At 72.8% G+C, this 47,744-nt stretch carries 42 protein-coding genes, 1 rRNA gene and 2 pseudogenes; 17 read left to right on the forward strand and 28 right to left on the reverse strand.

Annotation, left to right across the window (positions count from 1 at the left end):
* Positions 1-104: 104 nt before the first annotated feature.
* Positions 105-1,244 carry an N-acetylglucosamine kinase gene (locus ACZ7LE_RS17460; protein WP_470404491.1) on the forward strand — a complete coding sequence of 380 codons (1,140 nt, stop codon included), beginning with the start codon at positions 105-107 and terminating at the stop codon, positions 1,242-1,244.
* 109 nt (positions 1,245-1,353) lie between these two features.
* Positions 1,354-2,271 (forward strand): MurR/RpiR family transcriptional regulator, encoded by a 918-nt coding sequence (locus tag ACZ7LE_RS17465; RefSeq protein WP_470404492.1) that lies wholly within the window; start codon positions 1,354-1,356, stop codon positions 2,269-2,271.
* Between the two features lie 84 nt (positions 2,272-2,355).
* Here the strand turns inward: ACZ7LE_RS17465 and cimA are convergent, their stop codons facing one another.
* The gene (cimA, locus tag ACZ7LE_RS17470; protein ID WP_470404493.1) at positions 2,356-3,987 is read right to left on the reverse strand and encodes a citramalate synthase; all 1,632 of its coding nucleotides are present in this window, start codon (positions 3,985-3,987) and stop codon (positions 2,356-2,358) included.
* A gap of 363 nt (positions 3,988-4,350) precedes the next feature.
* Between cimA and ACZ7LE_RS17475 the strand changes: the two genes are divergently transcribed.
* The 8 genes from ACZ7LE_RS17475 to ACZ7LE_RS17510 all read left to right on the forward strand — a co-directional run bounded on the left by ACZ7LE_RS17475 (position 4,351) and on the right by ACZ7LE_RS17510 (position 12,499).
* A complete protein-coding gene (locus ACZ7LE_RS17475; RefSeq protein WP_470404494.1) occupies positions 4,351-5,619 on the forward strand; it encodes an inositol-3-phosphate synthase in 1,269 nt (422 codons plus the stop codon).
* Complete coding sequence (locus ACZ7LE_RS17480; protein WP_470404495.1) at positions 5,616-6,563, forward strand: SCO3242 family prenyltransferase; 948 nt, start codon at positions 5,616-5,618, stop codon at positions 6,561-6,563. Before ACZ7LE_RS17475 ends, ACZ7LE_RS17480 begins: the two co-directional genes overlap by 4 nt.
* Positions 6,560-7,501 carry a sugar phosphate isomerase/epimerase family protein gene (locus tag ACZ7LE_RS17485; protein WP_470404496.1) on the forward strand — a complete coding sequence of 314 codons (942 nt, stop codon included), beginning with the start codon at positions 6,560-6,562 and terminating at the stop codon, positions 7,499-7,501. Before ACZ7LE_RS17480 ends, ACZ7LE_RS17485 begins: the two co-directional genes overlap by 4 nt.
* Positions 7,498-8,268, forward strand: a complete 771-nt coding sequence (locus tag ACZ7LE_RS17490; protein WP_470404497.1) for an EboA domain-containing protein — start codon at positions 7,498-7,500, stop codon at positions 8,266-8,268. Before ACZ7LE_RS17485 ends, ACZ7LE_RS17490 begins: the two co-directional genes overlap by 4 nt.
* 2 nt (positions 8,269-8,270) lie before the next feature.
* On the forward strand, positions 8,271-9,149 hold the full coding sequence (locus ACZ7LE_RS17495) for a TatD family hydrolase (RefSeq protein ID WP_470404498.1): 879 nt from the start codon (positions 8,271-8,273) through the stop codon (positions 9,147-9,149).
* A gap of 12 nt (positions 9,150-9,161) precedes the next feature.
* Positions 9,162-10,391, forward strand: a complete 1,230-nt coding sequence (gene eboE / locus ACZ7LE_RS17500; protein WP_470404499.1) for a metabolite traffic protein EboE — start codon at positions 9,162-9,164, stop codon at positions 10,389-10,391.
* Positions 10,388-11,788 carry an alkaline phosphatase family protein gene (locus ACZ7LE_RS17505; protein WP_470404500.1) on the forward strand — a complete coding sequence of 467 codons (1,401 nt, stop codon included), beginning with the start codon at positions 10,388-10,390 and terminating at the stop codon, positions 11,786-11,788. Before eboE ends, ACZ7LE_RS17505 begins: the two co-directional genes overlap by 4 nt.
* 132 nt (positions 11,789-11,920) lie before the next feature.
* A complete protein-coding gene (locus ACZ7LE_RS17510) occupies positions 11,921-12,499 on the forward strand; it encodes a DUF6069 family protein (RefSeq protein ID WP_470404501.1) in 579 nt (192 codons plus the stop codon).
* Positions 12,500-12,579: 80 nt separating this feature from the next.
* Here ACZ7LE_RS17510 and ACZ7LE_RS17515 read toward each other — a convergent pair whose 3' ends face one another.
* On the reverse strand, positions 12,580-13,242 hold the full coding sequence (locus tag ACZ7LE_RS17515) for a response regulator (protein ID WP_470404502.1): 663 nt from the start codon (positions 13,240-13,242) through the stop codon (positions 12,580-12,582).
* Entirely contained in the window at positions 13,239-14,735 is a 1,497-nt protein-coding gene (locus ACZ7LE_RS17520) for a sensor histidine kinase (protein WP_470404503.1), read from the reverse strand. The genes ACZ7LE_RS17515 and ACZ7LE_RS17520 overlap by 4 nt, the downstream gene beginning before the upstream one ends.
* Before the next feature lie 108 nt (positions 14,736-14,843).
* On the opposite strand from ACZ7LE_RS17520, the gene ACZ7LE_RS17525 reads away from it, so the two are divergent.
* A complete protein-coding gene (locus ACZ7LE_RS17525; RefSeq protein WP_470404504.1) occupies positions 14,844-15,689 on the forward strand; it encodes a GAP family protein in 846 nt (281 codons plus the stop codon).
* A 19-nt stretch (positions 15,690-15,708) separates the two neighbouring features.
* Here the strand turns inward: ACZ7LE_RS17525 and ACZ7LE_RS17530 are convergent, their stop codons facing one another.
* The 5 genes from ACZ7LE_RS17530 to ACZ7LE_RS17550 all read right to left on the reverse strand — a co-directional run bounded on the left by ACZ7LE_RS17530 (position 15,709) and on the right by ACZ7LE_RS17550 (position 19,833).
* Positions 15,709-16,839 (reverse strand): branched-chain amino acid aminotransferase, encoded by a 1,131-nt coding sequence (locus tag ACZ7LE_RS17530; protein ID WP_470404505.1) that lies wholly within the window; start codon positions 16,837-16,839, stop codon positions 15,709-15,711.
* A gap of 157 nt (positions 16,840-16,996) precedes the next feature.
* A complete protein-coding gene (locus ACZ7LE_RS17535) occupies positions 16,997-18,055 on the reverse strand; it encodes a 3-isopropylmalate dehydrogenase (RefSeq protein WP_470404506.1) in 1,059 nt (352 codons plus the stop codon).
* Positions 18,056-18,129: 74 nt separating this feature from the next.
* Complete coding sequence (locus ACZ7LE_RS17540; protein WP_470404507.1) at positions 18,130-18,660, reverse strand: pyridoxamine 5'-phosphate oxidase family protein; 531 nt, start codon at positions 18,658-18,660, stop codon at positions 18,130-18,132.
* A gap of 79 nt (positions 18,661-18,739) precedes the next feature.
* Positions 18,740-19,138, reverse strand: coding sequence for a VOC family protein (locus tag ACZ7LE_RS17545; protein WP_470404508.1), 399 nt, complete (start codon positions 19,136-19,138; stop codon positions 18,740-18,742).
* 104 nt (positions 19,139-19,242) lie between these two features.
* A complete protein-coding gene (locus ACZ7LE_RS17550; RefSeq protein WP_470404509.1) occupies positions 19,243-19,833 on the reverse strand; it encodes an ASCH domain-containing protein in 591 nt (196 codons plus the stop codon).
* Between the two features lie 218 nt (positions 19,834-20,051).
* Between ACZ7LE_RS17550 and ACZ7LE_RS17555 the strand changes: the two genes are divergently transcribed.
* The 3 genes from ACZ7LE_RS17555 (at position 20,052) to ACZ7LE_RS17565 (ending at position 23,186) form a co-directional block, all read left to right on the forward strand.
* A complete protein-coding gene (locus ACZ7LE_RS17555) occupies positions 20,052-21,287 on the forward strand; it encodes a quaternary amine ABC transporter ATP-binding protein (protein ID WP_470404510.1) in 1,236 nt (411 codons plus the stop codon).
* A complete protein-coding gene (locus ACZ7LE_RS17560) occupies positions 21,280-22,200 on the forward strand; it encodes an ABC transporter permease (RefSeq protein WP_470404511.1) in 921 nt (306 codons plus the stop codon). The genes ACZ7LE_RS17555 and ACZ7LE_RS17560 overlap by 8 nt, the downstream gene beginning before the upstream one ends.
* A gap of 92 nt (positions 22,201-22,292) precedes the next feature.
* The gene (locus ACZ7LE_RS17565) at positions 22,293-23,186 is read left to right on the forward strand and encodes a glycine betaine ABC transporter substrate-binding protein (RefSeq protein WP_470404512.1); all 894 of its coding nucleotides are present in this window, start codon (positions 22,293-22,295) and stop codon (positions 23,184-23,186) included.
* 164 nt (positions 23,187-23,350) lie between these two features.
* On the opposite strand, the gene ilvC is transcribed toward ACZ7LE_RS17565, so the two are convergent.
* From ilvC to ACZ7LE_RS17585, 4 genes are all read right to left on the reverse strand, one after another.
* Positions 23,351-24,379 carry a ketol-acid reductoisomerase gene (gene ilvC / locus ACZ7LE_RS17570; protein WP_470404513.1) on the reverse strand — a complete coding sequence of 343 codons (1,029 nt, stop codon included), beginning with the start codon at positions 24,377-24,379 and terminating at the stop codon, positions 23,351-23,353.
* Between the two features lie 49 nt (positions 24,380-24,428).
* Complete coding sequence (gene ilvN / locus ACZ7LE_RS17575) at positions 24,429-24,953, reverse strand: acetolactate synthase small subunit (protein WP_020013644.1); 525 nt, start codon at positions 24,951-24,953, stop codon at positions 24,429-24,431.
* A gap of 93 nt (positions 24,954-25,046) precedes the next feature.
* On the reverse strand, positions 25,047-26,924 hold the full coding sequence (locus tag ACZ7LE_RS17580; protein WP_470404514.1) for an acetolactate synthase large subunit: 1,878 nt from the start codon (positions 26,922-26,924) through the stop codon (positions 25,047-25,049).
* A gap of 293 nt (positions 26,925-27,217) precedes the next feature.
* On the reverse strand, positions 27,218-27,982 hold the full coding sequence (locus ACZ7LE_RS17585) for a hypothetical protein (protein ID WP_470404515.1): 765 nt from the start codon (positions 27,980-27,982) through the stop codon (positions 27,218-27,220).
* Positions 27,983-28,395: 413 nt separating this feature from the next.
* Here ACZ7LE_RS17585 and ACZ7LE_RS17590 point away from each other — a divergent pair.
* Positions 28,396-29,091, forward strand: a pseudogene (locus ACZ7LE_RS17590) (hypothetical protein); the annotation flags it as partial.
* Between the two features lie 960 nt (positions 29,092-30,051).
* On the opposite strand, the pseudogene ACZ7LE_RS17595 reads toward ACZ7LE_RS17590, so the two are convergent.
* The 6 genes and pseudogenes from ACZ7LE_RS17595 to ACZ7LE_RS17620 all read right to left on the reverse strand — a co-directional run.
* Positions 30,052-30,510: pseudogene (locus ACZ7LE_RS17595) on the reverse strand (ATP-binding cassette domain-containing protein); the annotation flags it as partial.
* A 66-nt stretch (positions 30,511-30,576) separates the two neighbouring features.
* Positions 30,577-31,551: an NAD-dependent epimerase/dehydratase family protein gene (locus ACZ7LE_RS17600; protein ID WP_470404516.1), complete on the reverse strand. Its 975-nt coding sequence runs from the start codon at positions 31,549-31,551 to the stop codon at positions 30,577-30,579.
* Positions 31,548-33,269 (reverse strand): class I adenylate-forming enzyme family protein, encoded by a 1,722-nt coding sequence (locus ACZ7LE_RS17605; protein WP_470404517.1) that lies wholly within the window; start codon positions 33,267-33,269, stop codon positions 31,548-31,550. Before ACZ7LE_RS17605 ends, ACZ7LE_RS17600 begins: the two co-directional genes overlap by 4 nt.
* Positions 33,266-34,474: a cytochrome P450 gene (locus ACZ7LE_RS17610; RefSeq protein WP_470404518.1), complete on the reverse strand. Its 1,209-nt coding sequence runs from the start codon at positions 34,472-34,474 to the stop codon at positions 33,266-33,268. Before ACZ7LE_RS17610 ends, ACZ7LE_RS17605 begins: the two co-directional genes overlap by 4 nt.
* On the reverse strand, positions 34,471-35,331 hold the full coding sequence (locus ACZ7LE_RS17615; RefSeq protein WP_470404519.1) for a glycosyltransferase family 2 protein: 861 nt from the start codon (positions 35,329-35,331) through the stop codon (positions 34,471-34,473). Before ACZ7LE_RS17615 ends, ACZ7LE_RS17610 begins: the two co-directional genes overlap by 4 nt.
* On the reverse strand, positions 35,325-36,512 hold the full coding sequence (locus tag ACZ7LE_RS17620; RefSeq protein WP_470404520.1) for a 3-oxoacyl-ACP synthase III family protein: 1,188 nt from the start codon (positions 36,510-36,512) through the stop codon (positions 35,325-35,327). Before ACZ7LE_RS17620 ends, ACZ7LE_RS17615 begins: the two co-directional genes overlap by 7 nt.
* A gap of 121 nt (positions 36,513-36,633) precedes the next feature.
* Here ACZ7LE_RS17620 and ACZ7LE_RS17625 point away from each other — a divergent pair, with 121 nt between their 5' ends.
* On the forward strand, positions 36,634-37,206 hold the full coding sequence (locus ACZ7LE_RS17625; RefSeq protein WP_470404521.1) for a Uma2 family endonuclease: 573 nt from the start codon (positions 36,634-36,636) through the stop codon (positions 37,204-37,206).
* 28 nt (positions 37,207-37,234) lie between these two features.
* Here the strand turns inward: ACZ7LE_RS17625 and ACZ7LE_RS17630 are convergent, their stop codons facing one another.
* The 5 genes from ACZ7LE_RS17630 to ilvD form a co-directional block, all read right to left on the reverse strand.
* Positions 37,235-38,200, reverse strand: coding sequence for an ABC transporter ATP-binding protein (locus ACZ7LE_RS17630; RefSeq protein ID WP_470404522.1), 966 nt, complete (start codon positions 38,198-38,200; stop codon positions 37,235-37,237).
* A complete protein-coding gene (locus ACZ7LE_RS17635) occupies positions 38,197-39,045 on the reverse strand; it encodes an ABC transporter permease (protein WP_470404523.1) in 849 nt (282 codons plus the stop codon). The genes ACZ7LE_RS17630 and ACZ7LE_RS17635 overlap by 4 nt, the downstream gene beginning before the upstream one ends.
* Entirely contained in the window at positions 39,038-39,856 is an 819-nt protein-coding gene (locus tag ACZ7LE_RS17640; protein WP_470404524.1) for an ABC transporter permease, read from the reverse strand. Before ACZ7LE_RS17640 ends, ACZ7LE_RS17635 begins: the two co-directional genes overlap by 8 nt.
* 55 nt (positions 39,857-39,911) lie before the next feature.
* Positions 39,912-40,583 carry a VOC family protein gene (locus ACZ7LE_RS17645; protein WP_470404525.1) on the reverse strand — a complete coding sequence of 224 codons (672 nt, stop codon included), beginning with the start codon at positions 40,581-40,583 and terminating at the stop codon, positions 39,912-39,914.
* A gap of 160 nt (positions 40,584-40,743) precedes the next feature.
* Complete coding sequence (gene ilvD, locus ACZ7LE_RS17650; protein ID WP_470404526.1) at positions 40,744-42,606, reverse strand: dihydroxy-acid dehydratase; 1,863 nt, start codon at positions 42,604-42,606, stop codon at positions 40,744-40,746.
* 206 nt (positions 42,607-42,812) lie between these two features.
* Between ilvD and ACZ7LE_RS17655 the strand changes: the two genes are divergently transcribed.
* Complete coding sequence (locus ACZ7LE_RS17655) at positions 42,813-43,247, forward strand: CBS domain-containing protein (RefSeq protein WP_470404527.1); 435 nt, start codon at positions 42,813-42,815, stop codon at positions 43,245-43,247.
* Positions 43,248-43,283: 36 nt separating this feature from the next.
* Here the strand turns inward: ACZ7LE_RS17655 and ACZ7LE_RS17660 are convergent, their stop codons facing one another.
* From ACZ7LE_RS17660 to rrf, 5 genes are all read right to left on the reverse strand, one after another.
* On the reverse strand, positions 43,284-43,868 hold the full coding sequence (locus tag ACZ7LE_RS17660; protein WP_470404528.1) for a GNAT family N-acetyltransferase: 585 nt from the start codon (positions 43,866-43,868) through the stop codon (positions 43,284-43,286).
* Positions 43,869-43,908: 40 nt separating this feature from the next.
* A complete protein-coding gene (gatB, locus tag ACZ7LE_RS17665; RefSeq protein ID WP_470404529.1) occupies positions 43,909-45,429 on the reverse strand; it encodes an Asp-tRNA(Asn)/Glu-tRNA(Gln) amidotransferase subunit GatB in 1,521 nt (506 codons plus the stop codon).
* Positions 45,426-46,967 (reverse strand): Asp-tRNA(Asn)/Glu-tRNA(Gln) amidotransferase subunit GatA, encoded by a 1,542-nt coding sequence (gatA, locus tag ACZ7LE_RS17670; protein WP_470404530.1) that lies wholly within the window; start codon positions 46,965-46,967, stop codon positions 45,426-45,428. Before gatA ends, gatB begins: the two co-directional genes overlap by 4 nt.
* Position 46,968: 1 nt before the next feature.
* A complete protein-coding gene (gatC, locus tag ACZ7LE_RS17675) occupies positions 46,969-47,265 on the reverse strand; it encodes an Asp-tRNA(Asn)/Glu-tRNA(Gln) amidotransferase subunit GatC (protein WP_020013625.1) in 297 nt (98 codons plus the stop codon).
* 138 nt (positions 47,266-47,403) lie between these two features.
* Positions 47,404-47,520, reverse strand: a 5S ribosomal RNA gene (gene rrf / locus ACZ7LE_RS17680).
* Positions 47,521-47,744 lie beyond the last annotated feature (224 nt).

The raw sequence follows: 47,744 nt of genomic DNA on the forward strand, positions 1-47,744 counted from the left end.
ACGTCGGGCACGTCCGATATTTGGCGAGAAGAGGCGTCAGAACAGACCAGAATTTCCTCTTCTCTTTAGACAACCTTGCCCTGGTTTCGTGTCAGAATGACCTGGTGTCGGAACACTCACAGGGATTTGATGGAGTGGCGGTCGAGGGCTTTGACGCCTGGGTCGTCGCTCTCGACGTAGGCGGCAGTGGCTCGCGCCTGGTCGCAGAGTTCGGCAACTCCGTGAACCCCGAGCGCATCAGCCTCAGCGGCCGCGCCGTCAAGGTCAACCACCACGGCAGCGACGCCGCATCTGTCGTCGCCTCCCTGTGCCAGTCGTTCAACGCGTGGGCCGCCCGCATGGGCCACCACGGCATGAGCGACGGCAGCACCGCGCCCGTCTCCTCCGCGGCGGTCGGCATCACCGGCCTGACCTCGCTGGTCGAGAAGCCGCTCGAGATCCACGACATCCTCGCCCGCGAGCTGCGGACCAACCGCACCGCCGTGGCGGGCGACGCACTCACCGCACACCTCGGCGCCCTGCGCGGGCGCGCCGGAGCCGTGCTGTCGGTCGGCACGGGCGCCGTGGCGTTCGGCTACGACGGCGTGAACCGCTGGCGCCGCGCGGACGGCTGGGGACACCTGCTCGGCGACCTGGGCGCGGGCGTCTGGGTCGGCGGCGAGGCGCTCCGCGCCGCGGGCCGGTACCACGACGGCGCGAGCCGTGGTGCGTCGAAGCGCCTGCTCGAGGCGGCCGTCGCCAAGTTCGGCCTCATCGAGAGCTGGCCCAACCAGTTCTACAAGAACGCGGAGCGCGCCAAGCAGCTCGCGTCGATGGCGCCCGAGGTGATGATCGCCGCGGCCGAGGGTGACGCCACGTCGATCCGGATCCTCGAGGAGGCCGGGCGGCACCTCGCCGACACGCTGGCGAGCGCGCTCGGCCGCGACATCCCGCCGCTGGCCTCCACGACCGGTCGCCTGGTCCAGGAGGAGTCGCCGCTCACGGTGTCGCTCACCAAGCACCTCTCGGAGGACCGCCCCGACGTCTCGCTCGTACCGAGCGGAGGCTCGCCGCTGGACGGCGCACTCCACCTCGCCCGCCGGCTGCGCGAGGCGCCCCACTCCGTGACGGGGTTCCGGCCGTGGCTCACCATCCGCGTCGACGGCCACCACACCAGCCGTGACACCCCCGAGGACGTGGGCGGCACCGACATCCTCACCGCTCAGCTCTCGGCGACCGACCTGCCTGGTGACGAGCTTCAGTGAACGACGGCAGTTCACCCGCGTGGTCCTTCACTGATGTGCTGTGCCCGGATCCCCGGTACGGGTGTATGTTCTCGACCCAGCCTCACCACACCATCCCGGGAGATGCGACATGACAGGTGACGTCCTCGTCCGACTCAGGCGCGCACTGCCGACGCTGCGGCCAGCGGAGGCGAGAGTCGCGCAGACGGTCCTCGACGACCCGAACACCGTCGTCGCCTCGACCATCACCGAGCTCGCCGGGCACGCGGACACGTCACAGGCCACCGTGGTGCGGTTCTGCCGCGCCGTCGGCTACGCCGGCTACCCCGAGTTCCGCATCGACCTGGCGCAGGCGACCAGCCGCCGCGAGGTCGAGATGGAGCGGTCCGGCATCGCCGAGGGCGAGATCAACCAGACCGACGACATCGAGGCCGTCGTCTCCAAGATCGCGTTCCACGAGGCGCGCACCATCGAGGAGACCGCCCGCATGATCGACACGGACGCGATCGAGCGCGTCGCGGTGGCGATCTCCGAGGCCAAGCGGGTCGACGTCTACGGCGTCGGATCGTCCAACCTCGCCGCCGCCGACCTCGCGATGAAGCTGCAGCGCATCGGCGTCTTCGTCTTCAGCTCGCCCGACCCGCACCAGCAGCTCGCCTCGTCGGCGCTGCTCGAGCCGGGCAACGTGGCCGTGGCGGTCTCGCACTCCGGCCAGACGCGCGAGACCAACCAGGCCCTGGAGATCGCGCGCAAGCGCGGCGCCCTCACGGCGGCGATCACGAACTTCCCCGACGCGCCGATCGGCCTCGTGTCCGACGTCGTGCTGGCCACCACCGCCCGCGAGACGCAGTTCCGGGTGGGCGCCATGTCGAGCCGCATCGCGCAGCTCACGGTCGTGGACTACCTGTTCGTCCGCGTCGCGCAGCGCACCTACGACCGTTCCTCGATCGCCATCAAGGCGACGTACGACGCGGTGCGCGACCAGCGCCTCGACTTCGGCACCACCAAGGTGGACCGCTCGACGGCCCCGGCGGCCCCGGTCGCCTGACCCTCTCCGACCTCGCTGAGTGCGGGGTATCTGCGGGCCGACAGCCGTCGACCCCGCAGATACCCCGCACTCAGCGCTGTGGGGTCAGGGGCGCGGCTCCACGTCCGACTTGAGCAGGCCGTAGACGTAGGCCTCCGTCACGGCCTCCCACGCGGCCTCGACCACGTTGGGGCCCACGCCGACCGTCGACCAGGACCGCTCCCCGTCGCTGGTGTCGATCAGCACCCGCGTGATCGCGTCGGTACCGAGCTCGGTGTCGAGGATGCGCACCTTGAAGTCGATCAGCTCGAACCGTGCGAGCTCCGGGTAGACCCGGGACAACGCGGTGCGCAGCGCCTGGTCCAGCGCGTTGACCGGGCCGTTGCCCTCCCCCGTCGTCACGATCCGTTCGCCGCCCGCCCAGATCTTGACGGTCGCCTCGGCCACCGCGGCGGCGTCGGGGGCGTGGACCGACGGCGGGGCTGCGCCCGCGGGCACGGTCTCCACGATGGTGCGCCACGACTCGACGGTGAAGAAGTCGGGCCGCTGCCCCAGCTCGGACAGCAGCAGCAGCTCGAACGAGGCGTCTGCCGCCTCGAAGGTGTAGCCCGCGGCCTCGTCGTCCTTCACGCGGTTCGTGACCCGGGAGAGCAGCTCGCCCTGGCCGGCCAGGTCGAAGCCCAGCTCGCGGCCCTTGAGCTCGATCGAGGCGCGGCCCGCCATGTCGGACACAAGCATGCGCATGTCGTTGCCCACCAGCGTCGGGTCGGTGTGCTGGTACATGTCCGGGTCCACCCGGATGGCACTGGCGTGCAGGCCGCCCTTGTGGGCGAACGCGCTCGCGCCCACGTAGGGCTGCCGGGCGAACGGCGAGATGTTCGTGAGCTCGCTGATGGCGTGCGAGATCCGGGCGGCCTCCCGCAGGCCGCCGTCCGCCAGGAGGGACATGTCGCGCTTGAGCTCCAGGTTGGCCACGACCGTGACCAGGTCGGCGTTGCCGGTGCGCTCGCCGTACCCGTTCACGGTGCCCTGCACGTGGGTGGCCCCCGCCTCGACGGCGGCGAGCGAGTTGGCCACGGCGCAGCCCGTGTCGTTGTGCGCGTGCACCCCGAACCGCTGGTCCGGCCCGACGGCGGTGCCCGCCCGCAGCTCGGCGACGATCTCGCCGACCCACGTGGGCAGCATGCCGCCGTTGGTGTCGCACAGGGTGACCACCTCGGCGCCGGCCTCGAACGCGGTGTGGACGGCGCTGGTCGCGTACTGCGCGTCGTACCGGTAACCGTCGAAGAAGTGCTCGGCGTCCAGCACCACCCGGCGGCCCTCGGCGACGAGGAAGGAGACGGTGTCGGCGATCATGGCGAGGTTCTCGGCGCGGGTCGTCCTCAGGGCGCGCTCGACGTGCCGCACGTCCGACTTGGCCACGAGCGTGACCACGGGTGTGCTCGCGTCGAGCAGGGCGCGCACCTGCGGGTCGTCGCCCGCGCGGACGCCGGCCCGGCGGGTGGCGCCGAAGGCCGCGAGCACCGCGTTCTTCAGGGTGAGCTCGGTGGCGGCACGGGCGAAGAAGTCGGTGTCCTTCGGTACCGCCCCCGGCCAGCCGCCCTCGATGTAGCCCACGCCGAGCTCGTCGAGCAGCGCCGCGATCGCGAGCTTGTCGGAGACGGAGAGGTTCATGCCCTCCTGCTGCGCGCCGTCACGCAGCGTCGTGTCGTACACCTGGAACGAGGCGGTGGTCATCGATGCTCCCAACGATGTGTCTGGCGATGTGTCCGGCGGCCGGGCTCGGAGCCGGGTCGTCGGACCAACAAAAAAAGACCCTCCGGGTGTGGAAGGTCTGCGCGTCCGGTGGGGTGTCGCCGGACGCGCTACGAAATGATGATCACCTGTCGCAGGGTGGAGCTCGGGGTGAGGCACTCAGTCATGCGGGTCATAGTGCCACAGCGCGACGGCACGCGGAAGTGCTGTCCAGAAGCAGGGGCGTCGCGACGCCGTGCGTGCCCCGTCTGGCGGCCGGCCCGGTAACTCCGGCCTTGTCGGAAATCTCTCTTCTCCCGACGATCTCCGAACTTTTGTTTGCCAATCGCCATAAGTGGGACTAGCGTGCTCGCGACGACGTCGTCGGACTGGGGAGCGATGATGCACCACGCCTCTGCACGCCACAATGCCTCCGAACGGACCGGTATCTGGTTCGTCGGGGCCCGCGGCTCCGTGGCCAGCACGGCCACGGTGGGCCTCGCGGCCATCGCCGAGGGGCAGGCCCCGCCGACGGGCTGTGTCACCGCGCGGGAGCCCTTCGCCTCGGCCGGTCTCCCCGCGTTCGCCGACCTCGTGGTCGGCGGGCACGACATCTCCTCGGTCACCATGACCAAGCGCGCGGAGTGCCTCGTCGAGACCGGCATGATCGGTCCGCGGCTGTTCGCCGCCACGCACGACGCACTGGAGCGGGCGGACGCCGAGGTGCGCCCCGGGTACGACCCGCACGCGGCGTCGGGCACAGGTACAGGTACGGGCACGGACGAGGGCGCGGGCCTGTCCCAGCAGGCGGTGGCCGAGCGGCTCGCCGCCGACATCACGTCGTTCCAGGAGCGGCACGACCTGGCGCGGGTCGTCGTGATCGACCTGTCCTCGACCGAGCCGCCCGTCGACCCGGCTCCCGAGCACGACGATGTCGACGCCCTGCTCACGGCCCTGGCCGACCCGGGGCGCGCGGTGCTCCCCGCGTCCTCCGTCTCGGCGTACGCGGCGATCCTTGCCGGAGCCGCGTACGCCGCCTTCACGCCGTCGGCGGGCATGGGCCTGCCCGCGCTGACCCGGCTCGCCCGGGAGCGCGGCATCCCCGTGGCCGGGCAGGACGGCAAGACCGGGCAGACGTGGCTGCGCACCGTGCTGGCGCCCGCGTTCGCCGCCCGCGGGCTGAAGGTGCTCTCGTGGGCGGGCACCAACCTGCTGGGCGGCGGCGACGGCGCCACCCTCGCGGACCCCGACGCCGTGCGCAGCAAGCTCGCCAGCAAGAACCGCGGGCTGACCGCGCTGACCGGCAGCGACACCACTCCCCTGCACATCGACAACGTGCCCGACCTGGGCGACACCAAGGTCGCCTGGGACCACGTGCACGTCGAGGGCTTCCTCGGGTCACGGCTCACGCTGCAGACCACGTGGAGCGCGCACGACTCGATGCTCGCCGCCCCGCTCGTGCTCGACCTGGCCCGCCTGCTCGCGCTCGCGCACGCCGCCGGGATCAGCGGGCCCGTGCCGGAGCTGGGCTTCTTCTTCAAGGACCCGTGGGGCTCCGACGTGCACGACGCCGCCGACCAGGCCCGCATCGTCGAGGACTGGGTGCGCGACGCCTCGGCCCGGGCCGGGCGATGAGGCCCCGGCTGACGGCGGGGCCGCCCGGCCTCGCCGACGTCGCCGAGCTGGTCCGGGCGCCCGCGGCCCTGAGCGTCGTGGGCGACACGCTGGCCGGGCTGGCTGCCGCGCGCGCGGGCGGCGGGACCGGCGCGCCGACGCCGCTGCGCGCCCGCCACCTCCTGCTGCCCGTCGCCTCCGCCTGCCTGTACCTGGGCGGCATGGCGCTGAACGACTACGGGGACCGGCACGTCGACGCCGTCGAACGGCCTGAACGCCCCATCCCGTCCGGCCGGGTCTCGCCGCGGGCCGCGCTCGCGATCGGCGGGGCGCTCACCGCGGGCGGCGTGGCCGCCGCGGGCCTCGCGGGCGGACGGCGCGCGCTCGGCGTCGCCCTGCCGCTGGCCGCCTGCGTCTGGACCTACGACCTGGTCGCCAAGGACCGCCCGGCCGGGCCGTTCGTCATGGCGGCGTGCCGCGGGCTCGACGTGCTGCTCGGCGCCACGCCCGGGCGCCTGCGGTCGGCGCTCCCGGCCGCCGCGGGGCTGACCGCGCACACGCTGGGCGTCACCGTGCTCTCGCGCGGCGAGGTGCACGGCACGACCCCGCGGGTCGCCGGGGCCGTTGCCGCCGGGACGGTCGCGGGCGCCGTCGTCGCCGCCGCGGTCCCGGCCGCCGCCACGGCAGCGCGGCCGGCCGCCCGCTGGACCACCGTCGCCGCCGCGACCGCCTACGCCGCAGCCACCCTGCCCGGGCAGGTGCGCGCGGCCGCGCGACCCACGGCAGCCAACGCACGGACCGCCACCCGGGCCGGGATCCAGGCGATGGTCCCGCTGCAGGCCGCCTGGGCGGCTCGCTCGGGGAGCCTCGGCACGGCGGCGCTCCTGGCCGGCGTCGCCGCCGTCGGAAAGGGGCTGCGCACGCTGGGCCGCGCACGCGGCCGCGCCGGGGTGAGCATCACGTGAGGCCCCCGTTCCTGCTGGGCTACGGCACCAACGGCTTCGGCGACCATCCGCTGCGGGTCGCCCTCGACGTGCTCGACGACGTGGGCTACGACGCCGTCGCGGTCACGCTCGGCTTTCCGCACCTCGACCCGTTCGCGCCGCTGGCCGGCGACGAGGTCCGGACCCTGCGCGCCCACCTGCGGCGGATGCGCGGGGGCACCGGGGCCGCGGCGGTCGTGGAGACCGGCACGCGGTACCTGCTCGACCCGCTGCACAAGCACCGGCCCACGCTCGTGGACCGCGACGCCGCTCTCCGGATGCGGTACCTGGAGCGTGCGGTCGAGATCGCGGCGGACGTCGACGCCCGGTGCGTCTCGTTCTTCTCCGGCATCCTGCCGGACGACGCGAGCGCCGCCGACGGCTGGGCCCGTCTCCGGGAGCGCGTCGGCGCCCTGGTCGAGTACGCCGGGGAGCGTGGGGTGCGGCTCTCGCTCGAGCCCGAGCCCGGGATGCTCGTCGAGACGGTCGGCGACGCGCTGCGGCTCCTGGGCGACCTGGGGACGCCGCCCGAGCTGGGTATCACCGTCGACGTCGGGCACTGCCTGGTCGTCGAGCCGGACGGCGTCGAGGGTGCGCTGCGCGCCGCCGCGCCGTACCTGAGCAACGTGCAGCTCGACGACATGCCGACCACGCACCACGAGCACCGCCCGTTCGGGCAGGGCGACCTCGACCTGCCGCTCGTGCTCGCGACGCTCGCCGACATCGGCTACACGGGGGTCGCCGCCGTCGAGCTGCCCCGCCACTCCCACGACGCGCCCCGGCTCGCCCGCGACAGCCGGGCCGCCCTGATGCGGGCGTGGGCGGACGTCACCGGCGCCCGCACCCGCCGCCACAGCGGCACGACCAGCACCGACCTGACCCAGACCGGCTCGACCAGCAGCGAAGGGGTTCTGTCATGACCGTCACCACATGCATACCCGCGGGCACGCCCGGCGCCACCTGGCTCAGCGAGGCGCTCGCCGAGGTCGCACGTGATCCCGACACCGTGACCCGCGCCTTCGCGTTCGCGGCACGGAAGGTGGGGCGCGGTCCGCTGCACCCGGACACCGACCCGGGCGGCGTCGTGCACGGGACGGTGGACGACGCCGCGCGCGCCGCGCTCGTCGTCGCGCTGGCCGACGCCGTGGGCGTCGGCATGGGCGTGGGCACCGCCGTGGGCGCGGACGCGGACCGGGACTTCACGGACCGCCTGGTGCCCCTGTACCGGCAGGGCGACGGCGCCGAACGGCGCGGCGTGCTGCGGGGGCTGGACGCGCTCACGACCCTGGGCGACCTCGGCCCGGGTGGCGAGCCCACCATGCTCGTGACCGCCGGGCTGGAGCTCGCCGCCGACGCGCTGCGGGCGAACGACCCCAGCCTGGTCGCGGCCGCCGTCGGCCCGTTCGGGGCGCGCTACCTGGACCAGCACACGTGGCGGCACGCGATCCTCAAACTCGTGTTCCAGGGCACGAGCCTGGCCGCCGCGAGCCGCCTGGACCGGCGGGCCGACCACGAGCTGGCCCGCATGGCCCGCGACTTCGCCGCGGAACGCCGGGCGGCGGGCCGGTCCGTCCCGGACGACCTCGACCGCCTCACGGCCGCCCGGCCCACGGACGCCCGGCCCGTAGACACCCGGCCCACGGTCACCGCCATCACGGACACCCGGCTCAGCACCACGAAGGAGTGACGTTGCGCATCCTCGACCCGCACATCCACATGACGAGCCGCACCACCGACGACTACGAGGCGCTGTACGCCGCGGGCGTGCGCGCCGTCGTCGAACCCGCGTTCTGGCTGGGGCAGCCCCGCACCAGCGTGGGCTCGTTCACCGACTACTTCGACTCGCTGCTGGGCTGGGAACGGTTCCGGGCCGCGCAGTTCGGCGTCCGGCACCACGCGACGATCGCGCTCAACCCCAAGGAGGCGAACGACCCGCGCTGCCGCGAGGTGCTCGCCGAGATCCCCCGCTACCTGCTCAAGGACGGCGTCGTCGCCGTGGGCGAGGTGGGCTACGACTCGATGACGCCCGAGGAGGACGAGGTGTTCGCCGCCCAGCTCCAGATGGCCGAGGAGGCGGAGCTGCCCGTCCTGGTGCACACGCCGCACCGCGACAAGCTCGCCGGCACGCGCCGCACGCTCGACGTCGTGCGCGAGTCCGGGCTGGCGCCCGAACGGGTGCTCGTGGACCACCTCAACGAGACCAACGTGGCCCTCGTGCGCGACGCCGGCGCGTGGGCCGGGTTCTCGATCTACCCCGACACCAAGATGGACGAGCACCGCATGGTCGCGCTGCTCCAGGAGTACGGGACCGAACGGATGATCGTGAACTCCGCCGCGGACTGGGGTCGTTCCGACCCGCTCAAGACCGTCCGGACCGGCGAGGCGATGCTGGCCGCCGGCTTCTCGGAGGACGACGTCGACCAGGTGCTGTGGCGCAACCCGGTCGCCTTCTACGGGCAGTCGGGCAACCTCGTGCTCGACCCCGTCCCGGGGTTCAGCGCGGGCGAGCCGCCGACACCCGGCGTGGAGTTCGAGGGATCGTCCGTGCTGCGCGGCGCGCGGGCCTGAGGGGATACCCGGATGCTGCTCTCCTACTGCACCAACGTGCACCCCGCCGAGGACCTCGACGGTGTGATCGACCAGCTCGCCCGGTACTCCGGGCCGGTGCGCGAGGCCGCCGGCCTCGACACGCTCGGCGTGGGCCTGTGGCTGCCCGCCGAGCTCGCGCACCGCCTGGACACCTCCCCGGCGGACCGCGACCGCCTGCGCGCGGCGCTCGCCGAGCACCGGCTCCAGGTGCACACCCTCAACGCCTTCCCCTACGGCGGGTTCCACCGCGAGGTGGTCAAGCTCGCGGTGTACTCCCCCACCTGGGCCGAGCGCGCCCGGCTGGACTACGTGCTCGCGTGCGCCCGGGTGCTGGCCGACCTGCTGCCCGACGGCGTCGACGGGTCGATCTCGACCCTGCCGCTGGCCTGGCGGGCGCCCTGGACGCGGGCCGACGACGACGAGGCCACCCGCGCCTTCGCCACCCTGTCCGCCGAGCTCCGCGCGCTCCGGCGGAGCACCGGCCGCACGGTGCGGGTCGCCGTGGAGCCGGAGCCGGGGTGCGTGCTCGACACGGTGGAGGACGTCGTGGCGTGGCTCGCCCCGCGCACCGGCACCGAGTACCCGGCCGACCGGCGCATCGACCCCGAGCACGTGGGCGTCTGCCTGGACACCTGCCACCTGGCCGTCTCGTTCGCGGACCCGGCCGGCGCCGTCCGCCGGATCACGGACGCCGGCCTGCGCGTGGTCAAGGTGCAGGCCTCGGCCGCGCTGGAGGTCGCCGACCCGTCCGCGCCCGGCGCGCGGGACGCCGTCGGGCGGTTCGTGGAGCAGCGCTACCTGCACCAGGTGCGCGAGCTGACGCCGTCGGGCGACGTGCTGGCGTCCGACGACCTGCCCGTGGCGCTCGGGCAGGAGCAGTGGCGGCCCGGCCTGCCGGGCGACGGGCCGTGGCGCGTGCACTTCCACGTGCCGCTGCACCACGAGCCCGCGGCGCCGCTGGTCGCGACCACCGACGTCCTGCGCCAGGCCGTGGCGGCGGTGCGGGAGGCGCCGCACGGCGCCGACGCGCACCTCGACGTCGAGACGTACACCTGGTCGGTGCTCCCGCCCGACGCCCTGCCCGTGCAACGGCCCGACGGCGCGGACGAGCTCGTCGCCGGGATCGCCGCCGAGCTCCGCTGGGCCGGCGAGCACCTGCTCGCGGCGCCGGTCGCCCCCGCCCCCGCCCCCGCCCCCGCCCCCGAAGGAGTGGACGCATGAAGCCGGTCCTGCTGCTCGACGTCGTCGGGCTGACCGCCCGCGCCCTGGCCCACATGCCGCGGCTGAGCCGGCTCGCGACGTCCGGCTGGCAGTCCGAGCTGGCCACCGTGCTGCCCGCGGTGACCTGCAGCGTGCAGTCGACGATGCTCACGGGGCTGATGCCGGCGCAGCACGGGGTGGTCGGCAACGGCTGGTACTTCCGCGAGCTGGGCGACGTGTACCTGTGGCGGCAGCACAACAAGCTGGTCGCCGGCGAGAAGCTGTGGGAGGCGGGCCGCCGCCACGACGCCGGCTACCGCGCCGACAACGTGTGCTGGTGGTACGCGATGGGCATGACCACGGACGTCACGGTCACGCCACGCCCGATCTACCACGCCGACGGCCGCAAGTCCGCCGACGGGTACGTGCGGCCCGCTCAGCTGCACGACGAGCTGGTGGGCCGGTTCGGCGACTTCCCGCTCTTCCAGTACTGGGGCCCCACGGCGTCGATCGCCTCGACGCAGTGGATCGTCGACGTGACCCGGCACCTGCTGCGCACCCGGACGTCCCACCTGACGACGGCGTACCTGCCGCACCTCGACTACGACCTGCAGCGGTTCGGCCCGCGCTCGCCCGAGGCGGACCGTGCCGCTGCCGAGCTGGACGTCGCCCTCGCACCGCTGCTGGACGACGCCGAGGCGGCCGGCGTCACCGTCGTCGCCGTGTCGGAGTACGGCATCTCGCCGGCCAACCGGCCGGTGGACATCAACCGGGTGCTGCGGCGCGAGGGCCTCCTGGAGGTCTACGTGCAGGACGGCCGGGAGCAGCTCGACCCGTGGACGTCGCGCGCGTTCGCCGTCGCGGACCACCAGGTGGCGCACGTCTACGTGGACGACCCCGCCGACCTGACCCGGGTCGCGAGCCTGCTGCGCGAGTTGCCCGGCGTCGACGAGGTGCTCGACCGCGAGGCGCAGGCGAAGTACGGCCTGGACCACGAGCGGGCGGGCGAGCTGGTGGTCGTGGCCGAGCCCGGCGCCTGGTTCACCTATTACTTCTGGCTCGACGACGACCGCGCACCCGAGTACGCGCGCGGCGTCGACATCCACCGCAAGCCCGGCTACGACCCCGCGGAGCTGTTCTTCGACCCGGCCGACCCGCTCGCCAAGGCCAAGGCCGGCCTGAACCTCGTGCGCAAGAAGCTGGGCCTGCGGTACGCGATGGGCACCACGCCGCTCGACGCCTCGTACGTGCGTGGCACGCACGGCCGGCTGCCCGACTCGGCCGAGGACACCCCGCTCGTCCTGTGCTCGGACACGCGGATCCCCGAGGCGGTGTCGCACTGGGTGGAGGCCGACGCGGGCCAGGTGCCGGCGTCGGCCGTCAAGAACCTGGTGCTGGACCTCCAGGGCGCGCGCTGACTCCTCCACACCACCCCGCACGTGTCAGACGCTCAGGTCCCTCGGGTGACCTGAGCGTCTGACTCGTCCCGTGCAGCCCGGGCCATTCCGTGATCTAGTGGACCTAGGGCTCACAAACCGGGAGGTAACGCGATGAGCGACCCGAACCGCCCCTACGACCCCGACTACGGCGAGCAGCCGCCGCCGGCCTATCCGCCGCCGGCCCAGGTGCCCGGCACGCCAACCCAGCCCGTGGGACAGCCGCCCGCCGACGCGCGGGTGCAGCCGGTCACGACCGGTACCGAGAACCCGCGCCTCGGCCTGGAGGTCGGCCGGTACTGGGCGGGCGCCCTGGCCACGATGCTGGTGGCCGCGCTCATCGGGCTGGCCGCCAGCTTCATCCTCGAGGAGGTGCTGAACCTCGAGATCCAGCCGCAGGCCGACCTGCTCAGCACCGGTTCCGACGTCATGGCCTGGGTCGTGGCCGGTGCGCTCTTCGCGCTCCTGGCCGCGATCGTGCTCTACCTGCTGGTCCTGAGCACACCGCGCCCGCGGGCGTTCTTCGGCTGGGTGGTCGCGCTCGCCACGGTGATCCTCGCCATGGTGCCGTTCGCCGGCCAGGCCGACCTCGTGCCGGCGGTCCTCGCCGCGGTCGTGTGGATCATCATCGGCTCCGCGGTCTACTCCCTGCTCACGGGGACGCTGAGCCGCACGGTGGTCCAGCGCACCTGATCCGTGCGTTGAGTGCTGGGTAGTCGTCGGGCTCGGCAGGCCTGGCCCGACGACTACCCAGCACTCAGCAACGGGGTGGGTCAGGCCAGGCCGGCGTCGCGGGCCGCGATCGCCGCCTGGACGCGGGACGTCACGCCGAGCTTGGCGAGCACGCGCGACACGTGGGTCTTGGCGGTGGCCTCGCTGATGGTCAGCTCTGCGGCGAGCTCCGCGTTCGACAGCCCGGAGCCCAGCCCCGCCAGCACGTCGCGCTCCCGCGGCGTCAGGTCGGCGGGCAGGGCCGCCGCCCCGTTCCGGTGGCCGACGCCGCTGCGGTCACCGGAGCGGGGTGCGGACAGCTCCGCGATGAGCCGCCGGGTCACCTCCGGCGCCACCACGCCGTCGCCGGCGGCGACGTGCCGGACCGCGTCCACCAGCGCGGACGCCTCCGCGGTCTTCAGCAGGAAGCCGGCCGCCCCGGCGCGCAGCGCGCCGAACACGTACTCGTCGAGGTCGAAGGTCGTGAGCACGAGCACCTCGGACAGCCCTTCGTCCACGATCTGGCGGGTCGCGGTCACGCCGTCGGTTCCGGGCATGCGGACGTCCATCAGCACCACATCGGGGCGCAGAGCGCGGGCATTCGTCACGGCCACGGCGCCGTCGCCTGCCTCGCCGACCACCTCGATGTCGCCGGCCGTGGCGAGCAGCATGCGCAGACCCGCACGGATCGCCGCGTGGTCGTCGGCGAGCAGGACGCGGATCATGCGGTGACGCCCGGCGCCGGACTCGGCGGCGCCGGACTCCGCACGGAGACCGTGCCCGCGCCGGCCCGGTCGGGCAGAGGCAGGACGGCGCGGACCAGCCACCCAGCCGGCGTCGGCTCGGACCGAAGCTGAGCCGACGGCACCTCGGCGTCCCCCGGACCCGCCCAGAACGATCCGCCGAGGGACTCGACGCGCTCCCGCATCGAGACCAGCCCGATGCCGGTGCCCTCGCCGACGTCCGCCCGGGGACCGGCCGCCCGGGCGTGCGCCGCCCCCACGTCGTGCACCTCGATCTCGAGCGGCCCGTCGGCGACGAAGCTCAGGTCGGCTCGTGTGCCGCCGTGCTTGTGGACGTTCGTCAGGGCCTCCCGGACCACCCGGTACACCGCGTGGTCCACCGCGGCGGGCAGGGGCGTCGCGCCCGTCAGGACGCCGTCCGGGTCGGACACGGCCAGGTCCAGACCGGCGAGCCGCGCCTGCTCGATCACCGGGGCGAGCTGGGCGGCACGCGACGCCGCAACGAGGTCGGCGCCGCGCCCTGTGCCGCCGTTCTCGCGGGCGGCGCGCCGGCCGGCGCCGTCCTGCTCGGCGCTGTCCTGCCCGGTGGGGCCGTGCTCTGCACCGTCCGGCCCGGCACCGTCCGGCCCGGCACCACCCGGCCGCACCCCGCCGGGCTCGGTGTCGGTCCGCAGCACGCGGATCATCGCCTGCATGTCCTGCAACGAGGCCAGGCTCTCCGCGCGGATGCTGCGCAGCGCGGCCCGGTCCCGCTCGGGCTCGGCGGCGCCCGCGAGCGCCCCGCCGGAGGTGATGGCGATGGCGGAGAGGTGCGAGGCGACGACGTCGTGCAGGTCGCGGGCGACGGTCGCGCGCTCGGCGCGGACGGCGTCGTGCCGCGCCGACTCGGCGAGGCGGAGCAGCGCGGCTCCGCGTTCGCGTTCGAGCCGTTCCCGTTCGCGCGCGGCGGCGGTGAGCTCCCGGCCCTGCCGCACGTTCGTGCCCCACCACATGGGCATGACCAGGAGGGTGAGGGCCTGGAGCCCGACGAGGACTGTGGCCCTGAGCTGCCCGGTGACGACGGCGATGGCAACCATCAGGGCCGTGGTGAGGAGCGCGACCCCGACGATGCTGACCCGCCGCGCGACCCGGCTGCCGTGCAGGTGGACGGCGTACAGCGCCTCCCAGAGGACGACGATGAGGCCGACGCTGCCGCCGAGCACGACGTCGAGGACGAACGCGACGGTGGCGACGCCGAGCACCGCCAGCGGGCGGACCCGGCGCCAGATCAGCGCGGTGCACCCGACGGCGGCAGGGATCGCGAACCACCAGGACGGCACGTCCGGCAGGCCGCTCCAGGACGTCCGGATCAGGCCGAGCGCGTCGAGCGCGAGCGCAGTCACGAGGATCCCGGCCGCCGTGATCATGTCGCCGCGCCGGTCCTCGGCCGTGACGACCTTGACGACGGGGGCGATCAGCTCGGACAGGCGGGACATGCGTCCATCTCAGCACGATGCCGAGCGCGACGGGTCATCCGAAGGATGTATCGGCTCTCGGCGGTTCGGCGGATGTGCTCGTGCGCGGCACGCACCAGGCTGGTCGACATGGACCTCATCTCCGGCGAGCTCACGGGTGCCGCGCTGATCGGCGCGCTGGCCGTGCTCGCGCTCATCGACTCGACGAGCTTCGGCACCCTGCTCATCCCCGTGTGGCTGCTCATGGCGCCCGGCCGGGTGCGGCTGGGCCGGATGGTCGTCTACCTCGGGTCGATCGCCGGGTTCTACGCCCTGGTCGGTCTGGCCATCCTCCTGGGAGCGGGAGCGCTGAGCGACACCCTGTCCTCCCTGTCCGGCGCGCGTCCGTTCCTGATCGCACAGCTCCTGGTCGGCATCGGCCTGTTCGCGTGGAGCTTCAAGCTGGAGCCGAGCAAGAAGGACAAACAAGCCGCGTCCGAGAACGCGTCGGAGGTCGGCGCACCGGCGGGGTCGGGCGGCGCCACGGCGGCGAGGTCGGCCACGGGCTCGACAACAGTCGACGACCACGGGGCGCCCGACAGCCCCACGGCACGCCCAGGACGGCTGAACCGCTGGCGCGAGCGGGTCCTGAGCAGCGAGACCGGCAGCGGACGGGCGCTCGCGGCACTCGCCGTCGGCGCGGGACTGGTGGAGGTGGCCTCGATGCTGCCCTACCTGGCGGCGCTCGGCCTGATCGGCACGCAGGGCCCGGACTGGCCGGCGTCGGGGCTGTGGGTCCTGGGGTACTGCCTGGTGATGATCACACCCGCGCTGGTGCTCACGGCGGCGCGCCTGTTCGCCGCGCGGCTCGTGGAGCGTCCGCTGCGTCGGCTCGACGGCTGGCTCACCAGGAACGCCGCGAGCACCACCGCGTGGGTGGTCGGCATCGTGGGGTTCCTGGTGGCCAGGGACGCGATCGGCCGCCTCTGGGGCTGACCGACCGCGTCGACGGCGGTCAGGCCAGCCGGCGCATCCAGCCGTGCCGGTCCTCGGCGCGGCCGTACTGGATGTCGGTGAGCTCCTGACGGATCGACATGGTGAGCTCGCCCGGCTCGCCCCCGTTGACCTCGTGGTCGAACGTCGAACCCGCGAGGCGCCCCACGGGCGTGACGACGGCCGCGGTGCCGCAGGCGAAGAACTCCTTGACCGCACCGGACTCGAGCCCGGCCACGACCTCGGTGAGCGGGATACGTCGCTCCACCACGTCGTGGCCGCGGTCAGCCGCGAGCTGGAGCACCGAGCCGCGCGTGATCCCCTCGAGGATCGAGCCGAGCTCGGGGGTGTGCAGCGTGCCGTCGTCCATCACGAGGAAGACGTTCATGCCGCCGAGCTCTTCGAGGTAGGTGTTGGTGGCGGCGTCCAGGAAGCACACCTGGTCGAAGCCCTCCTTCTGCGCCTCGAGCTGGGGCAGCAGGCTGGCGGCGTAGTTGCCGCCGAACTTCGCGTCGCCGGTGCCTCCGGGCGGCCCGGCCCGGTGGTACTCCTGGGACACGTAGATCGACACGGGCCGCACGCCGCCCGCGAAGTACGGGCCCACGGGCGAGGCGATCACCAGGTACTCGACCTCGAGCGACGGGCGCACCCCGAGGAACGCCTCCGACGCGTACATGAAGGGCCGCAGGTAGAGGGACGAGTCCTCGCCGCCGGGCACCCAGTCGATGTCGGTGCGGACCAGCGCGGCCAGCGAGCCGATGAAGTCGTCCACGCTCAGGGCGGGCAGGGCGAGGCGGTGCGCGGAGCGGGCGAAGCGCGCGGCGTTCTGGTCGGGGCGGAACGTCCAGACCGATCCGTCGGCGTGCTTGTAGGCCTTGAGGCCCTCGAAGATCTCCTGCGCGTAGTGCAGCACCGCCGTGGCGGGGTCGAGCTGGAGCGGGCCGTACTGCTCGATCCGCCGGTCCTTCCAGCCGTCGGCGCTGCTCCACGAGATGCGCGCCATGTGGTCGGAGAACTTGGTCCCGAACTTCGGGGCGCGGAGCGCCTCGGTGCGCTCGTCGTCCGGCGTCGGCGCGTCGGTGGGCCGCACGTCGAAGAGCGCCACCAGGTCTTCGAGCCTGGTCGGGAGGATGGGGTCCGTCGTAGTTGTCATGTCGATGCCTTTCACCGGAATGCTGCTGTCAGTCTTCCACGCCCGGCAAGGCGGCGGAGCGATCCGAGCCGGACGTCTGCCCGGACGGCTCCCGACATACGAGAGCGGCGCCCGGGGATCGGTCTGCGAGACCCGGGCGCCGCCTTCGTGAAGCGTGCTACCCGATCACGCGGGCCGCGATGTCGCGGCCTACCTGGTCGGTCGTGCGTACTACGTCGCCGCGCGACGCGAGGTCGGCGGCCACGGCGTCCTGGACGCGCGCGGACTCGGCCGCGAAACCCAGGTGGTCGAGCAGCAGGGCGACGGACAGGATCGTCGCGGTGGGGTCGGCCTTGCCCTGGCCGGCGATGTCCGGCGCGGAGCCGTGCACCGGCTCGAACATCGACGGCGCGGTGCGGTCCGGGTTGATGTTGGCCGAGGCGGCCAGCCCGATACCGCCCGAGATCGCGGCGGCCTGGTCGGTGAGGATGTCGCCGAAGAGGTTGTCCGTGACGATCACGTCGAACCGGCTCGGGTTCGTCGTGAGGTAGATGGTCGCGGCGTCCACGTGCGCGTAGTCGGTGGTGACGTCGGGGAACTCGGCGTTCACGGCCTCGACCGTGCGGCGCCACAGGTGGCCGGCGTGCACCAGCACGTTGTGCTTGTGCACCAGCGTGAGGTGCTTGCGCGGGCGGGCTGCGGCGCGCGCGAACGCGTCCCGGACCACGCGCTCGACGCCGAACGCGGTGTTCACGCTGACCTCGGTGGCGATCTCGGCGGGCGTGCCGACGCGCAGCGCGCCGCCGTTGCCGACGTACGGGCCCTCGGTGCCCTCGCGGACCACGACGAAGTCGATCTCGCCCGGGTCGGCGAGCGGGCTGGAGACGCCCTCGTAGAGCTTGGTCGGGCGCAGGTTCACGTAGTGGTCCAGCGCGAAGCGGAGCTTGAGCAGCAGCCCGCGCTCCAGCACGCCGCTCGGGACCGACGGGTCACCGATCGCGCCCAGCAGGATCGCGTCCTGCCCCTTGATCCGCTCGAGGTCCTCGTCGGTGAGGGTCTCGCCCGTCGCGTGCCAGCGCCGCGCACCGAGGTCGAACTCGGTGGTGGAAAGCTTGGTACCCGACGGCGCCAGTGCCGCCTCGAGGACGGAGAGACCTTGCTCCACGACCTCGGTACCGATGCCGTCACCCGCGACCACCGCGAGGTTGATGCCGTCTGTCGTACCCACCTGTGCCATGTCCGGAGCCTACGCGTGCGACCACCGGGCTGAGACGCGGGTCTCACCCAATGGACGACGTGTTGGAAGTTCGTTCAGTCGAACGTCCAGGTCGTCGCCCCGCCCTGCTCGCGGACGTAGAGCGCGGTCGCCCGGGTGGGCGTCACGCGGTACACGTGCCACGGGGCCGGCCCCGCCGACGGCGCGCTGTAGGGGGCGGTGAGCGCCGCGCCCGACGCGTCCGGCTCGCACGGCCAGCCGCCGTCGTTGAGCTGCCGGGAGACCCGCGCCACGGTGTCGGCGTCCGTGACCAGCTCGGCCGTGCCGTCGACCACGGTGTCGTAGTCGGTGGTGGCCACCGCGATGGTGCACCGCGGCTCGCGCTCCAGGTTGCGGGCCTTGAGCGCAGAGCGGCCGGACACCACCCAGAACGCGTCGTCGAACCAGATGGCGCCGATGCCGGTGACGTGCGGGCTGCCGTCCGCGTTGACGGTGGTGAGCCAGTGCGAGTGCCGGTCCGGCCCGCCCGTGCCCGGCGCCTGCGTGAGCCCGACCAGGTCGGCCGCGACCGGCGCCCAGTCCAAGGTCGGGAGGTCGTAGAGTTCCGCGAGATTCTTGGCTTTCACACCTGAAGTCTTCATACCTCGGTGGACGACCTACCGGACGGGAACTCATCGGCCGGCTCCCGGCTCCGACGTGCCCCGGCTACTGGTCCCGGGCCGACAGCACGCAGAACTCGTTGCCGTCCGGGTCCGCCAGGACGGTCCAGGTCGCGTCGGCCGGCTGCCCGACGTCGATCACCGTCGCACCCAGCTCGACCAGCCGCGCGATCTCGGCGTCCCGGTCGTCGGTCGTGTGCGGCGCGAAGTCCCAGTGCAGGCGGTTCTTGCTGGTCTTCGGGTGCTCGACCGGGACGAACACCATGCCCGGCGGCACCTGGTGGAAGTCGAGCTTGTCGGACAGCTCGAGCGCCCACGGCGGCACGACGACCGACTCCGAGTCGAGCTCGAAGATGACCTCCCAGCCCAGGGCCTCGGCCCACCAGCGGGCCAGCTTCTTGTGGTCCGTGGACTCCACCACGGTCGAGTACCAGCGCAGCGCCATCGCCTTCACCTCTCGTCAGGACGTGTGCCCACACCGTAGGACGAGCCACCGACACTCCGGCGACGAGCTGCGCCGCTACCGCCCCGCTCAGGACCCGGCGTCGCTCAGGGCTTCGGGTACAGCAGCTCGAACCGCTCGCACACGATCGGCATGTCCGTCGCGAACTCGCGCCCCTCGCCCAGGGTCCGGCGGAAGTACGCCTCGTGCCCCGCCCGCCACGACTCCAGCGTGCGGTCGTCCTCGCCCTCCGCGGCCGCGAAGTCGTCGTCGACCTCGTCGAACGTGGTGGTCTCCACGCTCGTGGTGCGGATCAGCGCGCGCGGGTGGCGCTCGCCGTCCAGCAGGATGGACAGCTCGCCGACGACGGGGAGCGGCACGCCCTCGTCGTCGTAGTCCCACAGGGCCGACGACGTCGCCGTCTTGTCCCCCGCCAGGACCGCCGCGAGAAGCGTCTGCGCCAGCTCCGGCTCGTCGCCGAACGACCACGCCTGCGGCGGCACGGTCTCGCTCACCGTGTGGCCGACGACGATGCTCGCCTTGGCCATGCCCGCGTACTGCCGGGTGGCCGCCCAGAAGTCGAGGACCTCGGCGGCGAGCTCCTCGTCCTCCACGGGCACCGACTCGGGGTCGAAGGTCGAGGGGTCGAAGGTCGGCTCGTCGTCGTCCGAGGCCTGCGGGTTCACGTCGTGGGTCACGGGAACATCCTGCCCTAACGGCAGGTGCCCGACGAGGCCCCGCCGGCACATGACGAAAACTGAACGATCCGATAACGAACCCTTACCCAGTTTGCATACATGCGACCGCTCATGGTCGGGTGAATGGCGGTTCGCGTCCTTGCGACGTGTTTTTCCCAAGTTTCCCCACCAAGAGAAGGGGCTTTGTGCCAGCAATCGAGGCAAACCATCTGTACAAGGTGTTCGGTCGTAAGGGCCGCGAGGGCGTCAGGCGTCTCGAGGCCGGGGCGGACACCGACGAGCTGAGACGAACGGGCCTGACGCCGGCGGTCATCGACGCGTCGTTCACCGTCGAGGAGGGCGAGATCTTCGTCGTCATGGGCCTGTCCGGGTCCGGCAAGTCGACGCTGATCCGCATGATCAACGGGCTCCACCCGCCGACCGCCGGGCACGTGAAGCTCTACGGCGAGAACATCACCGCCGCGACCGGCAAGGACCTGCGCCGCCTGCGGCGCGAGCGGATCAGCATGGTGTTCCAGCACTTCGCGCTGTTCCCGCACCGCACGGTCGTCGACAACGCCGCCTACGGCCTCGAGACGCAGGGGGTCGGCAAGGAGGAGCGCCGCGCCCGCGCCCACGAGGCCCTGGAGCTGTGCGGGCTGACCGGCTGGGACGATCACCTGCCCAGCGAGCTGTCCGGCGGCATGCAGCAGCGGGTCGGCCTGGCCCGCGCGCTCGCCGCGGACACCGACATCCTGCTCATGGACGAGGCGTTCAGCGCGCTCGACCCCCTGATCCGGCGCGACATGCAGGACCAGCTCATCGAGCTGCAGCAGAAGCTCGGCAAGACCATCCTCTTCATCACCCACGACCTCAACGAGGCCATGCGCATCGGCGACCGGATCGCCATGATGCGCAACGGGCGGATCGTCCAGGTCGGGACCGCCGAGGAGATCCTCACCGACCCGGCCAACGACTACGTCGCGCAGTTCGTCGCGGACGTCGACCGCACCCGCGTGCTGACGGCGTCGTCCGTCATGGAGCCGCCGGCCGCCGTCCTCGGCGCGGAGCAGGGGCCACGCGCCGCGCACAAGCTGATGCGCGAGCACCAGATCCCCGCGATGTTCGTCACCGGACGGGACCGCACCCTGAAGGGCTACGTCACCGAGGACGAGGTCGGCCGACACCTGGAGCAGAAGGACCTCACCGGTCTCCTGCGGCCCGTCCCGGACGTCGCCGCCGTCTCCCCTGACACCTCGCTCGCCGACCTGTTCGGCCCGGCGGCCGAGACCCCGGCCATCGCCGTGGTCGACGACGGCGGGCGGCTCGTCGGCGTCGTCCCGCGCATCACGCTGCTCTCGGCGCTCGCCGCGCACGCGGAGACCGACGTCGCGGGCGCGCCCGCGCCGGCCGACCACGAGACCGCCGACGAGACCAACAAGGACGACCAGACCAAGGAGGCCGCCCGTGCCTGAGAGCGCCGCCCCCCTGACGATCGTGCCGTCCATCCCGGTCGGCACCTGGCTGGAGACCGGGTTCACCTGGTTCAAGCAGACCTTCGACGCGCTCTTCGACGTGATCGGTGACCTGATCACCGGAGCAATCAACGGGATCGCCGACCCCCTCCTGGCCCTGGACCCGCTCGTCCTTGCGATCATCCTGGCGCTGCTCGGCTGGCTCCTGCGCAACTGGAAGCTCGGCGTCGGGACCCTGGTGGGCCTGGTCCTGATCATCGGGATGGACATGTGGGAGCCCGCGGTCGAGACCCTCGCCCTCGTGGTGGTGGCCACCGTCGTCGCGCTGGTCCTCGGCATCCCGCTGGGCATCCTCGCGGCCCGCTCGCCCGTCGTGAGCCGCATCGCGAAACCCGTCATGGACTTCATGCAGACCATGCCCGGCATGGTGTGGCTGCTGCCCGTGCTCAAGCTGTTCAGCATCGGCGTGGCCGGCGCTCTGGTCGCCACGGTCATCTTCGCCCTGCCCCCGGCCGTCCGGCTCACGGAGCTCGGCATCCGCCAGGTCGACGGCGAGGTCGTCGAGGCCGGGCAGGCCTTCGGCGCCGGACCGCGGCAGATCCTCAAGGACATCCAGCTGCCGCTGGCCCTGCCGACCGTCATGGCCGGTGTCAACCAGGTGATCATGCTGGCCCTGTCGATGGCCGTCATCGCAGGCCTGGTCGGCGGCGGCGGCCTCGGCAACGAGGTGGTCGGCGCGATCTCGACCCTCAACCTCGCCCGTGGCTTCGACGCCGGCATCTCCGTGGTGATCCTGGCGATCTTCCTGGACCGCCTGACGGCGTCGATCGGCTCCCGCCGTCCGGGTCACGGCCGCCTGCGCGAGCTGCGCGACCGGTTCACGCGGACCCCGGCGACCAGCACCGCGGCCTGACCTGCCCCCCAGCGAAGTACCCGGCGATACCCCTAGACGTACCCCTCACCCATACATAACGAACCCCAGTGATACGAAACGGAAGGACACCGATGATCGGCACGACCGGCAAGCGGATCGGAGCGGCCGCAGTGGCCCTCGGCCTGGGCCTCAGCCTCACGGCATGCGGCTCGAGCGAGGACAGCGGCAGCAGCGACCAGACCATCACCCTCGGCATCATCCCGTCGTGGACGGACGGTCTGAGCACCGCCTACCTGTGGAAGAACGTCCTCGAGGAGGACGGGTACACGGTCGAGATCACGGAGATCAACGACGCAGCACCGCTGTACACCGGACTGGCCGAAGGCGACATCGACGTCTTCCCGTCCGCGTGGCCCGAGGTCACGCACGCCGCCTACATGGACGAGTACGGCGACGACCTGGAAGACCTCGGCACCTACTACGACGGCGCCAAGCTGACCATCGCCGTCCCCGAGTACTCCGAGCTCCAGTCGATCGAGGACCTCGTGGGCAAGAGCGCCGACTACGACGGCAAGATCGTCGGCATCGAGGCGGGCGCGGGCCTGACGAAGGCCACGCAGGAGCAGGTCATCCCGCAGTACGGCCTGGACGAGGACGGCTGGGAGCTGCAGACGTCGTCGACGCCGGCCATGCTGAACGCCCTCGACGAGGCCGTCCAGGCGCAGGAGGACATCGTCGTCACGCTGTGGCGCCCCTTCTGGGCCAACAACACCTTCCCGGTGCGCGACCTCGAGGACCCCCAGGGCGCGCTCGGCGAGGCGGAGGGCCTGCACGAGATCGCGACCCTCGGCTTCGCGGAGGAGTTCCCCGAGGTCGCCGAGATGATGGGCAAGGCCAAGCTGGACGACGAGCAGTACGGCAGCCTGGAGGACCTCGTCGTCAACGAGCACGAGGGCGACCCGGCCGCCGGCGTCGAGGCCTGGCTCGCGGACAACCAGGACTGGGTCGACTCGCTCAAGAGCTGACGCCTGAGCGCGGATGGTCGGTAGTCCGTCAGGTAGTCGGTACCTCGGGTTGCCGACTACCTGACGGACTGCCGACCGCGCTTCCCGTAACACCGGGCTTCCCGTGACAGAGCAGCGCCCCACTCCCGTACGGGGAGTGGGGCGCTGGTCCGTCAGGAGTCGCGTCAGCGAGCGGCAGAGCCCTCGACGTAGTCCGAGTCCGCCGGCTTGATCCACGAGAACATCTTGCGCAGCTCGCGGCCGGTCGCCTCGATCGGGTGCTGCTCGCCCTTGGCGCGCAGCTCCTTGAACTCGGGGGCGCCCGCGTCCTGGTCGGCGATGAAGCGGGCGGCGAAGGTGCCGTCCTGGATGTCGGAGAGCACGGCCTTCATGTTCTCCTTGACGCGCGGGTCGATGACGCGCGGGCCGGAGACGTAGTCGCCGTACTCGGCGGTGTCCGAGACGGACCAGCGCTGCTTGGCGATGCCGCCCTCGATCATGAGGTCGACGATCAGCTTCAGCTCGTGCAGCACCTCGAAGTACGCGACCTCCGGCTGGTAGCCGGCCTCGGTCAGCGTCTCGAAGCCGTACTGGACGAGCTGCGAGGCGCCGCCGCACAGCACGGCCTGCTCGCCGAACAGGTCGGTCTCGGTCTCCTCGGTGAACGTCGTCTTGATACCGCCGGCGCGCAGGCCGCCGATGCCCTTGGCGTACGAGAGGGCCAGGCCCCAGGCGGAGCCGGACGCGTCCTGCTCCACGGCCACGATGACGGGCACGCCGCGGCCGTCGGCGAACTCGCGGCGCACGATGTGGCCCGGGCCCTTGGGGGCGACCATGAGCACGTCGTGGCCGGCCTCGGGCTTGATGTAGCCGTAACGGATGTTGAAGCCGTGCCCGAAGACGAGCGCGGCGCCCTCCTTGAGGTTCGGCGCGATGTCCTCGGCGTACAGGTGCCGCTGCACCTGGTCGGGGGCGAGGATCACGACCACGTCGGCGTCGCGCACGGCGTCCGGCACGGTCGCGACGGCGAGGCCCTCGTTCTCGGCCTTGGCCCGGGAGGCGGAGCCCTCGCGCAGGCCGACGGTCACCTGCACCCCGGAGTCACGCAGGTTCAGGGCGTGCGCGTGGCCCTGGCTGCCGTAGCCGACCACAGCAACCTTCTTCTGCTGGATGATCGACAGGTCAGCGTCGTCGTCGTAGAACAGCTCAGCCACGGTTCTTGCTCCTCAGTTGGGTAAATCGGTGTGAAAGAAGATCTGGTGGTCACGCAGATCGCACCGCGCGCTCGAACGCGCGGTCGGTGATGGACCGGGCGCCCCGGCCGATGGCCAGTGTGCCGGACTTGACGATCTCACGGACGCCGTACGGTTCCAGCGCCGCGAGGAGCGAGTCGAGCTTCGCCGCCGGTCCGGTGGCCTCGATGACCACGGAGTCCGGCACGACGTCGACCACGCGCGCCCGGAACATCTCGACGACTTCCAGCACCCCGGTTCGGGTGGCGGCGTCGGCCCGCACCTTGACGAGCAGCAGCTCGCGGTGCACTGACGACTCGGGTTCGAGCTCGACGATCTTGATCACGTGGATGAGCTTGTTGAGCTGCTTCGTGACCTGTTCCAGGGGGTGTTCCTCGACGTCGACCACCACGGTGATGCGCGAGATCTCCTCGTGCTCCGTGGGGCCGACGGCCAGGGAGTGGATGTTGAACGCGCGACGGGCGAACAGGCCGGCGACGCGCGTGAGTACGCCGGGCTTGTTCTCCACGAGCACGGACAGTGTGTGCCTCGACATGGGGTCAGTCCTCTGCTTTCTGATCGGCCTGAGCTGCGTTCCGTTCCGGGCGGGTGCCTCGTTCCTCGGCCCCCACCCTCCACTGCACTCCGCTCAGTCCTCTCGCTCCCACGTCGGCGAGATGCCGCGTGCGTACTGGATGTCGTCGTTGCTCACGCCGGCGGCGACCATGGGCCACACCATCGCGTCACGCGAGACGGTGAAGTCCACGACCACGGGCCGGTCGTCGATCTCGTTGGCCCGCTTGATCGCGGCGTCGACGTCGGAGGCCCGCTCCACGCGGATGCCCTCGCAGCCGTACGCGTCGGCGAGCTTCACGAAGTCGGGCACGCGCATGGTGCCGTGGCCGGTGTGCAGGTCGGTGTTGGAGTAGCGCGACTCGTAGAAGAGCGTCTGCCACTGCCGCACCATGCCCAGCGAGCTGTTGTTGATCAGCGCCACCTTGATGGGGATGTCGTTGATCGTGCAGGTGGCCAGCTCCTGGTTGGTCATCTGGAAGCAGCCGTCGCCGTCCACGGCCCAGACCGTCCGGTCCGGTTCGCCGACCTTGGCGCCCATCGCGGCCGGGATGGAGTAGCCCATCGTCCCGAGGCCGCCGGAGTTGATCCAGGTGTTGGGCCGCTCGTAGCTGATGAACTGCGCGGCCCACATCTGGTGCTGGCCCACGCCCGCGACGTAGATCGCGTCCGGCCCGGTCAGCTCGCCCAGGCGCTGGATCACGTGCTGCGGCGACAGGTGGCCGTCCTCCGGCTGGGTGTAGCCGCGGGGGTAGGTGCGGCGCCACTCGTCGAGCTGGTGCCACCAGCCCTCGACGTCGGGCTTGCCGTGCGCCTCGTGCTCCTTGGCCAGCTCGGGCAGCAGGTCGCCGATGACCTCGCGGAGGTCGCCCACGATCGGGACGTCGGCCTCGCGGTTCTTGCCGATCTCGGCGGGGTCGATGTCCGCGTGGATGACCGCGGCCAGCGGGGCGAAGCTCGACAGCTTGCCGGTCACGCGGTCGTCGAACCGGGCGCCGAGCGCGAACACGAGGTCCGCCTTCTGCAGCGCCGCGACGGCGGGCACCGTGCCGTGCATGCCGGGCATGCCCAGGTGCTGCGGGTGGCTGTCCGGCACCGCACCGCGCGCCATCAGCGTGGTCACCACGGGTGCGCCGGACAGGTCCACGAGCTGGCGCAGCAGGTCCGACGCACCGGCACGGATCACGCCGCCGCCCACGTACAGGACCGGACGACGGGCCGTGGCCAGCAGCTTCGCGGCCTCGCGGATCTGCTTCGAGTGCGGCTTGGTCACGGGGTGGTAGCCCGGCAGGTTCAGCTCCTGCGGCCACGAGAACGTGGTGCGCGACTGCATCGCCGACTTCGCGATGTCCACGAGCACCGGGCCCGGCCGCCCCGTGGAGGCGATGTGGAACGCCTCCGCGATGGTGCGCGGGATCTCGGCAGGGTCCGTGACCAGGTAGGAGTGCTTGGTGATCGGCATCGTGATGCCGACGATGTCCGCCTCCTGGAACGCGTCGGTCCCGATCGCCGAGGCGCCCACCTGGCCGGTGATCGCCACGAGCGGGATCGAGTCCATGTTGGCGTCCGCGATGGGCGTCACCAGATTGGTGGCGCCGGGGCCCGACGTCGCCATGGTGACGCCGACCCGGCCCGTCGCGTGGGCGTAGCCCGACGCCGCGTGACCGCCACCCTGCTCGTGCCGCACGAGGATGTGCCGGAGCTTGGCGGAGTCCATCAGCGGGTCGTAGGTGGGCAGGATCGCGCCGCCGGGAATGCCGAAGACGACCTCCGCCCCGACCTCCTCGAGCGAGCGGACGATCGACTGCGCGCCCGTCACCTCCTCCGGCCCGACGCGCGGTGCGGCGTTCTCAAGCTCGGCCTTGCCGCCTACGCGGGACCGAAGCTCGGTGCGCACCTGGTCGCGCGCCTCGGCGCGCGCGGCGATCTGTGCGGGTGTCGGTGTGCCGGTCATGCGGTTCTCCTGCCGTCGCGCCCCGTCCTGGGGCGAAAGCGAGCGTTCGTGACAACAAAAAAACCCCGGGTCCTTTGGTGAAAGGACTGCCAGGGTGAGCGCGCGGACGATGCCTGTGCTGGGGCTTAGGCCGCGCGCTCAGGAAGTACTACAAGAATGATCGTCTGCACGTCACGCACGTTACGCCGAAAAGTCGCCGGTGTCACTCAGCGGGCCAAAGGTCCCACGATCCGAGACGCGAGGTCGCCCGGCCCGCCGGATCCCGGGCCTCCCGGGGAACCGGGCCGCCGTGGTCAGCGTACGTCCCGGTACCGGAAGACCACCGAGCCGAGCACGGCCAGCACCACCGTGACGCCGAGCAGCAGGAGCCCGCTGTGCACGTGGGGGCCCGCCAGAAACCCGTCGCCGGCGAGCACGGTCCGCGTGCCGCGGACCCACGAGTCGGCGTTGGTGAACGGCAGCCAGTCCCGGACGCCGGACGACGCGCTCAGCGCCACCTGCTCCTCGACCACGAACCACACCGCGGCGAGGCCGACCGCCACCCACCAGCGCCGGACGAGCACCCCGAGCGCCGCGCCGCCGACCGCCGCGGACACCGCGAGCGCGATCACCCGGACACCGCTCCACGTCAGGGCCTCCACCAGGTCGGACGGCGGACCGCCCAGCACCCCGGCCCGCGCGTGCGCCCAGTACATGCCGAACCCCAGCAGCGCGCAGGCCGCCGCGATACCGGGCACCACGGCCAGTCCGGCCGCCGCCAGCTTGCTCCAGTAGACGCGGCCCCGGCGGGGCTCGACGGTCAGCAGCGCACGCGTCCCGCCCTGCGCCGCGGACCCGGTCACCAGCAGCACGCCCGCCACGTAGGCGAGGAACACCGACGTCATCGCGTAGAACGAGATCTGCCCCTGGTCGAGCATCGCCGCGAGCGTGAAGGCCTCCGGCTCGAACGCCGTCACCGCGACCGCGAGCGCCACGTGCGCGAGCATCGCCACGGCGATCCACCGGATCGCCGGCCGCACGGCGAACCTGCGCAGCTCGGCCCACAGCAGGCCCATCATCGCCTTCCCTTCGAACGCTTCTTGTTCCGGCCGGATCCCTGCTGCCCCGGGCGGGGCCGCCCCGTCCCCGCGCCGGTGCGCGGGTGCGGCCCCTGTGCGGCGGTGCCGTCCGGGTCGGTGCCGTCCGGGCCGGGGTCGTCCGGGTTGGGGTCATCGGGCGCCTGGGCGTCGGTCTCTGAACCGTCCGGTGTGGTGTCGTCCGGCGTGGTGTCGTCCGGCGTGTCCGCGTCCGGTGCGGGGTCGTCCGGCTCGAGGTCGTCGAGCTCCAGCCCCTCAGCCTCGATGCGCTTCAGCTCGAGGTCGTCCGGTTCCCGATCCTCCGCCTCCAAGGCGTCAGGCTCAAGACCCCCGTCCCTGCCGCCGGACGTCTCCGCCGCGCGCCGGCCCAGGAGCGCCCGGGCACCCTCCGTGCGGTGGGCGAGCCGGGCCGTCCTGGCGTCGGCGGCCTCCCGCTTCCGGGCAGCCTTCTCGTCGAGCGCCTTCTGCCTGGCATCGAGGGTCGCCTGCTTCGCGTCGGCGCGCGCCTGCTCCGCCGCGGCCTTCCCGGCCGCCTTCTGCCGCGTCGCGGCCTCCTTGGCGTCGAGGTCCGCCTGCTTCTGCGCGGCCCGGTCGTCGATCCTGGCCTGCCGCGCGTCCGCCTTGTCCTGCTTGGCATCGGCCTTGTCCTGCTTCGCTGCCGCTCTGGCCTGTTCCGCCGCCTGCTTCTCCGCGGCCCTCGCGTCGGCGGCCGCCTGCTTCTCCGCGGCCTTGGCGTCGGCAGTCGCCTGGCGCTCCGCGATCCGAGCCTCGGCAGCAGCCTGCTTCTCGGCGACCTTGGCGTCGAACTCAGCCCGCCGCTGAGCGAACCTCGACTGCTTGGGCGGGGCGTCGGCGTCCGCGAGCGCCTCCGCGGTGGCCGCGGCCGTGCCTGGCGTGGCGGAGGGCCTCGGAGCCGCGGCGGGCTTCGGGTCGCTCGACCTCGGGGCCGCCGTCTTGGGAGCGGCCGGCTTCGGGGCGGCAGGCCGCGGACCGGCCGGCTTCGGGACGGCAGCCTCCGAGCTGGTCGCGGCCGACGCACCAGACTTCGAGGCACCAGACTTCGAGGCACCAGGCTTCGACGCGCCGGGCTTCGGAGCGTTCGCCTTCGCCGTGCCTGCCTTCGCGGCGTCGGCCTTCGCGGTGCCGGCCTTCGAGACACCGGCCTTCGACGCGACCGCCGTCAATACACCCGACGCCGACGCGCTCACCCGCGCGACCGCTTTCACCCCGCCATCCCGTTCCCCGACACCCGTGCTCCCCGCACCAGGGTTCCCCGCACCCGCATCCCCGGCACCGCTCGCCTCCGGCCCGGCCGGCCGCCCCGCCGACCTCCGGTTCTCCTTCGCGGCCGCCCGCTCCGCACGCGCGGCCTGCTTGGCCGCGGCCCGCGCGTCGATCGCCGCCTGCTTCGCCGCGGCCTCCTCGGTCGCTCGCGCGTCCGCCGCCGCCTGTCGCGCGGCCGCCTCCTTGTCCGCCTTGCGCTGGTCGGCGGCCTTCTTCCGCTCCGCCGCCTTCCGTTCGGCCGCCTTGCGCGCCGCACGTTCCTCGGCGCGGCTCGGCGGCACGGGCGTCGGTGGCACCACGGGACGCAGCCGCCCGACGACGGCGGCCAGATCCTCCCGCTGCGGCACGAGCTCGCCCGCGAACAGCTTCTGCTTGGCGAGCGCCCGCGAGATCTCGGCGGGCTCGGCGACGTCGTCGACGTGGAGCGTGTCGCCGTCGGCCCGGACCTTGAACCCCGCGGCCTTCAGGGCCGTGGCGGCCTTGCCCGGCTCGTCGACACCCACGCGGACGCTGACCCGGGCATCACCCAGGAGCTCGGCGGCGCTCCCCTGCGCGAGGATGCGGCCGCCGTCGAGCACCGTGACCGTGTCCGCGATCTGCTGCGCCTCGGTGAGCACACCGGTCGCGACCAGCACCGTCTTTCCCTGGTCGGCCAGCCGGCGCAGCGCCTGGCGGATCTCGCGCGTGCCGACGGCGTCGAGCCCGGCGCTCGGGTCGTCGACGACGAGGAGGTCGGGGTCGCGCAGCAGCGCCGCCGCGAGCGCCAGCCGGCGTTCCTCGTCGGGCGAGTAGGTGGCGTAGGCGGCCCTGGCCCGGTCGGCGAGGACCACGCGGGTGAGCACCTCGTCCACGCGGGCGCGCGGAACGCCCGCCGCACTCGCGAGCAGGGCGAGGTTGCGGCGCCCGCTCAGCCGCCCGTGGAACCCGGGGTCGCCGACGACGGCGCCGATGCGGCCGGCGAGGTCGGGCAGGCCGTCCGGGACGTGGGTGCCGAAGATCTTCATGGCGCCCCCGTCCGCGTGGGCGAGGCCGGTGAGCAGGCGCAGCGTCGTGGTCTTGCCCGAGCCCGCGAGCCCGAGGAGCGCGTGCACGCCGCCGGCCGGCACGCGCAGGTCGAGGCCGTCCACGCCCACGGCGCGGCCGCGCACCGAGCGGTACGCCTTGCGCAGCCCGAGCGTCTCGATCGCGACGTCGCTCCCTGGAATCACCCGCACAGGGTAGGGCATTCCGGACACGCTCCCGACGTGTCAGACACCCAGGTCACGGGAGGGGCCTGTACGTCTGACACGTGGCTACCAGCTCATGGCGCCGTGCAGCGACGTCGGCGCCGGGTCCACGCCGAGGCGTTCCCGCAGCACCGTGAGGTCGTAGGTGCGCTCCATCGCGAGGTGGCTGATGGCGTACCGGGACAGGCGCGGCTCGCGCCCCGTCCATCGCGCGAGGCGTTCGGCCGCCCAGGCCAGGGCGTGCGCCAGCCGCAACGGGATCCCCACCACCTGGACCGGCCGGAACCGCGCGAACATCAGCAGCTCGAGGGTCTCGTCGAGGTCCACGGGGCTGGCGTCCGCCACGTTGGCGACGAGCGGCCGTCCCGCGGCGATCTCGGGCGCGACGTCCACGTCCAGGGCGGCGCGCACCGCGCGGGCCAGCGTGTCGACGTGCGTGAGGTGCTGCCGTACCTTGCCGCCGCCCGGCAGCGGCAGCCAGGCGCCGATCGCCGCGGACTCCAGCCGCGGCAGCAACGTCGTGTCGCCCGGCCCGTAGACCGCGTGCGGCCGCAGCACGACGACGGGGCCGCGGTCCTCCCGCACGGCGTCCGCCGCGAGGTAGCGCTCGGCGGCGGCCTTGGTGGAGCCGTAAGGGTTCACGTACCCGCGGGCGGGTGCCTCCGCCTCGGTGGCCGCGACGCTCGGCGTCCGGGGGTCGTACACGCTGCCCGACGACAGGTGGACGAACCGCGCGCCGGGGAACGTCTCGCGCACCGCGCGCGTGCCCTCGACGTTGACCACCCAGGCCCGGGCATGGCTGCCGCCGTCCCCGACGGAGGCTCCGCAGTGCACCACGACGTCGACGTCCTCGGGCCGGTCCTCCTTCGCCAGCGGGCCGTCCCGCAGGTCCCAGAACTGGTGGGCGACCTTGTCGAGCAGCTCGGCCGGGACCCGCGGGACGCGGCGCGAGAACGCGATCACCTCGTGCCCGTGCGCCGCGAGGTCGCGCACCACAGCCCCGCCAACAAACCCCGACGAACCGGTCACTGCCACCCTCATGCGCGCACTGTACCCGCGAGAGGTGAAACCAGGTCGACCAGGGCATGACGGTCCGGTTTCCGCGACCTGCCCGCGAGCGGCACGTGCGACGCCTCGACCACCAGGTCGGGCAGGGCGCCGTGGTCCAGGACCCGTCCGGCCTGGTCGGCGACGGCCCGGGCCAGCCCGGTACCCGCCCGGACCCGCGGCGCGCCCACGCCGGGCACCGCACCCTCGGGGGTCACCACGAGGACCACCCGCTCGTCGCCGTCCGGCATCGGGACGCCGACCATGACGGCGTCGGCCACCCCCGGCAGGTCCCGCAGCCGGGGCTCGAACAGACCCGGGTAGATGTTCACCGTGCCGCGGATGATCATGTCCCGGTTGCGGCCGACCAGCACGATCCGGCCGTCCGCGTCCCGGTAGGCGAGGTCACCGGTGCGGTGCTCGGCCGCCCGCGGCCTGCCGGCGTCCAGGTCGGACAGGTAGCCCGCCATCAGCGACGGCCCGGTCAGCACCAGCTCGCCCACCACGGGCCCCTCGCCGGACGGACCTTGGGTGTCGTCCGGGCCGACGACGGCGGGGTCGATCCGCACACCGATGCCGGTCAGCGGACGGCCGACGAGGTCGCCCCGCGCACCCCCGGCGGCCGCGATCTTCTCGTCCGCCTCGGTCATCGCGGCGGGCAGGATCTCGGTGGCCCCGTACACGGCGATCCAGCGCGTGCCCGGCAGCACCCGGCGGCCGCGCTCCAGGAGCGCGGCGGTGACCGGGGCCGCGCCGACCGCCAGCACCGCGGGGCCGACGACGGGTTCCGCGGCGCCGTCCGCAGCCCGGGCCTCCACGACGTCGAGCAGCGCCGTCACGTCCGCGGGCACCAGGAACGACGCGTCCGCGCCGGCGACGCCGCGCGCGAACGCCCCCGGATCGTCCTTCGGTGTCTTCGCCGGGATCTCCCACGTACCGCCCGCGAGCAGCGCCGGGAGTCCCAGGAACATCTGGTCGGTGTGCGCTCGCTGACCGGCCCGCAGCCCGCCCACCTGCGCGAACAGGTCGAACATGCCGCCGAGCGTGCCCGCCGTGTGCACCACGGCCTTGGGCTCCGCGGTGGTCCCGGACGTGAAGACGACCAGCGCCTCGGGATCGTCCGCCCCCCACCCGGGCCGCGGCGCGCGGTCCGGCACCGGACCCGACGCCGGCACCGGCACCCGCGCCCGGTCCGGCCTCGCCCCGCGCGCAGACTCCGCCGCCACGCGCCGCGCCCCGCGCGGCACCCCGGGCAGCCACCGCCCCGTGTACAGGTGCCGCACGGGCAGCCGCCCGTAGTCCGGGAGCAGCAGCCCCTGCGAGCGCGCGACCCGGCGCAGCGGCCCCGACGACGCCGCGTACAGCAGCGCCTCCGTCGCGGCCCACCGCGGCCGGGCCGCCGCGATCCGGGCGGCGAACAGCTCCGGCGTCGAGCCGGGGTCCACGAAGACGACGGAGCCGCCCGCGCGCAGGATCGCGAGGCACAGGACCACGCCCTCGGGCCGGGGCCGGACGCTGAACAGCACCCGGTCACCGGGCCGCAGCCCCTGCGCCCGCAGGCCGGACGCCGTCCGCCCGACACGCTCGGCGAGGTCGCGGAACGTAACCTCCTCGCGCACGCGAGCGCCACCACGGCCACCGAACCAGCGCAGCGCCACGACGTCGGGCGTGTCCTGCGCCAGCGCGGGCAGGCGCTCCAGGAAATGGGTCATCTCGTCTCCTCCGCGTCCGGCCCCAGCCGCAGCTCCAGCGACCGGTACGCCGGGACCAGCACGCCGCGCGCGGCCCGGCGTCGGCCCACGACGGGGACCCGGCCGCCGGCCGACGCGGCGGCGAGCGCGTCCAGGACGGCGTCCACCTGCGCGACGGCCAGCGGCATGCCGAGGCAGAAGTGCGGCCCGGCACCGAACCACAGGTGCCGCACCGCGGGGTCGACCGGCCGACCGGGATCGAAGCCGCCGGCGGCCCGGCAGCAGTTGACCGTGGCGATCACCACCCGCTCGCCGGCGGCGACCCGCATGCCGCCCGCCGACGCATCGGCCCGCACGGCGCGGAGCATCGCCGGCGTCGGCACCGTGACGCGCAGCCCTTCCTCGACAGCGCGCCGCCGCACCTGGGCGTCGCCGGTCAGCAGCCGCCCCGTCCACCCGGTGTCGTGGGCGATCGCGACGAGCCGCGGCACGAACGACTGGACGGTCTCCGTCCCGGTGAGCACGAACGCCCCGACGGCGCCCATCGCCTCGCGCTCGGACAGCCCCAGGTCGCGCATCCGCCCGGGCACCGTCGCCGGGTCGCCCGCGCGGTAGGCCGTACGGGCGGGCGCCGTCAGCCGCTCCAGCACCGCCCGCGCCCGCGTGACCTGGGACCGCGTCAGCCCGTGCCGATGCAGCCGCACCATCCCGGTGATCGTCCGGGCGGCGGACATCGCGGAGCGCACGGCGTGATCCGTCGGCGGCAGCCCCACCATCCCGCAGATCACCGCGCCCGCCTGCGCCGTCACCGCGGCAGCGAGGTCGACGGTCTCCCCCGCGGCGAGCCGCCGCGTCAGGTCCGGCAGCGCGCCGTCGTCGTCCGGCAGCCCGCTCCCGGCCACCAGCTCCCGCACGGCCCGGGGCGCGAACAGCGGCCCGAGCGCGCGCCGCAGCGCGGCGTGCTCCGCGCCCTCCATGTTGAGCAGCACGGACGGCCCGAGCACCGGCGTCCACAGGTCCGACGGCGCCCCCGGGCCCACCTTCGAGAAGTGGTCCAGGTCGAGCAGCACCTCGCGCGCGACCGCGGCGTCGCTCACCACCACGCCCACGCGCGGGACGCGCACCACGGGCCGGTGCCGCGCGGACCGGAGCACCGGGTAGGCGAGCGGGTGCGCGGCCCGCTGCACCCGCTCCTCCCAGGGCGCCTCGGGCGCGGCGGCCGTCATCGGATGTCCACCACCTCGGGGCGGTAGCGGTGGTCGGCGTACCAGCCGAGCGTCCGCATCAGGCCCCACGCGTGCACGCGGCGCGTCGAGGCGCGCACCCAGACCTCGCGGTGCTCCGCGTACCGGGTGGTCAGCCGGCGCACGGCGTTGACCAGGGCACGATCCTCGTGCACATCCTCGATCCGGGTGCGCGGGAACCCGCCGGCCCGCTCGTACAGGGACGCCGTGATCGCCATGTTGCAGCCGGGCGTCATGACGTACGGCCCCAGGTACCCGTCGTCCCGGTTGCCGGGCCGGACCTTGCCGAACGTGCTGGACGCCCACAGCGCGAACGACAGCACACCCTGCTGGACCCGCGAGACCGGCAGGTCGTCGGTGCGCGGCAGCAGCCGCCCGGCGATCAGCTCGTCCCCCGACGCGAACGCCGCCCGCACCGCCCGCGTCCACCCGGGAGGCGGCAGGCAGTCGGCGTCGGTCCGGGCCAGCAGCTCCGCCCCGAGCGCGATCGCGGCCCGCATCCCTGTGTCCGCCGCGGCCCCGGTCCCCTTCTCGGGCTCCGCGACGACCTGCCAGCGCAGTCGCCCCCACTCCGCGATCGCCTTGCGGACGACGTCGGGCGTGCCGTCGGTGGAGCTGTTGTCCACGACGACCAGGTCGAAGTCGTCGTCCTCCTGCGCGTGCAGCGCCGCGAGGGTGCGCAGGATCCCGTGCTCGTGCGCCTCGTTCAGCGCGGGCACGACGACGGCGAGCCGGGCTGTGCCGGCTGCCGCGCCTTCGCTGCGCTCCGCTCCCGGCGCGTGCCTCGTCCCTCGGCCCCCACCGTCCGCTGCGCTCCGCACGCGGCGCGGGCTCACCACCGGACCACCATCGCCCCCATGCTGATCCCGCCCGCGAGCCCGAGGAGCAGCACCACGTCGCCCCGGCGCAGCCGGCCGGAGTCCAGCGCCGTCACGAGCTGCAGCGGCAGGGTCGCCGAGGCGAGGTTGCCGTGGTCGGCCACGGTGACGATCGTGCGGTCGGCCGGCACGCCGAGCGCCGCGTGCACGTCGGCGAGGTACCCGACCGCGACCTGGTGCACCGCAACGAGCGCGACGTCGTCCATCGTCACGCCGGCCCGCTCCAGCGCCTCGTCGACCGGGCCCGGCCCGAGCGCGAGGAACGCCTCGCGCAGGCGTGACCCGTCGATCTCGAAGTAGCTCCGCTCCGGGTCGCGCGGGTTGAACGTACCGCCGCCCGGCAGCATGCCCACGTCCCAGTGCTGCGACTCGGCGGTGAACGCCGAGCCGAGGATGCCGGACGGCCGGACCGCAGGTTCGACCAGGCCGGCGAGCTCGGCGGCCAGCTCGTCCTCGAAGCCGGACGGCGCCTCGACCGCCTCGACGAGCACCGCCGCCCCGGCGTCGGACATCGTGTAGCCGGCCGCGGACAGGGCGTACGTCGACCGGTCGGGCACGTCCCATCGGACGCCGCGCGTCGGCATCTCCCCCGACGCGACCAGCACGCGGCGGTACCGGCCCGTCCCGATGAGGGCCTCGGCCACCTCGATCCCGTTGAGCACGGAGTTGCAGGCGTTCTTGACGTCCATCACCGGCGCCCGGACGCCGAGCTTGGCCGCGGTGATGTGACTGGTGGCAGGCTCGATCATGTCCTGGGTGGCCGAGGCGAAGATCAGGAGGTCCACGTCCTGCGGCCCCAGGCCCGCCCGCTCCAGCAGGGTGCGGGAGGCGGCGGCGGCGAGGTCGGAGGCCTGCTGGCCGGCGTCGGCCACGTGGGTCCGGCGCACACCGGTCAGCCGCGACACCATCGGGACGCGCGGTGCGACCCTCGGGTTCCTGCGGTGCAGGTCCCGCTCGGCCTCGGCCACGTCGCGGGTGCGTTCGGGCAGGTGGACCGCCACCTCGGCGATCCGGGCGACGGGGTGTGGCACCGGCAGGGACGACCGTTGGTTCGACGGCGAGGTCGAGCGCGAGGTCGACGGGACGGGCTCGGCGGGTCGGGCGGGAACCGGGCTCAGCACGGCGGCTGGTTCGGGAAGCACCCCGCACACGTTAGCGGCACCCTCCGCGCGCGAAAGAGGGATAGACGTATTAACGTCTAGGCATGCGTCGAGAACGCCGATACCGAGCACTCACATGCCCGGTGCATCGCCATGGTGATCCATGACTGAGCAGATCCCCGACTGGATGCGCCCACCACGCCCCGAGGGCTGGTTCGCCGAGGACCTGGACAACCTGCCGGATGCTCCCAGGAACACGGAGCTGATCGACGGAACCCTCGTCTTCAGACTGTTCCCTCAACGCCATTGGCACAGTCGGGTGACCCAGTCGATCCACAAGATGCTGAACTCACAGGCACCGGACACGATCAGGGTCGACGGCAGAATGACCGTCCGCCTGGACGACCGAAACAGGCCCGAGCCCGACGTGGTCGCCTCGACGGTGTCGATCGGCCGCGACGCCACGTGCTACGACGCCAAGGACATCGTCCTGACGATCGAGGTGGTCTCACCCGAGTCAGCGCACCGGGACAGGGCCGTCAAGCCCCACAAGTACGCCGAGGCCGGCATCCGCCACTTCTGGCGCGTCGAGGACGTCGACGCGGTCACCGCGATCCACGTCTACGAGCTCGACGACCTCACCAGGACCTACGTGCCGACCGGCATCTACCGCGAGGCCCTCAAGGTCGACCTGCCGTTCCCGATCGAGCTCGACGTCCAGTCGCTGTTCGGCTGAGCCGCTCCCCGCTACCGCCGGGTGGCGCCTACCGCCGCGTCGCCCGGTAGATCTCGCGCACCACGTCCTCGATGTCGGGCTCGGCGATCGACAGGTCCAGCACCTCGGCCCGCTCCGAGATCGCGGCGAGCACCCGCGCCGCCGTCGTGCGCTGCGGGTCGAAGGCGAACCGCTGCCGCAGACCGTCCGAGTCGCTGCGGACGTGCTCGGCGCCGTCGACGTCCACCAGGTCGGGGGTCGCCACCGCGAGGTCGACGACCAGCTCCCGCCGCGCGCCGACCGTGCGCGCCAGCCCGTCGAGCGTGCCGTCGAACGCCAGGCGGCCGTGGTCCACGACCAGGATCCGGTCGCAGAGCCGCTCGACGTCGCCCATGTCGTGCGTCGTCAGCAGCAGCGTGGTGCCGTGCTCGCGCCGCTGCGCCACGAGGAACTCGCGCAGGCGCTGCTTGGACAGCACGTCCAGGCCGATCGTCGGCTCGTCGAGGATCACCAGGTCCGGGCGGTGCAGCAGCGCGGCCGCGACCTCGGCCCGCATGCGCTGTCCCAGGGAGAGCTGCCGCACGGGCGTGGCCAGGAACTCCCCCATCTCCAGCATGTCGACCAGCTCGGCGGTCCGGGCGCGCTCGTCGGCCGCGGTCAGGGCGTGGATCGCGGACAGGATCGAGAACGACTCCCGCACCGGCAGGTCCCACCAAAGCTGCGAGCGCTGCCCGAACACCACCCCGATCCGGCGGGCGAGCGCGCGCCGCTGCTTCAGGGGGTGCAGCCCCATGGTCGTCACGGTGCCGCTGCTGGGGACGAGGATGCCGACGAGCATCTTGATGGTGGTCGACTTCCCGGCGCCGTTCGCCCCGATGTAGCCCACGGACTCGCCGGCCGCGACGGTCAGGTCGAGGTCGTCCACGGCGACGTGGCGGGCCCGCCGCAGCCGGTTCCCGCGCTCCGGCCGCCCGGTGAACACCCGGGTCAGGCCCTCGGTCTCGATGACGTTCATCCACCCGCTCCTCGGTAGTGACGAAGGCCCGAGCGCCAGGACAGCCCTGCGACGACGACCGCCCAGAGCGCCGCGACGGGCGCCAGCCAGCCCAGCCAGACCGGCAGACCCGCGACGCCCGGCGTGCCGAGCAGCGTGGAGACCGGCAGGAAGGCCGCGAACGCCACGGGGAAGACGACGCCGAAGACCACCAGCAGGCTGCGCGGCCACACGCTCGTGGGCTGCGTGGCCGCGTACCGGCCGCCGTACACGAACGCGTTGGTCATCTCGGCGCCGTTGACCAGGAAGAACTGCAGCCCGGCCGCGGTGACGAACTGCGCCGTGAAGATGACGAAACCGCTGGCCAGCGCAAGCACCAGCAGCCCGACGGTGCCCGCGGTCCAGTCGATCTCGTTGAGCACCAGGCCGACCGTCAGCGACGTCGCGCCCACCAGGCAGCGCCCGATGCGGCGCAGGCTGAGGTCGCTCGTGACGAGCTGCGCCAGCACCGGTTGCGGGCGCAGGAAGAACACGTCGAGCGTGCCCGCGCGGACGTACACCGGGAGGTTGTCGCAGTGCCCGGCGACCAGGTCGGCCAGCGAGAAGGCGAGGTCGGACAGGCCGAACACGAGCATGATCTGCGCGAGCGTGAACCCGCCGATCTGGTCGGTCGCCGAGTACAGCACCCAGATCTCGCCGAACTCGATGAGGCCGACGAGCAGTGCGCCGACGAGGTCCATGCGAAAGCTCGCCCGGTGGCTCGCCTGCGAACGCGCCCGGCTGGCGATCACGGCCCGGTAGGCGCGCAGGCCCTCAGCCAGGGCCTTCCAGTGGCCGAGCCTGCGGCTCCGCTCCGGCTCACCCACCCTGCACCTCCAGCCTGCGGCGGCCGGCCCGCGTGGTCAGGTGCCCGACGGCGAGCACGATCGCGAGCCACAGCGCCTGCACGCCGAGGTGCTGCCAGGCCGCCGCCCCCGTGACCTGGCCCGAGAGCACGTCGACCGGGAGCTGCATCATCGACGGGAACGGCGTGAGCAGCGCGAGCGTCAGCAGCCAGTCCGGGAAGAGGTAGATCGGCGTGTAGAGGCCGGCGAACAGCCCGGAGAACGACATGTAGAACACGGCGACGCCGCGGGACTCCACGAGCCAGAAGCCCGACGTCCCGACGGCATAGACGCAGGCGTGCGAGACGGCGATGCCGAGCAGCAGGCTGATCAGGCCGAGCGCGTACGCGCTCGGGTCGGACGGCAGCACCATGCCGCCGATGGCGACCCCGATGAGCACGCTCGGCAGCCCGCGTGGCAGCAGGCCGAACAGCCCCTTGCCGACGTCGGTCAGCACATGGGAGGCCTGGACGCTCACGGGCCGCAGGAAGTCGACGGCGACGTCGCCGGACTTGATGCGGGTCTGCAGGTCGCTGCCGCCCCACAGGTTCACCGACCCGAGGAGCCCCTGCCCCAGCCAGACGAACGCTGCCATGCTGCCCGCCGTGTACCCGGCCAGGTCACCGCCCGAGCTCTCGACCGCGGCCCCCATGATCGAGCCCTTGAGCACGCCGAACGTGGCGTTGGCGACGAGGCCGGCGAGGGTCGCGAGCGGGTAGGCCGACTGCCCGCGGAAGCCTGCCAGGAGGAACCGCCAGTAGGGGTTCCGGGCGGGTGGGGTGAGCGGGCGCACAAGCGCGAGACACTACCCACTCCCGGGCCGGAGTTCATCCTCTTTTCCGGGTGCGTCAGAAGTCGCCCTGCCAGGTGCACACGCAGGCCTCGTTGCCCTCCGCGTCGGCCAGCACCCACCACGACGGGGCGTACTTGTCCGTGACGAGCCGCCCGCCGGCGGCGACCGCCGCCGCCACGCGTGCCTCGGCCAGGTCGTGCGGCACCCAGACGTCCACGTGGATGCGGTTGCGCTGTTCCCGCCGCTCGTCCGACTGCTGGAACCAGAACAGGGGCTCCCGCCCGTCCGTGTCGAGCAGCCGTCCCGCGGCCGTGTTGCCGCCGCGGTAGGGCTGCGCCTCGTGGCCCAGAACCGCCTGCCAGAAGGCCTGGACCGCGGGCCCGACCACGGCGTCGATCGCGATCGCCACCTCGCGCAGCCCGGTCACGTCCGCCGCGACGCCCACGTTGCGGGCGGCCGCCGAGATCGCCCGCGCGAGCCCGAGGTCCCGCTCCGACAGCCCGCCGATGTCGTGCGACCAGGTCCGCACCGTCACGCTCCCGTAGCGCAGGTCGACGTCGGGGTGGTGGTTCGCGGCCTCGGCGAGCTCTCCGATGCGGGCGACCAGCACCAGCCCGGTGGCGAACGAGCCGGTGGTGAACCGCGCGAGCGCCGCGTCGTGAAGCACCCGCCAGTCGTCCGTGCCTTCCGCCGCGGTGAACTCGGCAGCGGTGATCTCGTCGCTCATGGGTCGCGCCCTCTTTCGTGCGTCCTGCGGTCCGGGTCCCCCCACCATGGCACGAGACTCCGACACCCGACAGACCCCTCGGCGTCGCCGCTCGTCAGTGCGTCGTCCGGCGGCGGACCCTGCCCGGGTCCGCCGCCGGACGACATGTCACGCTCGGGCGTCAGCCGCGCCGCAGGCGCGCGACGTCGCGCACGGCCCCGCGGTCGGCCGACGTCGCCAGGGCCGCGTAGGCCTGGAGCGCCGGGGACACGTACCGGTCGCGGGCGACGGGCTGCCACGGCCGCTCGGAGGACTCCATCTTGGCGCGCCGCTCGGCGAGCACCTCGTCCGGCACGTTGATCCGGATCACCCGGGTGTCGACGTCGATCTCGATCTCGTCGCCGTCCTCGACCAGGCCGATCGTGCCGCCCGCCGCGGCCTCCGGGGAGACGTGCCCGACGGAGATGCCGCTGGACCCGCCGGAGAACCGGCCGTCCGTGATCAGCGCGACGACCTTGCCCAGGCCGCGACCCTTGATGTACGAGGTCGGGTAGAGCATCTCCTGCATGCCCGGTCCGCCGGACGGGCCCTCGTAGCGCACGACGACGACGTGGCCCGGCTCGACCTGCTTGGTGAGGATCTTCTCGACGGCCTCGTCCTGCGACTCGCAGACGAGCGCCTTGCCCACGAAGTGGAAGACGTCGGGGTCGACGCCCGCCGTCTTGAACACGGCGCCGTCCTCGGCGAGGTTGCCGCGCAGCACGGCCAGCCCGCCCTCGACGGTGTACGCGTGCTCGACGTCGCGGATGCAGCCGCCCGTACCGTCGGTGTCGAGCGTCTCCCACTGGTTGTTCGTGGAGAACGCCTTCGTGGTGCGCACGCCGCCCGGGGCCGCGTGGAACAGGCCGAGCGCCCGGTCGGTGGCCTTGCCGCCGCGGATGTCCCAGTCGTCGAGCCACGCGCGCAGCGTGGGCGTGTGCACCGACGTGACGTCGTGGTCCAGCAGGCCGCCGCGGTCGAGCTCGCCCAGCAGGGCGGGGATGCCGCCCGCCCGGTGCACGTCCTCCATGTGGTAGTCCGGGTGGTTGGGCGCCACCTTGGACAGGCACGGCACCCGGCGGCTGATGTCCTCGATGTCGGCGAGCGTGAAGTCGACCTCCGCCTCCTGGGCGGCGGCGAGGATGTGCAGCACCGTGTTGGTGGAGCCGCCCATGGCCACGTCGAGCGCCATCGCGTTCGCGAACGCCGCCTTGGTGGCGATCCCGCGGGGCGCAGCGGAGTCGTCCTCGTCCTCGTAGTACCGGCGGGCCAGGTCGACGATGGTGCGGCCGGCCTCCAGGAACAGCTCCTTGCGGGCTGCGTGCGTCGCCAGCGTCGAGCCGTTGCCGGGCAGCGACAGGCCCAGCGCCTCGGTCAGGCAGTTCATCGAGTTCGCGGTGAACATGCCGGAGCACGAGCCGCACGTGGGGCACGCGTTCTCCTCGACCAGGCCGAGCGCGGCGTCGTCCACGTTCTCGTCCGCCGAGTAGTTGATCGCGTTGATCAGGTTCAGCGGCGTCTTCGCGACGCCGTTCGCCACGACGGCCTTGCCGGCCTCCATGGGGCCGCCCGACACGAAGATCACCGGGATGTTGAGCCGCAGCGCGGCGTTCAGCATGCCCGGCGTGATCTTGTCGCAGTTGGAGATGCAGACCAGCGCGTCCGCGGTGTGCGCCTGGACCATGTACTCCACGGAGTCCGCGATGAGGTCGCGGCTCGGCAGGGAGTAGAGCATGCCGGCGTGGCCCATCGCGATGCCGTCGTCGACCGCGATGGTGTTGAACTCCTTGGCGACGCCGCCGGCCTCACGGATCGCCGAGGCCACGAGGTCGCCCATGTCCTTGAGGTGTACGTGCCCCGGTACGAACTGCGTGTACGAGTTCGCGATCGCGATGATCGGCTTCCCGAAGTCCTCGGAACCCATGCCGGTGGCGCGCCAGAGCGCGCGGGCTCCGGCCATGTTGCGGCCGTGGGTGGACGTCCGGGAGCGCAGGGGACGACTCATGACTGTTCAGCTCCTTCGATGCTGGGTGGCCGTGCGCGATGCGGGCGAACGGCCTCGTCACGCTACCTCCGGTCCGGCGGGACCGACACGCGGCGTCCACAGGGTGACCCCCTCACCCCTGGGGAATTTTCGCCCGGTGCCGTACCGTCGTATTCAGGAGGCCGCAACGACGCGGTCTCCGCCGTGCACTCGATGGAGGTATCCCGATGCGCGTGACAGAGGCTCTGCGCCGCAAGGGTGGCTCCGTGGTCACCATCTCCAAGGACCGGAGCGTGCGCGAGCTGCTCGCCGTCCTCGCCGAGCACCGGATCGGCGCCGTCGTAGTGTCCGACGACGGCGTCACCGTCGACGGCATCGTCAGCGAGCGCGACGTCGTGCGCAGGCTGCACTCGGACGGGGACGACATCCTGGACGGCACGGTCGAGGCGATCATGACGGTCGCCGTGCACACCTGCGGCCCCGACGCCACGCTCGACGAGCTCATGCCCGTGATGACGGAGCACCGGGTGCGGCACGTGCCCGTGCTCGTGGACGCGCGGCTCACGGGGATCGTGAGCATCGGCGACGTGGTCAAGCACCGGATCGCCGAGGTCCAGGCCGAGCGGGACCAGCTCACCGCCTACATCACCGGCGGCCCCTGACCCGGGACGGGACAGGGGCCGGGACCCGGCGGCGGCTCAGTCCCGCAGCGCCCGGAACTCGTCCTCGAGGATGCTCATCACGATGGCGTCCGCCCACGTGTCGCCGTCGCGGTAGACGTCCCGCAGCCGGCCCTCCTGGCGGAACCCGAGCGACTCGTACAGGGCCTGGGCGCGCGGGTTGATGCTGAGCACGTCCAGGCTCACCCGGTGCAGGTGCGGGCCGGGATCGCTCTCGACCCCATCGAACGCGAACCGCAGGACCTCGTCGATGGCCTCCCGGCCGTACCCGCGGCCCCGGTAGTTCGGCAGGAGCTGGAGCCGCAGGTTGGCCGAGCCGACGGCCTCGTCGAGGTCGTTCAGCACGATCTCGCCGATCATGTCGTCGCTGATCGGCTTGCCGTCCCGCATGGCGGCCGGGCAGATCGCCCAGTCGTACCGGCCGGGCCGGTCGCTGACCGTGCTCGCCCAGTCGTCGATCTGGTCGCGCGTGAAGACGGCGGTGGTGCCGGTCAGGCGGGTGCCCTCCGGATCCTGGACTGCCTCCCACAGGCGCTCCGAGTCGCGGGCCTCGATGGGCCGCAACCGGGTCATGTCGCCGTGCAGGAGGGGTCCGCGGGTCACCGGCCCGGCCTCGCAGCCAGGGTCGCCACGGCCGGAGCCGTCACTGCCCGATCCGATCCAGCACGAGCTCCCGGACCCGCTTGGCGTCGGCCTGGCCCTTGGTCGCCTTCATGACGGCGCCGATGATCGCGCCGACCGGACCCTGGTTGCCGCCGCGGACCTTCTCGACGATGTCCGGCTGAGCCGCCAGCGCCTCGTCGATCGCGGTGAGCAGGGCGCCGTCGTCGGACACGACCTCGAGGCCACGGGCCGCGACGACCGCCTCCGGGTCGCCCTCTCCGGCGAGCACGCCGTCGAGCACCTGGCGGGCGATCTTGTCGTTGATCCGGCCGGACTCCACGAGCTGCTGGAGCTGCGCGACCTGCGCCGGGGTGACGGACAGGTCCGCGAGCGAAAGCTCGTCCTGCTTGGCCCGGCGGGCGAGCTCGCCCATCCACCACTTGCGGGCGCCCGCGGCGTTCGTCCCGGCGGCGACCGTCGCCTCGATGAGGTCGATGGCCCCGGCGTTGACGACGTCGCGCATCTCGGCGTCGGCGTACCCCCACTCGCCCTGGAGCCGGCGCCGGCGCGCGACCGGCAGCTCCGGCAGGGTCGCCCGGATCTCCTCGACCCACTCGCGGCTCGGGGCCACGGGCACCAGGTCGGGCTCGGGGAAGTAGCGGTAGTCCTCGGCGTCCGACTTCACGCGGCCCGACGACGTGGTGCCGTCCTCCTCGTGGAAGTGGCGCGTCTCCTGGATGACCGGCAGGCCGGCGTCGAGCACGCCCGCCTGGCGGGAGACCTCGTAGCGGACGGCGCGCTCGACCGAGCGGAACGAGTTCACGTTCTTGGTCTCGGTGCGCGTGCCCAGGGGCGACTCGGGCGTCGGACGCAGCGACAGGTTCACGTCCGCGCGGACGTTGCCCCGCTCCATGCGGGCCTCGGAGACCCCCAGCGAGCGGAAGATGTCGCGCAGCGTCTGCACGTAGGCCCGTGCCACCTCGGGGGCCCGGTCGCCGACACCCTCGATGGGCCGCGTCACGATCTCCACCAGCGGGATGCCGGCACGGTTGTAGTCCACCAGCGAGTACTCGGCGCCCTGGATACGGCCGGTCGAGCCACCCACGTGGGTGTTCTTGCCGGCGTCCTCCTCCATGTGCGCACGCTCGATCTCGACGCGGAACACCGCGCCGTCCTCGAGCTCGACGTCGATCCAGCCGTCGTAGGCGATCGGCTCGTCGTACTGCGACGTCTGGAAGTTCTTCGGCACGTCCGGGTAGAAGTAGTTCTTCCGGGCGAACCGGCAGCTCTCGGCGATGCTGCAGTTGAGCGCGAGGCCGATGCGGATTGCGTACTCGACGGCCTTGCCGTTGACCACCGGCAGCGCGCCCGGGAGCCCGAGGCTGACCGGGGTCACCTGGGTGTTGGGCTCGCCGCCGTACGCGACCTCGGCCGCGCAGAACATCTTGGTGAGCGTGCCGAGCTCCACGTGCACCTCGATGCCCAGCACCGGGTCGTAGCGGCGGACGGCGTCCTCGTAGGCGACCAGGCTCGTGGCCGTGGCGGTCGACGGTGCGGTCATCGGGCGAGCTCCGTGGTCTTGAGTTCGGGTGCCTTGTTCAGGAGGGGGCCGCCCCAGCTGCTCTCGAGGGCTGCCTCGAGGGCGGCGCCGACACGGTACATGCGGTCGTCGGCCTTGGCGGGGGCCAGGATCTGGAAGCCGACGGGCAGGCCGTCGTCGGAGAGGCCGTTGGGCAGCGACATGCCGGGGACGCCCGCGAGGTTCGCGGGGATGGTCGCGACGTCGTTGAGGTACATCGCCAGCGGGTCGTCGAGCTTCTCGCCGAACTTGAATGCCGTGGTCGGCGCCGTGGGCGAGACCAGCACGTCGGCCTGCTCGAACGCGGCCGCGAAGTCACGCTGGATCAGCGTGCGGACCTTCTGCGCGCTGCCGTAGTAGGCGTCGTAATAGCCCGCGGACAGGGCGTAGGTGCCGAGGATGACGCGGCGCTTGACCTCGTCGCCGAAGCCCGCGCCGCGGGTGGCGCCCATGACGCGCTCCGCGGTGACCGGGCCCTCGGCCGGCTCGACCCGCAGGCCGAAGCGCATGCCGTCGAACTTGGCCAGGTTGCTGGACGCCTCAGCCGGCATGATCAGGTAGTACGCGTCGAGCGCGTAGGTGAAGCTGGGGCAGGAGACCTCGACGATCTCGGCGCCGAGCGCGCGCAGCTGGTCGAGCGACTCCTCGAACCGCGCGGAGACGCCGGCCTGATAGCCCTCGCCCGCGAGCTCCTTGACGACGCCGACGCGCAGACCCTTGAGGTCGCCCTTGGCGCCCAGCTCGGCGGCCGCGACGACGCCGGGGACCGGCTCGTTGATCGACGTCGAGTCGTGGTGGTCGTACCCGCCGATCAGCTCGTGCAGCAGCGCGGCGTCGAGCACGGTGCGAGTCACGGGGCCGGCCTGGTCGAGCGACGACGCCATGGCGATCAGGCCGTAGCGGGAGACGCCACCGTAGGTGGGCTTCACGCCGACGGTGCCGGTGACGGCACCGGGCTGACGGATGGAGCCGCCGGTGTCGGTGCCGATCGCCAGGGGTGCCTCGAAGCCGGCCACCGCCGCGGCGGAGCCACCGCCGGACCCGCCGGGGATCCGGTCGAGGTCCCAGGGGTTCTTCGTGTTGCCGAACGCCGAGTGCTCCGTCGAGGAGCCCATGGCGAACTCGTCCATGTTGGTCTTGCCGAGGATCGGCAGGCCCGCCGCCTTGATGCGCTCCACGAGGGTCGCGTCGTACGGCGGGACCCAGTCCTCGAGGATCTTCGACCCCGCGGTCGTCGGCAGCCCCTTGGTCACCACGACGTCCTTGACCGCGATGGGCACGCCCGCGAGCGGGTGCAGCTCCTCGCCGGCGGCGCGCTTCGCGTCGACCTCGGCGGCCGTGGCCAGCGCCTCCGCGGACGAGACGTGCAGGAAGGCGTGCAGGTCGCCGTCGACGGCGGCGATGCGGTCCAGGTGGGCCTGCGTGGCCTCGACGCTGGTGAGGTCCTTGCTGGTCAGCGCGGACGCGAGGTCGGACGCGCTGAGCCGGGTGATGTCGTTCGTCATGTCGCTGGTACCCATCTCACTCTTCGCCAAGGATCTGCGGGACGGCGAACCGGCCGTTCTCCTGCTGCGGGGCTCCGGCCAGGACGTCCTCGACGGGCAGCGGGGCCTCGGGCACGTCGTCTCGGAACACGTTCGTCAGCGGGAGCGGGTGGCTCGTCGCGGGCACGTCTGCGGTGGCGACCTCGCTGATGCGAGCGACCGACTCGACGATCACGTCGAGCTCACCGGCGAGGCGGTCGACCTCGTCCGGTCGCAGATCGATTCGTGCCAGCGCAGCCACGCGCGCGACCTCGTCGCGGGAGATGGTGGACATGGCCGCCAGTCTAGTCGCCGGACGGCCTCGGCTCGCCCGGATCCCCGCCCGTCGCGTGTGAAATCTTCCCCGGAAATGCAGGAAGGGGGTGGGAGTCAGTCGCTGTGCGACTGCTCCCACCCCCTCCTGGGAATGGTTGTCCGGCGGCGTCCTACTCTCCCACCCCGTCACCAGGGCAGTACCATCGGCGCTGTGGGGCTAAGCTTCCGGGTTCGGAATGGGACCGGGCGTTTCCCCCACGCTATGACCACCGTAACACTATCGAGAACCAGGCAACCCTCACACCCAACCACCGGCATAACACCAAGTGTTGGGGGGTTGGTGCCCGTGACTCGGGAACCGCATAGTGGACGCGTAGCACAACAAAGAATCTCTTTTAACTCATGTGAGTGTGGTTGTGAAGTTATCGGCAGGTTAGTACCGGTCAGCTCCACAGGTCTTCAGTCCCTGCTTCCACATCCGGCCTATCAACCCAGTGG

The sequence above is a fragment of the Promicromonospora sp. NPDC110617 genome (genome assembly GCF_055598465.1).

Coding starts and splice junctions, on each gene's coding strand:
- ACZ7LE_RS17605 (WP_470404517.1), bottom strand. CDS start 33,269: ATGACCCATTTCCTGGAGCGCCTGCCCGCGCTGGCGCAGGACACGCCC.
- ACZ7LE_RS17505 (WP_470404500.1), top strand. CDS start 10,388: ATGAAGCCGGTCCTGCTGCTCGACGTCGTCGGGCTGACCGCCCGCGCC.
- ACZ7LE_RS17525 (WP_470404504.1), top strand. CDS start 14,844: ATGGACCTCATCTCCGGCGAGCTCACGGGTGCCGCGCTGATCGGCGCG.
- eboE (WP_470404499.1), top strand. CDS start 9,162: ATGCTGCTCTCCTACTGCACCAACGTGCACCCCGCCGAGGACCTCGAC.
- ACZ7LE_RS17645 (WP_470404525.1), bottom strand. CDS start 40,583: ATGAGCGACGAGATCACCGCTGCCGAGTTCACCGCGGCGGAAGGCACG.
- ACZ7LE_RS17480 (WP_470404495.1), top strand. CDS start 5,616: ATGAGGCCCCGGCTGACGGCGGGGCCGCCCGGCCTCGCCGACGTCGCC.
- cimA (WP_470404493.1), bottom strand. CDS start 3,987: ATGACCACCGCCTCGTTCCAGGTGTACGACACGACGCTGCGTGACGGC.
- ACZ7LE_RS17630 (WP_470404522.1), bottom strand. CDS start 38,200: ATGAACGTCATCGAGACCGAGGGCCTGACCCGGGTGTTCACCGGGCGG.
- ACZ7LE_RS17565 (WP_470404512.1), top strand. CDS start 22,293: ATGATCGGCACGACCGGCAAGCGGATCGGAGCGGCCGCAGTGGCCCTC.
- ACZ7LE_RS17625 (WP_470404521.1), top strand. CDS start 36,634: ATGACTGAGCAGATCCCCGACTGGATGCGCCCACCACGCCCCGAGGGC.
- ACZ7LE_RS17520 (WP_470404503.1), bottom strand. CDS start 14,735: ATGTCCCGCCTGTCCGAGCTGATCGCCCCCGTCGTCAAGGTCGTCACG.
- ACZ7LE_RS17655 (WP_470404527.1), top strand. CDS start 42,813: ATGCGCGTGACAGAGGCTCTGCGCCGCAAGGGTGGCTCCGTGGTCACC.
- ilvD (WP_470404526.1), bottom strand. CDS start 42,606: ATGAGTCGTCCCCTGCGCTCCCGGACGTCCACCCACGGCCGCAACATG.
- gatB (WP_470404529.1), bottom strand. CDS start 45,429: ATGACCGCACCGTCGACCGCCACGGCCACGAGCCTGGTCGCCTACGAG.
- ACZ7LE_RS17600 (WP_470404516.1), bottom strand. CDS start 31,551: ATGAGGGTGGCAGTGACCGGTTCGTCGGGGTTTGTTGGCGGGGCTGTG.
- ACZ7LE_RS17510 (WP_470404501.1), top strand. CDS start 11,921: ATGAGCGACCCGAACCGCCCCTACGACCCCGACTACGGCGAGCAGCCG.
- ACZ7LE_RS17465 (WP_470404492.1), top strand. CDS start 1,354: ATGACAGGTGACGTCCTCGTCCGACTCAGGCGCGCACTGCCGACGCTG.
- ACZ7LE_RS17535 (WP_470404506.1), bottom strand. CDS start 18,055: ATGGCACAGGTGGGTACGACAGACGGCATCAACCTCGCGGTGGTCGCG.
- gatA (WP_470404530.1), bottom strand. CDS start 46,967: ATGGGTACCAGCGACATGACGAACGACATCACCCGGCTCAGCGCGTCC.
- ACZ7LE_RS17515 (WP_470404502.1), bottom strand. CDS start 13,242: ATGATCCGCGTCCTGCTCGCCGACGACCACGCGGCGATCCGTGCGGGT.
- ACZ7LE_RS17490 (WP_470404497.1), top strand. CDS start 7,498: ATGACCGTCACCACATGCATACCCGCGGGCACGCCCGGCGCCACCTGG.
- ACZ7LE_RS17545 (WP_470404508.1), bottom strand. CDS start 19,138: ATGGCGCTGCGCTGGTACTCGACCGTGGTGGAGTCCACGGACCACAAG.
- gatC (WP_020013625.1), bottom strand. CDS start 47,265: ATGTCCACCATCTCCCGCGACGAGGTCGCGCGCGTGGCTGCGCTGGCA.
- ACZ7LE_RS17530 (WP_470404505.1), bottom strand. CDS start 16,839: ATGACAACTACGACGGACCCCATCCTCCCGACCAGGCTCGAAGACCTG.
- ACZ7LE_RS17610 (WP_470404518.1), bottom strand. CDS start 34,474: ATGACGGCCGCCGCGCCCGAGGCGCCCTGGGAGGAGCGGGTGCAGCGG.
- ilvN (WP_020013644.1), bottom strand. CDS start 24,953: ATGTCGAGGCACACACTGTCCGTGCTCGTGGAGAACAAGCCCGGCGTA.
- ACZ7LE_RS17585 (WP_470404515.1), bottom strand. CDS start 27,982: ATGATGGGCCTGCTGTGGGCCGAGCTGCGCAGGTTCGCCGTGCGGCCG.
- ACZ7LE_RS17580 (WP_470404514.1), bottom strand. CDS start 26,924: ATGACCGGCACACCGACACCCGCACAGATCGCCGCGCGCGCCGAGGCG.